Below are 57,671 nucleotides of genomic sequence, written 5' to 3'. Positions count from 1 at the left end.
CCATCTGAGCTACCCCGCCGGGTTATTTTTTTTAATATTGATTACTTTTAAGAACTGCCGTCCGCTAATTAGCGGATATGAATCCTACGCTCTAACCATCTGAGCTACCCCGCCGGGTTATTTTTTTCAATATTGATTACTTTTAAGAACTGCCGTCCGCTAATTAGCGGATATGAATCCTACGCTCTAACCATCTGAGCTACCCCGCCGGGTTATTTTAATATTGATTACTTTGTAAGAACTGCCGTCCGCTAATTAGCGGATATGAATCCTACGCTCTAACCATCTGAGCTACCCCGCCGGGTTATTTAACACTGGTTACTTTTAAGAACTGCCGTCCGCTGTATAGCGGATTATTTTGTTTCCGGTATCAATGATAGTTTGCTTAAATAAGATTATATTAACCGCTTAAACAAACCCCCATCCGAAAAAGGTTTGCAAATATAGCAGAAATTCGTTTTCTTTAGAAAAAATGTTAACATTTACAGCATAATAGTATTCAATTATAAACCGAGCATGCCTGAAAAGAAGAAATTTAATATAGAGTATGAAATAAAATCATCTCCACGGATACTATATAGCTTTCTAAATGAGCCCAATGGATTAACACAATGGTTTGCCGATGACGTGAGCGTTCGCGACCAGGTTTATACGTTTACATGGGACGATGAGCAGCAAACAGCAAAGCTGCTGGCCATTAAAGAAAACAAACTGGTACGTTTCCGCTGGGTGGATGACGACCCTTCCTATTACTTCGAGATGGAAATTATACAGGATGAACTTACCAGCGACGTTGCCCTCAGCATTACCGACTTTGCCGCCGAAGACGCAATTGGCGAACGTAAGCTGATTTGGGACAACCAGGTAAAATACCTGATAAGCACATTAGGGGCCTGAAAAAATTTAAATATTCCTACTTTTGTATGATAAAGCCGCAATGCGCGTTATAAGCTGCAATAACAAGCGCACGGGCCTTGCTGCCTGCGTTTTACAGGCTTAGGGCTTATACACAAGGGGCATTTTTAATGAAGAAAATACATCTTTTACTGCTTAAATCGTTTATAAGGCCTTTTTTAGTCACTTTCCTGATAGTGATGTTTGTGTTGCTGATGTTGTTTTTGTTTAAATACATCGACGACCTCATCGGCAAAGGTTTTGAATGGTATATCATCGTCGAACTGATGGTGTATGCATCGGCTACCAACGTGCAGATGGCGTTACCGCTCTCGGTGCTGCTATCATCCATCATGACTTACGGTAGCCTCGGCGAAAATTACGAGCTGGTGGCCATCAAATCTGCAGGTATATCGTTGCGCCGTGCCATGGCGCCTATGCTTGTTGTGGTCGCTATTTTAAGCGTGGCGGCCTTTGTATTCTCAGATTATATGCTGCCCATTGCCAATTTAAAATACTACTCGTTATTATATGATGCGCGGCAGCAAAAATCGGCCAATTTTTTGCCTGAGGGGGTGTTCAGCAGTAGTTTTCCGGGGTATGTTATCAGGGTGAAAAGAAAAGATCCAGATGGGCAAACCTTGTACGACATCATGATCTACTCAAAAAATCCGTCCGAAAATAATACTATTGTTTTATTGGCCAAAAGCGGCAAAATGTACCGTACGCCAAATGGCCTGTTCCTGGTGCTAAAGCTTAAAGACGGGGTGAGGTACGAGGAAGCCAAGGGCACCAATAATTTCAACTACCGGCAAAAGTTAACCCGCTTCCGCTTTAAGGAAACGGAACAAAAATTTGACATTTCGGGCCTGAGCAAAATGAAACGCACTGATGAAAGCGAGTTTAAACAGGCTTTGCAGATGATGAACCTTCAACAGATTAATGATGACGAGCACAAGAGCCGCCGGCAGATTGACAGCAGTTTGCAGGTGAATTTTAAACTAATAACCGCCTATATTAAATACTATTCGATAAAGACTAGTCCCGATTCGGCAAAAAAATATGCTGGTGCCATTAAGGGCGACAAAAGCATACCTAATTTAAAGATATATGAACAGTTAAGCATTATTGCCAGCGCATCCAGCGAGGCACGTTCCATACAGGATTTACTTAAAAACCGCGGCGAGCGCGTAACCGAACTCAGTAAAAATGTGCGCAGAGCCAGGCTGGAATTTCAGAAAAAATTCACACTGTCGGCAGCATGTATTGCTCTGTTTTTAATTGGTGCACCGCTTGGGGCAATAATCCGCAAAGGCGGCCTGGGCTTACCCGTTGTGGTATCAGTTATCTTTTTCCTTATTTTCTACATTATTTCAACCATCGGCGAAAAAGCGGTAAAAGACGGCGACCTTTCGCCCATTTTAGGATCGTGGGTTGCTATTACCATTATAACACCTATAGGCACGTTTCTTTCGTACAAGGCTGCAACAGATTCTGTGATATTTGACATGGAAGTTTATAAACGGTTTTTTAACAAGTTGTTTAAGCGAAAGAAAGCGGAGGTAAGTTGATTAAGTTAGATTGAGTTTATTTAGTTGAATGGTTGTTTTTTACCGCAGGGCAACTTATTACGCAATAAACAAGTACTTAATTTACAAAGGAACGACTTGATTGATTTCATTATCAGCTAACTTTGCATTCAGTTTTAAAACAAGGAATTAAAATTGCCTCACCGGCAACTTTTTTCAAATAACCAGTATACATGTTAAATACAATACAGGAAGCCATAGACGCCATAAAAAGCGGAAAAACCATTATAGTTGTTGACGATGAAGACCGCGAAAACGAGGGCGATTTTTTAACTGCTGCGCGCAACGCAACTCCCGAAACCATAAACTTTATGGTACGCCATGGGCGTGGGCTGGTTTGTGCCCCTATTACCCAAAAACGTGCACGCGAGCTTAATTTGGAGCCGATGGTTAGTCACAACACCACATCGCACGAAACAAACTTTACTGTTTCGGTTGATTTGCTGGCGGGGTGCACCACAGGTATTTCGGCTTCCGACCGTTCAAAAACCACGCTTGCACTTATTGACCCGGCTACAAAGCCGGAAGATCTGGGTCGCCCGGGCCATATTTTCCCATTGATAGCGAAGGACGGCGGCGTATTGCGCCGTACCGGCCATACCGAAGCGGCTATTGACCTTGCTGTTTTGGCTGGTTTTGAACCGGCAGGCGTAATATGCGAAATAATGAAGGAAGATGGCGACATGGCGCGTTTGCCGGAGTTGCTGGTAATTGCTAAAGAATTTGACCTCAAGATAGTATCGATAAAAGATCTGATAGCTTACCGCCTGGCAACCGAAAGCCTTGTGCATAAAGATGTATCGGTAAAAATGCCTACTCAATGGGGCGATTTTGATATGATTGCCTATACGCAGGCTGATACCGGAGAAAATCATTTGGCACTGGTTAAAGGCACTTGGGAACCCGATGAGCCGGTATTGGTGCGCGTGCACAGCTCGTGCGTTACCGGCGATATTTTCGGCTCATGCCGGTGCGATTGCGGGCCGCAACTACATGCAGCCATGGAAATGATAAACCGCGAAGGCAAAGGCGTGGTGTTGTACATGAACCAGGAAGGGCGCGGCATTGGACTCATCAACAAGCTTAAAGCTTACCACTTGCAGGAAAATGGCATGGATACCGTTGAAGCAAACCTTGAACTCGGCTTTAAAATGGACCAGCGCGACTACGGTGTGGGCGCTCAAATATTGCGCAGCCTGGGCATATCCAAAATGCGCCTGATGAGCAACAATCCTAAAAAGCGTGCAGGCCTGATAGGCTATGGTCTTGAAGTGGTCGAGAATGTACCTATCGAAATTGCATCGAACCCACATAACGAAGTCTACTTGCGTACCAAGCGCGATAAAATGGACCATACCATTATGCTCGATCATTGAGTTTAAGTCTTGAGTACTAAGCCTAAAGTCTTAAGTCGAAAGCCTTGAGTCAAAAAGATTAAAGTCAGAAGTCTTAAACCGATCATCGGTTTTCACTCAGGATTTGAGACTTTCGACTTAAGACTTCAAACTACTATTCCTCGTCATCGGGCTTAACGGCGGGTGTAACCGGCGGTGTTTTACTTGTTGGGGGAATTGGTGTTGGGTTAACCGGCGCAGTCCGCCTGGTGCCACTGCGGAAAAAGTTCCGAATAAACTCGCCGAAGGTGTCAAAATCGCGCTGATAAACCAGACCGATACCATTTACATATTGCTCGGTTAAGTTACCCCTCAGCGCGTTAAGCGTTGTACTGTTCAGTACACGATACGAGTACCTGGCGCTCAAATTGCCATCTTTACGGATAAGATATTGCGCTTCAAAGTCCTTGGTCAGTTGGCTAAAGCTGGAGTTAAACAAGCTGGTATTGTTATTAAACAAATCGCTGCTGCTGCCTAATGAGGAGTTGAACAGGCTACCCGTAAGTATCAGCCTGTTTTTAAACCTGTACGACACTCCCAGGTCATTAAACGACCGGATGTTTAAATCGAGATTTTTGATGTTCGACTGCGATATAAAGCTGTTGAGTTTATTAAATGCAAACTCGCTAACCGCCTCCCCGGCCGTACCCAACACCTGGTTGGTTAGGTTGCTGTTGGCGCCGTTGCTAAAGTTGCGCCTTACAATAATGCTCAGCGCCTGCTGGCTGCGGTTGTTGTTATCGGCAAGGTAAGTGCTCAAATCCTCTTTAATTGATGGGTCGAGCGGGAAATTAAAGTCGAAATCGATAGTTGGCTGTAACAGTGTTTTGGTTAATATCAGTTCGGCCTGCACCAATGCCAGCGAGCGCCCTTTCGGCGACTGTGAGCCGGCCGCCTGGTATAACGGCTGTATGTCGGCACGCACCTCGTAAATTGCATTCAGGTTTATCGATGCGTTCGACGGGCTGCCCGTCCAGCGGATGGTACCACCCTGGTTTACAGTAAAGTTTTTGCTGATAAAATTCTTCGCCGTAAACTCAAATTTTCCCGAGGTAATTAAAAAGCTGCCAAACATTTCAAAATCTCCAAGGCTGTTTATGTTGAGCCGCAAATCCTTCGCTTGTCCGCTGCCTTCAAGCACGCCGTAGTCGGTAGTTATTTTTACAACGGTTTTTTCGTCAACTGTAAGGTCGAAATTTAAAGTCACCCCGTTAAAAGCAAGTTTTTTAGGCGCAGCTTTTGTAGTGTCGTTATGGCTCACAAATTTTATAAAATCGTAATCGCCAACAGTTACCGAAGTGTTTAGTGGGATATTAAATATCGTTCCGGCTTCGGTGCTGGCTTTAATATCAATCTTCATGTTATCAACCGGGCCGTTAAAGCTGAAACGGCCGGTGCCAAAGGCTGTACCATAATACAAGTGATTATCTTTAAAATTGGTATTAAGCGCCATCAGGTTGTGGGCGTTTACTTCTACCTCGATATCGGGGTTGGTAAGGTCGGTTAAGTCAACAGTGCCGGTAACATCGCCATATCCATTTCTGGTATCCCTAAGCCGCATGCTGTTAATTTTCACTACACTGTTCGCAACTTCAACGGTATCACTAACCAGGTAAGGCGTTTTAAGATAGTTAACAGTTACACCTATATCATTAAGACTAACGGTACCATTGAGCTTGGGCTTTGAAACCGGGCCGGTTAATTTTAAATTGCTGGATACCGTACCCTTTACGTTCGACACCAAATCTTTTATGAACGGTTCAAAAATTATAGCCTCGGTTTGGTCCATCTTCACATCAAAGTTCAGGTTATCCTCGGTGTCGTGGCCAATCTGGTAAACGCCGGCAAGGTTCATAGTTTCAAGCCCATGGTTTTTTATGTTGATGTTAACATCTGCCTGCTTACGGTCGTTACCAAGTGTCGAGGTTATTTTCACATCGCCAACCAGCGTTTTGTTCATCATCAATGAATCTATACCCAGTTTGGCATCAACCCCTGGTGTTTTCAGAATCGAGCTGAGGTTCACATCGCCGTTAAGCGAACCATGCATTTGTATACCTGCTGTTTTGGTAAGCTGGTTCAACGTAGCCATGCTGAATTTTTGAAAGGTTAGCTTTAGTTTATCCGCCGGGTTGTCTGATACAAAACCGTCTATCTTGACTTTTTGCTGCCCGTTTGATAGTTCAAAACCTTCAACCTGGGTTTTGCCGTCTAAAAATTTAATTCTTGTCTTTTCAACTATCTTCCAGTTTTGACGCTCTAATATCACGTCGGAAGGCAGGATATGCAGCTTAGCGGTAGTATCACGTCCAAACTGTACCAGTCCGTACAAATCTAACTGGTTAACGGCATCTTTATCCGATAGCTTTACGTTGAAATTTAAGCTGTCATTCTTTAAAAAGTTAGTAACCGTAATGTTTTTTATAAAGAGGCTGTCGGTGATGTTAACTTTATTTAGCGAAAGGTTCAGCCCCAGGTAGCCATCGGTAGTGCCCTCATCAATAATAAAATCATGAAAAACGATTTTATCGTACTGGATAGTTTTTATGTACGATGAAAGCGTGGCCGTTTTCTTTTCGGAGTTAAATTCACCAATAAAAGTTCCCTGGTCAGGTATCTTTAAGTTGGGCACAAAAATGGCAATCAGCGGGTCGATATTTTTAAGCGTAAGGTTAAACGAAAAATCCTGTGGCTTTGGGGTAACTATTTCTGTTTTTAACGATGGAATGTATTTTTTTACGATGGTTTTAAAATACGAAGGTAGTGTGGCTAAATCATAGCTGCCCTTTATATACCCATCGGCAAAGTCTGATTTCAGGTTGATCGCTCTCTGATTACCCTTTCCCGTAGCCGTAATATCAAGCGAATCGAGCACATAATTATTCCTGGGGTCAACAATTCTTATTTTTTGAAGTGCCGCCTCACCGGTAATATTGCTTAGGTCATTGCCCGAAAAATTGGCCTTTATTTGGGTGGTAAAGGTTATGGTATCGTTCAGTATTTTTAAATCGTGCAGATGGGCCTCGTTGATATTGCCATTGAAGGCATAAACCGGTAAAGCGGGGTTAAGGTCAACGCTGCCAGAACCATTAAGCTTTATTTTTTTGTCGTTGATGGTAAGTTTACCGCTGGCTATCTTTTTAGCGAAGGTGCCATTCAGTGCCAGGTTATGGTAATTGTAACCCTTAAACGTCAACTCACTTATTTTTGCATCAACGTTTTCGTTAAGGGTTTTCAGGTCGTCGCCGCTGCCTTTTACGTTGGCATTCATCGTGATGCGGCCAAGGTCGGGCTCATCAAGCAGTTCGCCTAAATCAAAAGCATTGGTGTTGAGTTTTCCGCTATATGACGGCGTACCAGCTTTATTTATTTTCAGGTTGATGTCGGAGTCGAAACTGCCCAGTTTTGTTTTAAATGTTCCGTAAGCAACAAAGTCGTTTTGCAGGCCCGTAAACCTTCCCGAAAAATTGACATTCCCAAACTTGGCTATGATATCCGGAGTTTTTGCGAAACGTTTGCCTACGAAATTACTGTAAAGAAAATCAAGGTCGGCTTTGTTGGTGGCAACCTGGTCAAAGTTCAGCTCCAGGAAAGTATTGTCCCAATCAGGCAGTCCTTTTAAATTAAAGTCGCCCCGAATATAAGTTGCCTTTGCGCCTGTAATGGTCAGTTGTTTTGCTTTTAGGTTATTTACATAGCCATTTATGCGGCCATCAACCCCTAAATCAAATCGCACATTTTCAAGGCCATCTGTAAAATAAGCAATGTCTGTCGATGATATCCTGGATGATTTAAAGTCCCCATCCATGTAAACCTTATCTTCAATATGGGCGCCTACATCGTCAAACGACTTAAACTTCATCCTGAAATAATTTTTAAGCGTGGAGTGGTTTGTTTGTATAAACAGGTTTTGGGCTAATATCTGGTTGGAATCAATGGTGGCATCGGCATTAAACCTTTTTAGGTAAAAGCCGCTCTTTTCTTTTAGGGTGAGGTTGGTCACATTACCTTTAAATAGATGGTTAGTAAGGTCCATGTTTTTTATAACCGCGCTGAAATGTTTTACATCGAGGTCGTCAAAATTAATGCCTTTTATAACGGTATCAACCAGCATGTTTTTAAAGCGGAAGTGGAAATTATTGATGGCGATTTTCTCGAACTCCACATGCCAGGGTTTGCTTTTGGTGGTATCAGGAGGCCCGCTCAACGCATCAATAATAAACTTAAGGTTTGATGTGCTGTCGCTTTGTTTTTTAAGATAGGCCGAACCGTTATCCAGTTGTATCAGCTTAAAGTCAATAATTTTATTTTTTATACTGCTGAAAAGCGAAAAACCGGCGAGGTCAATCTCAAGTTTCGGGGTGCTCAGTAAAGTGTCTTTCTGCTTGTCGAGCACATAAAAACCCTCGAGTACTACAGAGGAGAATGGCTTGATATACAGGCCATCTATAGAAACAGTCGTCTTGAATTTTTCGGATAAATAGCCTGCAGCTTTTTTTGCTGCCCAGGTTTGCACCGGCTTATATTGAAACACCAGTAATAGGATGCTAAATATCAGCAGGATGACCAATACTATACTTAACGCTATTTTGAGTGCTTTTTTAATAACTTTGCGGTTTAATAATTAGTGAATTATTGTATTGCTGATTTGCTGAATGGTTTAACACCGTTTTCAATTTTTAGTTTAACGTTCATTCGTAATAAATCAATATTTTAATAATTCAACAAAAACAATAATTAAAGCTGTGCCTGTAATACTCGGAATTGAATCTTCGTGCGATGAAACCTCCGCCTCGGTTTGTGTTGATGGTGAGATTTTGAGCAATGTAATTGCCAATCAAACCATACACGAAGCCTACGGTGGCGTTGTCCCTGAGCTTGCCTCTAGGGTTCATCAGCAAAATATTGTTCCTGCGGTTCAACAAGCGCTGTTGAACGCAAAAGTAAACAAAAATGACGTGGATGCTGTAGCTTTTACGCGGGGGCCCGGTCTTTTAGGGTCGTTATTGGTCGGCGTATCGTTTGCTAAGGCTTTCGCGCTGGCAAAAAACATCCCGCTGATTGATATAAACCACATGCAAGCCCATGTGCTGGCGCATTTTATAGGCGATAACAAACCCACGTTCCCGTTTTTATGCCTTACGGTATCAGGTGGCCATACACAGATAGTTTTGGTGAAAGATTATTTCGATATGGAAGTTATCGGCCAAACGCTCGACGATGCAGCCGGCGAGGCAATGGATAAGACCAGCAAAATTTTGGGCCTCCCTTACCCCGGTGGCCCGCTGATTGATAAACACGCGCGTTCGGGCAACCCCGATGCATACAAATTCCCCGAGCCGCAGATACCCGGCTTTGATTTTAGCTTCAGCGGGTTAAAAACATCCATCCTTTATTTTATAAGGGATAATGTAGCCGCCAACCCCGATTTTATCCAACAAAACTTAAACGATATTTGCGCCTCGGTTGAAAAACGGATTGCCACTATTTTATTGAATAAATTAAGCAAGGCAGCGCAGGCATATGGTATAAAAGATATTGCTTTAGCCGGCGGTGTGTCGGCTAATACAGGCTTGCGACAAGGTTTATTAGCCCTGGGCGAAAAAAATTGCTGGCGCTGCTTTATACCGAAAATGGAGTATTGTACAGATAATGCAGCCATGATTGCCATTGCCGGGTATTATAAATTTTTAAACGGGGAATTCACTAGCCAGGATGTTACGCCCCTGGCGAGGATGCCGTTGTAGGCCCCCTGGCCCCCTGAAGGGGGAACGAAAGGACACATATTACCACGTTTGATAAAAATTAACATAATTATAAACCGCTCTTCCTTGCCGGAAGAGTTTTAAATTCCCCCTTTAGGGGGTTAGGGGGCATATGGGACCATCACTTATCTTCTGGGCAATTTTTGTACTGCCCTTTATTGCTTTTTTCGCCTGGCTGATTTGGCAGGACAAGCGCCGTCGTAAAACCGGTCTTATTGTTTTGGCCGTTACCGTTATAGGGTGCATTGTGTATTTGTTCTGGCAACTGCACCGTCAATAAACTAAGATTTTTTGGATTGCTAGGATTATAGGATTTACCAAAACGCGACTATTGTATCAATAGGCCGAAAAAAATCACATAATCCAACAAATCCCGTGAATCTTAGTTTTTTGGTGAATTGTAAGATTTTAAAACGGTATTATTTCACCGCCCAAAAAAAATCCTATAATCCAACAAATCCTACGAATCTTAGTCTTAACTTTAGGTTAACTATTCAACCTTATTTTAAGCACAATCATGGCAACTACCAATTCACTAACCCAGCCTACCTTACAGGCGCAAAAAGAGGATACCGACCGGAAATTAATAAACATAGAGCCCTCATCGCCTTTTGGCGATATAGCACTGGCCTTATCGGGCGGCGGCTTCAGGGCGGCATCATTTGGCCTTGGCGCAATATCATACCTTAATCGGGCATACTGGGGAGACGCGGCCGACACGCTTTTAAAACATGTTACCTTCATAACTTCCACATCGGGTGGCACACTGGCTAATGCCTATTATACCTCATGTCTTTTCAAACCCGGATTTGAGTTTGCTACGTTTTTCAACAATATGAAAAACTTTATGGACGGCGAAGCGCTGCTGGAAGAAGTTTGCGACATTTTAAACGATCCCAAACGCTGGAACGAAGTTGGTAAACGCACAATTGTTAAAAATGGGAAGGAGGTGGAGGTGAAAATTGAAAAGAGCCATAACATCATCAATTCGTTTGCCAAAGCTTATGATAAATTGCTGTTTAATGATGCCGCGCATCCCAACACCAACCTGTTCGACGTTTATTTTAACCGCACTGAAAACCCGCACCTCAAAACGGTTTGCTTTAACGCGACCGAACTGAACAATGGTATCTCATTCCGCTTCCAAACCAATGGCGACGACGACAGTATACGAACGGTAGGCAATTATTACCTGCATTTTAACAATGCCGAAATAGCCCGCAAACTTAAGCTTGGCGACCTGGCTGCAACTTCATCCTGCTTCCCGAGTGGTTTTGAGCCTATGATTTATCCGGATGATTACATCCATCCCGGCTTAACGGATGTAAACAAAATGCTTACCGCTATCGACTACAAAAACAATAACCCGTTAAATCTGCCTAAAGTACAAAACGAGCCATTTTGCATGGTTGACGGCGGCGTGGTTGACAACCAGGGCCTGTATAGCATGATGATGGAAGATACTTTCAGGGCCGAACACCCGCCCAAAAAACAGTTCGACCTGATGATGGTATGTGATGTGGGCAGTTACTTTGTAAACGGTTACCAAACCCCGCCAAAAGCCGATGCCTGGTATAAAAACCTTACTATCGATACACTTAGAAAATTGATGCCGTTTGGAGTAATCATATTTGTTGCAAGCTTTTTACTTGCGATACTAACCGAGAGCTGGGAACGGCGGGCAGGTCTTTTTTTAGTCCTTACGTCCGGCATTTATACGCTGTTTTATTTTTGGACGGTGTTAACCTTTAATAAAGCGATTAACGGTTTGAAAAGTAGTTTTGGTAAGGTGATAGTTAGATTTATAGGCACTATTTTCAAAATCAAGTTTAATCAACTGCAGCAAATGCTGGCAACGAGGCTTAGCTCGACCTTACTGATTACCACCGACCTGTTTTTAAAACAAATACGCCGCCAGTATTTCAGCGAATTTTATGGCATGCCGGCTTATAAGAACCGGGTATTATCCTGCTATATTTATGAGTTTTCGGCACAACACGCCACAACGCGAATCGAAAACCTGGAGTCGAAAGATAAAGCCTGGTGGCCCGCAGTAGCCAATGTTTTAACCCCAGGTCCGCAGATACAGGAGATTGCAACCCTGGCCACCAGCATGGGCACTACGTTATGGTTCCCGGCAGGTAAACAAACCATGCGCGATAATATTATTGCCTGCGGCCAGTTCACCATGTGCTACAATTTATTAAAACATATTTACCGGCTGGAAGTGCTGGATATTAAATGGACAACCGATATAACCCTGCAAAGCTTAAAACAACGTTTGCTGGCCGATTGGGAGGTGTTTAAAAAGAACCCGATAGTTATGGTTGATGGAAGTTTCCCGGCTTAAGTAACAATATTACTAACAACTTGCAGGTGAAATGCTTAGTTAATACCTTGTGAGGTATTTATTAAACTTCGATATCCTGAAATATGATTAAGTTTTTTAAGGTATTATTTATACCTGTGATAGTATTGTTTGCAAGCAGCGTTTTCGCGCAGCAGATAAAGTTAAGCGCCGAAATTGAGCAGGCGCTTGCCAAAGTTGATACTGCGCAGTTTAAGGCTGACATTGCTTACCTGGCTGATGATAAATTAAAAGGCCGCGGCCCGGGAACCGAAGGCTTCCAGATGGCGGTTGACTATGTGGTTAGTCGCCTAAAAAGCATGGGCGTTAAACCCGCTGGCGAAAACGGTACCTGGCTGCAGGAAGTAAAGCTGCGCAAAGCAACTACCGGCACTGCAGATGCCGCACTAACCGGGCAAAACGCAGTAGCATTAACGGCTGGTAAAGACTATAACATATTGCCCAACCCCTCCAAACCGGATGTAAGTTTAAGCGGCCAGCTTGCTTTCGCAGGCTATGGCGCCAGCGAACCTTCGCTTGGATATGATGATTATGCCGGGCTTGATGTTAAAGGTAAAGTGGTGTTGGTGGTGCGCGGCGCCCCCGATAAATTTTCTTCCTCGGTTATGGCGCATACTATGAACCCCACGTCAATATTAAAAGCAGCGGCCGAGCATGGGGCCATCGGAGTTATCATCTGTACTGCCGATTCGGCTGCCCGTTTTGGTGCGGCACGTGGCGGCCAATACAGTGTAATCGGTAAAGATGGTACGGTGGTAATTTCACGCACATTTTATTCGGATGATGTTAAAGTGCTGGGCCAGTTTAGCTATCCTATATTTAATAACCTGGTAAAAGGTGCAGGTAAAAATATACCGGCGCTTTTGGCACAAATGAAAGGTGGTCAGCCCGCATCGTTTGCTATCGATGCTGGCGTTAAAATCTCTTATGCATCAACTTATAACGATATCATCAGCTACAATGTAGTGGGTAAAATTGAAGGCAGCGACACTAAGCTGAAAAACGAATACGTAGTCCACAGCGCCCACCTCGACCATTTGGGTATCGGTCGCCCGGTTGAAGGCGACTCTATTTACAACGGCGCGCATGATAATGCTTCAGGCTGCGCCAGCGTAATGGCAATTGCCAAAATATACAGCGGAATTAAAAATAAACCAAAACGCTCCATACTTACCGTGCTGCTTACCGGCGAGGAATTGGGCGACCTCGGCTCGGGTTATTTTGCCGCACGCCCAACCGTGCCGGTTAAAAGCATCGTAGCCGATGTGAATACCGATATGCCTACCATTATTGCCCCGTTATTGTCGGTTACTGCTTTGGGTGCCGAGCATTCTTCACTGGCGAAACAGGTCGATGAAGCGGCGGGTTATTTGGGACTTGGCGTTGAACCCGACCCAGAACCCAAGCAAGTGCGTTTTGTACGCAGCGACCAATACAGCTTCGTGGTAAACGGCATACCGGCTCTGCATATTAAATACGGCAGCAAAACCGCCGATGGCAAAAACAACCTGAACGATTTTGTGGCTAAATGGCGCGCCAAATATTATCATAAGCCACAGGACGATATTAATGGTATTTTTGATTTTGCAGCCGGCAAAAAATACGCCCAGCTTAACTTTATAATTGGCTACCTGGTTGCACAGGACGATGCGCGGCCGACCTGGAACAAAGGGGATATTTTTGCCGTAAATTAGAAGCAAAAATCAAGAATCAAGGTAAAAAGAAACGATAGGTAAGGCAACGGCTTTATTGCTTTTGCAGTAATAATAATGATGGTAACTGATATTGAAACCGGGACCGGTTCGCTAATAAAAAATTTAACGTGTCCTGAATGCGGCACTGTGCACAATGCTGAGGTAATCAACACGGTTTGTGTGAATGATGCATGCAGGTCGACTTTATTTGCAACATATAATCTTGATGCAGGATTAGATAAATCTATCTTGCTTAAGCGCCCCGCCAATATGTGGCGTTACAAGGAGCTTTTGCCGGTGTTGGATGAGAAAAATATAATAACTCTTGGCGAGGGCTTTACGCCGATAATCCCAATTGAGAATTTAAAGCAGTTTGTTGGCGATAATGAAGTTTTTTGGAAGGATGAGTCGGGTAACCCAACAGGCTCGTTCAAAGCGCGTGGATTGAGCGCCGCGGTATCAAAAGCAAAAGAACTTGGAATTGAAACCATAGCTACACCCACCGCAGGTAATGCCGGCGGCGCATTGGCCGCTTACGCTGCCAGGGCTGGTGTAAAGGCTATAGTTTATATGCCTAAACTAACCCCGCAGGTTTTCAAAGACGAGTGCCGCCTGTACGGTGCTGAACTGGTAGCTATTGACGGTAACATCAGCGATTGCGGAAAACTGGTTAATGAGCTTGCGCTGCAAAACGGCTGGTTCCAGGTATCAACCTTGAAGGAACCTTACCGTCTCGAAGGGAAAAAAACCATGGGGTATGAGATAGCCGAACAATTTAACTGGCAATTACCTGATGTGATATTTTACCCTACCGGCGGTGGCACAGGCCTTATTGGTATGTGGAAGGCATTTAACGAGATGGAACAATTAGGCTGGATCGGCAGCAACCGCCCGCGCATGGTTGCGGTACAATCTGAGAGTTGTAACGGGATAGTGAGCGCATTTAATGCCGGGTTGCCGGTGTCTGAATTTGCCGATGGTGGTTTTACCATTGCCAACGGCCTGCGTGTGCCTAAACCTTATGCCGATAGACAAATACTGAAAGTACTGCGTGAAAGTAACGGAGCAGCCATTACCATAAGCGACCATGAAATGAGTGCTGCCCTAAAAGAAATTGCCCGGAACGAAGGCATGCTGATGGCTCCTGAGGGCGCTGCACTATGGCAGGCTTTTAAAAAGCTAAAAGCCACCGGTTGGATTGAAGCAGGGGAGAAGGTATTGATGATAAATACGGGGAGCGGGTATAAGTATTTGGAGAATATCGATATATATTAAATCGATATACATTAAAAAGCTATGTCATAGGAGGAACGAAGCAATCGCGAACTATGCAAAGCCGCACTGTAAAGTTCGCGGTTGCCGCGCTCGTACCTCGCTTCGCAATGACAAAATCTATAACGCCAGCTCAATAAATCCCCTAACCTCATCCACAAATAAAAATATTTTATATTTTTAAGCGATAAATCCGAAAACCAGCAACGCCATGGGAATTTTTGACAGGTTGATGAAACAGTTTATTGATGTTATTGAATGGGTGGATGCTTCCAACAATACCATTATCTGGAAGTTTCCACGGCAGGATAACGAAATTAAGATGGGTGCCAAACTTACGGTGCGGGAGAGCCAGGTAGCTGTTTTTATGAACGAAGGCAAAATCGCCGACGTTTTCGAACCGGGCCTGTATACGCTGAATACACAAAATATGCCTATTTTGACCGACCTGAAAAGTTGGAAATATGGTTTTAACAGCCCGTTTAAAGCTGATGTTTATTTTGTGAGCACACGCATGTTCCTTAACCAAAAATGGGGCACGCAAAATCCGGTAATTATCAGGGATGCTGAATTTGGGCCGGTCAGGCTGCGGGCTTATGGCTCATTTAACTTTAGCATAAACGACCCTAAGTTATTTATTACACAAATATCGGCCACCAACCCCGACTTCCAGACTGAAGACATAAATGGGCAATTACGCAATATTGCAGTGTCGCGCGGGATGGATTCTATTGCACAGTCGAAAATTTCACTGCTCGATCTCTCCAGCAACTACGACGAAATATCAAAACTGATAACCGACAAAATTCAGCCGGATTTTGCCGAAATGGGCCTTAATCTTACCAAGTTCCTGGTCGAAAATATATCGTTGCCACCCGAAGTTGAACAGGCGCTCGACAAACGGAGCGAGATGGGCATTGTGGGAAACCTTGGGGCCTATGCACAGTTCCAGGCAGCAAATGCCATTGAAAAATCGGCAGAGAATAGCATTGGTGGTAACCTTGGCGCGGCAGGCATGGGCCTAGGCGTTGGCGCGGCCATGATGGGCCAAGTGGGCAACATCTTTCAAAATAACCAGGTTGCACCGGCTGCCAGCGCGCCCCCACCGGTAGCACCGCCGCCGGTACCCGAAGCACCACAATACTTCGTGGTTTTGAACGGCAAATCGGAAGGGCCATACAGTATGGAGCAGCTTAGCGGCATGGCATCGGGCCAAAGTATTACCGCTGCTACATTGGTTTGGAAAAAAGGAATGGCGGCATGGGCTGCGGCCAGCACTTTGACCGAAGTAGCCGATATTTTTAACAATATGCCTCCGGCAATACCCGGTTGATTATAAACCAAAGCACCTTACCTCATCCTTATGGCATTCGACGAAAAAACTGCGGTAATAACCAATTCGCTTAACTGTAAGGGTTGTGGCGCAGCCCTGCATTTTGAGCCAGGCACGCAAACTTTAATGTGCGACCATTGCGGCAGTTCCAACGAGATCAGTACGCTGGACGACCATAACACCGAGCCGTTTGCTTTCGACGATTTTGTAGAGAGTACCCAGTCGTCGACTCTTGACGAAGGAATGCAAACAGTTAGGTGTAATAACTGCGGTTCTACTACGGTTTTAAAGAAAAATGAGACTGCTGATAAATGCCCTTTCTGTAGTTCAGCCCTGGTGGTTGATTTGTCGGACAATCAGAAATATGTGAAACCGCATTATGTTTTGCCCTTTAAGGTAAGCCAGCAAATGGCTAAACAGCAGTTTTTAACCTGGCTTAAAAGCTTATCCTTCGCCCCGGCCGACCTGATTGCAAAAGTAGGCAATGGTGCATCATCGCCAATCGATGGGGTTTATTTGCCGTACTGGGTTTACGATGCCAACGCCCTTACCAACTATACTGGCGAACGTGGCGATTACTATTACGTTACCGAAACTTACTACGAAACGGTAGATGACGAACAGGTAGAGCGTACCAGAGAAGTTAGGCACACCAACTGGTATTCCGTTTTCGGGAATGTTGCCAATATTTTTAAGAATATCATCATCAGCGCCAGTGCATCAGTATCGCAGGAAACGCTGAACAAACTTGGCGCCTGGGACTTTAGCATGCTGGTTAAATATGATGAACGTTATATCAGCGGGTTCAGGTCCGAAACATACCAGGTTAGTCCGCAGGACGGGCTGGAACGTTCAAAGGCATCAATGGCCCCCGTTATTCAACGCACCATAATGCAGGACATCGGCGGGGATGAACAACGTATCGATAATTCGGAAACAGAACTGCAGGAGGTTATGATTAAATATGTTTTACTACCGATATGGATAAGTTCGTACGTATACAAAAATAAATCATACCAGTTTGCTATTAACGGTTATACCGGGCAGGTAAGCGGCAAACGCCCCTGGAGCGCCGGGAAAATTATTTTGCTGATTGCGATTATATTAGCGGTTATTGCAGGGGTTGTAATGTATTTTAAGAATGCAGGTTGATTTAGAATAGTCTTGAGTCTTGAGTCGAAAGTCGAAAGTCCTAAGTTGCAAACTATTAAAGTGCGATGGCAACTAAATAGAGTATGCCCGCGTACCGTAATTATACAGCCGCAGCCTGTAAGTGGCCCTCATAAGCGTAAATAAGTATGAAGTTTCATCACATAGGTATTGCCTGCAAAAACATTGATGAGGAAATAGCCAATATTTCTAAAATTCATACCATTACTAAACAAACCGAAAAAGTTTTTGATGTACAACAAAACGCCGAATTGGTGTTGCTGACCCTGGCCGATGGCACTAACATGGAGTTGATAGCCGGCAAACAAGTAGAGACATTCGTCAAAAAAAACATCACGTATTACCATATTTGTTTCGAGGTTGATGACATCCTTGCCGAAATAGACCGACTGGTGGCTGAAGGGGCATTTTTAATTTCGCCGCCAAAGCCGGCGGTATTGTTCGGTAACCGGCTGGTGGCATTCGTGAATGTGTCGTACGGGTTGATTGAATTGCTAAACTCAAAATAGACGCAGATGTTGTTTGCCTCCATACCATTTGCGTGCTTTTTTATTGTGTTTTTCCTGTTGTACTGGTATGTGCTTAGCGGTAGCCTCAAATTTCAAAATCTTTTAATATTAACCGGCAGCTATCTATTTTATGCATGGTGGGATTGGCGTTTTCTCATCCTGCTTATAGGCAGCTCAATCATCAGTTACTTTTTAGGCATCGCCATTGGCAAAGCTGATAATAAAAAACGTCGCAGCCTTTTAGTTTGGATTGGCTTATTGCAGGGACTTGGCTGCCTGGTGTTTTTTAAATATTTTAATTTTCTTGTCGGGTCGATGGCAGGCGCTTTTGCCTGGTTTAATGTGAAGGTTGAAGTGCAAACACTTAATATTATCCTTCCGCTTGGTATAAGCTTTTACACATTCCGTATAATCAGTTATTTGCTGGATATTAAAAATGGAAAGATACAGCCAACAATTAGCCCGGTTACGTTTTGCTCGTACGTTGCATTTTTTCCAAGCTTGATTGCGGGACCTATCGACAGGCCGAAAACGCTTATCCCCCAACTGAAAAAAGAAAGGGTATTTAATTACAACCAGGCAGCAGACGGGCTACGCCAAATTTTGTGGGGACTGTTCAAAAAAATTGTAATTGCAGATAATTGTGCCGCGTTTACCAACGATGTGTTTAATCATTACCAAACTTTGCCAGCGAGCACACTATTGTTCAGCATGGCTTTATTTACTATACAGGTTTACGCTGATTTTTCGGGTTACTCCGATATGGCAATCGGCCTGGCAAGCCTGCTTGGCTTTAAAATTACGCGCAACTTTAACTACCCGTTCTTTGCCCAAAATATCGCCGATTTTTGGCGCAGGTGGCACATCTCGCTCACATCGTGGTTAACCGACTATGTGTTTACTCCCCTAAGCGTTTACTTCCGCGATTATGGCAAATTCGGTTTGATACTGACCATACTGATAAACTTTACCTTGATTGGCATATGGCATGGCGCTAGCTGGACTTTCGTGTTTTTTGGTTTTTTGAATGGGTGCCTTTACATCCCGCTAATATTAAAAGGCACGCTTAACAAAAAGAAAAAAGGTGAAAAGAACGGCTTTAAAACTTTTTTAAATAGCGCAGGCATGTTCGTCCTGCTAATGTTTACCTTCCTTATTTTCCGTGCCGATAGCCTGGGGCAGGCATTTGATTATTACCGCCGCTTATTTTCGCCATCGTTATTCAAAGGCTTTGCGATTACCGAAAAGGTAAATATGGCAGCTGCACTTTTGGCCATCATCATCATGTTTATTGCGGAGTGGAAACAGCGCGACAAAGAACATGCATTGCAAATGGATGGTATTGATAAACCAGGCGCAAAGATGTTAATATACTACGGACTGGTACTCTTCATCCTCGTGTTCAGCGCCACCAATATAACCGACTTTGTTTATTTTAAATTTTAGAGATGAACAAAGTGCAGCTAAACAAATTCGTGGTTAAGGCAGTATTGTTTGGGCTGCCGGTTTTTATTTTGTTCGAGATATTGTTTCGCCTTGGTTTTGCGCCCATTGTAACAAGCTCGGATTTGTTTGATGCAAAAATGCGGCATATTAAAAAGCAACAAGTTAAACAGGTAAACCTGATGGCAATTGGTTCGTCAATAACGCTATATGAACTAAAGTCGGACCTGGTAACTCAAAACCTGGACACGTCCTATTATAATTTTGCATCGTGGGGTACTCAAATAACCGATATGAAGCTGATGCTGGCTAAGTTTATACCAGAGCATCAGCCTAAATATGTTATTATTTGCGCTTCGCTGGGCGAATTTATGTCGCTGCCGAATAGTACTTACTCAAACTATTTAAACACGCCAACTTTTATCAGGAACAACCTGCCTGAACTTTTTTATCTAAAAAATTATAACTCCATCCATCAAATTATATGGCGAAAATATTTTGAATACCCCATTTGTTTTGATGTACAAGGCGGCGCATTGTTAACTGTTAAGCCAAAGGACATCAACCGTAAAATATGGGATGCTCACGACGAATTCCCAACCAGGCACACCCAAAGCAACTATAACGGGCTGGATAGTTTGGCTGTGTGGCTAAAGCAACAAAACATCAAATTTATTTTTATACAGGCGCCCATCAAAAAATCTTTCGCTAATACCGTTTACTACCAGCAACAGATTAATATGCATTTTGAGAAATGCCGCTCAATTATTGAGAGCCGAGGCGGCATCTATTTGAATTACTACAATACCACAATTTTTACCGATAGTTTATTCGTAGACCAATATCACTTGCAGAATGCAGGCGCCATTATTTTTACAAAAAAAATAGTTGCGGATTTAAAAAAGGTGATTAAATAAATATGGCGTGTGAAATGCAAGGTGGGCTATAAATCGCTACGCTGTAATTTACTGCTGCGAATTCTTTACCTGCTTAAACTTTAAGCAATTTGAGGCCCTGTCCATATCCTTAAAAAATTCAGGCCCTTTATCGTTGGTAAAACAAACGGCTACTATTATACCGGTATGGTCCTTTTGAAGGGTAATCAGCAATGCGTACTTATAATGTTTGGTTTCCGGCAAATCCAACAAAGTTAACAGGTATGATTTCCCTGCATCGGCGTTATAACGCGTTAGCACTTCGGGGGGCATGGGTTTTACAAAAAATTTATTTTCGCCGGTAAACGCAGCAGCGTGTGCTTGCGCTATTAAATTATAGGTTGAGTCGGGGTTGGCGAGCTCTGCATTAGGCCTGCCCTGTGCATTTTGATAACTGGCCCAGTTTTCTTTTTGCGATTTTACCTGTAACCATATTTCAAAATCTTTGCCCGGCAGTGTCATGGCATAGTCGAACGAAAGATCTTCATTATCGGGTGCTTTAATTTCTTTAAAGCCTCTGGGGAACTTAAAATTCACGTCAGCGTGAGTAGCAAGCTTTATAAATTCGGCAAGCTGGTGGCTCATAGGGGCCGGCTTAACCGCAGGCGCAGATTGTTTCACAACTGTAACCGACTGTTTTGGCTGCGCAATCGCCTGCGAAATACTGAGCAAAAGTATTGCGGTAACTAATATTTGCTTAATTTGCTTAAAACCAATCTTCATTACCGCGCAAACAATAGAATTATTATTAATTAACAGGGATCTAAAGCTAACAAATTTAAAATATTAATTTAAAAAATAAATCTTAAAACAAACAAATCGCATATTTTTCACATGAGTATCAAGCCCATCCTTAACCGTTTCGACCTTACCATGATCGTTATCAGCCTGGTAATAGGCATGGGTATTTTTGCCGCACCTGGTGAAGTTGCCATAAAAGCGGGCAATGCCTGGGTTTTTTTTGGCGCGTGGATATTTGGCGGATTGATTAGTTTTTGCGGCGCGCTTACCTTTGCCGAAATTGGCGCACGTTACCCGGCCACCGGCGGCTTTTACAAAGTTTTTTCGTATTGCTACCACCCCGCGTTTGCATTTATGATTAACTGGGTATTGGTTATTAGCAACGCGGCATCGGTTGGAGCAGTGGCTCTTATTGGAGCCGACTATATCAGGCCTTTTTTGCTCCCCGAAAGTTTGCAGAATGATTTTGGAACCAAAATTATCACCATTGGCTCGGTGCTTATTTTATACGTGATCAACTTTTTGGGCATTAAAATGAGCGCCCGCACCCAAAACCTGCTGATAATATTTAAACTGAGCATGATTCTGCTTATCTGTTCAACCGTATTTAAAAGTAATGTGAGCCCGGTAACCATCCAGGCTGTACCATATGGTGGTAACATTATTACATCGGTTGGTTTAAGCCTGGTTGCCGTGTTTTTTTGCTATGGCGGCTACCAGCAAACCATCAATTTTGGCGGCGATATTATTAACGCCAAACGCAATATTCCGAAAGCCATTGCGGCAGGTATGTTTGTAATACTGGCCATGTACCTGGGTATTAATTATGCCTATTATCATGTTTTGGGCATTGGCGGCCTGCAACAAACACCATCGCTGGCTGCAAAAATGGTGGGGGTTATTTTTGGCGATACCGGCTACAAGGTTACTTCGCTGATGATATTTTTATCGGTGCTGGCATTTGTAAATGTGAATGTGCTGGCCAACCCACGCGTATATTATGCTATGGCCGAGGATGGTATTTTACCGCCTATATTTAAAAAGGTTAACCCCAAAACACAGGTGCAGGAATTCGGGATGTCGTTTTTTGTAGCGGCGGTAGTTGTGGTGCTGTTTTTTGTATCAAAGTTTAGCGAGATGCTAAAATATGTGATGTTTTTTGATACCATAGGTCTTTCGCTGGCTGCCGTTGCGATATTCATTCTGCGCAAAAAAACCAAAGAACTTGATGGTACAGGTATTTACACTATCAAATGGTTTCCGTTTGTGCCGGTGGTTTTTATAATTTCGTACTGGTTTGTAACCATTAATATTTTTATCACTTTTAAAGAAAACCCATATGCTGCGCTGATTTGCCTGGCAACATACGCTGTTGGGCTGATTATTTATTACGTGTGCACATACAAGAAGAAACAAGGGACAATAACATAACATGGAACTATCGTATATACTGAATGAACTTGGCGAAGAACGGGGCGACTACTTTAACGCCGTATCGCCGCCCATCATTCAAACCAGCAATTTTACTTTTAATAGCGTAAGCGATTTCCGGGTAGCCCTGGGCGAAGAGTTTGATGCGATGCTCTATTCGCGCGGACAAAATCCAACCATTAATATTTTGCGCAAAAAGCTGGCCGCGCTTGACGGGGCCGAAGATGCGCTGGTTTTCAGCAGCGGTATTGCAGCTGTTACCGTGCCCATACTCGCCCTGCTGCAACAAGGCGACCATGCGGTGGTTGTTGAAAACCCATACAGCTGGACCATAAAGCTCTTTAACAACCTGTTGCCGAAATTCGGCATTACAGCCACTTATGTTGATGGTAGCGACTTGCAGCAAATTAAAAATGCCATCCAATCCAATACCAAACTAATCTATCTTGAAAGCCCCAATACCTTTAGCTATGAGTTGCAGGACCTGAAAGCAGTTGCCGATATAGCCAAACCAAAAGGCATCATCACCATGATTGATAACAGTTATTGCGGTCCGCTTTACCAGCAGCCTATTGCCCTGGGGATTGATCTGGTGGCGCAATCGGCAACCAAATACCTGGGCGGGCATTCGGACGTGGTGGCAGGCGTGGTAACCGGCAGCCACGAATTGATAAAAAAGATATTTAACAATGAATTTTTGAATATCGGCCCCGCACTTTCGCCGCACTCAGCCTGGCTGCTTATCAGGGGCTTGCGTACGCTGCCCTTGCGTATGCAGCGCAGCTTTGAAACCGCCAAAATCGTTACGGCATGGTTGCAGCAACACTCTGCCGTCGACAAAATACTATGGCCATTTTTGCCCGGTTTTAAACAGGCAGAACTGGCAAAAAAACAAATGCAGGGCTGCGGCAGTATGTTTAGTTTTACGCTAAAGAACTCATCGGTACAAAAAATAGAGACCTTTTGCGACGGCTTGAAGCATATTTTAATGGCAGTATCATGGGGTGGGCACGAGAGTTTAATAATACCTGCCATAGCAGGTGTAGCCAAAAACGATTACGACCCTAACAACGGCCGTCACCAGTTAATAAGGATGTATGCCGGGCTTGAAGACGCGGATTATTTGATAAAGGATTTGGAACAGGCGCTGGCGTTGGTTGATTAATTAATGAACTGCACGTGTTCTGCTGAAAAAATAGCGAGAAACAATATCGCCCGGCATTAGTTTTTAATCAATCCGTTAACACATTTTGTTATTTTAGCGGCTTTATTGAAAGAGTCGCGAATATTGTATATGAACATAGTTGTCCGCAAGCATATCCCCCAATATTTATATATTTTATTAATCGTTTTTCCATTAGTAACAGTTTCGTGCCGTCACCATGTTCCTGAAAGGGTAAAGTTCAAGGAAAAGCTACAGGTTGATAAAATAAAAGCGCAGGCTCTGCTAAAAAGCATACAGGGGATAAAGTATACCGAAGTTAGGCGTACGTTTGATAACGGCCTGTCGTTTAGCCGGGTTGGTTACCAGTTGGTGCCCGAGTGGCAAATATCTTTCCCATCTACAGATTCGGTAAATATTTACAGCCCGAAAAAGAAGAGGTTCATGAACACTCCTGTGGTTTTCGACCATGACTCTGTTTACAACGTGGCCTGGGCATGGCTTAAGCTTAAATATATTAAAAAGGATAGCATGCAGTTTATGGTGCTGCATGTACACGATAATATTATACAAGAAGAGAAAACGCATGTTTTTATGACGTTTTACACTAACGATTACATAAAAAATGTGCTGCATACTGAGCCCTCAAAAGTGTGGAGGCCCAGTAGGAAAGATACTGCTTATATAAAAGCCAAAATTGCGCTGGCTGATAAAGTAATCGACAGCGCCTTTGCAGGTACCGAGCCAGCAGTTTTAACACCGAAGACGCCATTAATTACGGTTAAAAAAGAAGTAACGCCCGATAATGACGTAGACGGAGGCATGGGGTTTGATGATTATCTTTCGCCGACTTATGATATTACCATTCACAAAGCTTACACCGATTTTTACTACTCCTACTCGGCATTTGTTGACGAAAAAGGGAATATTACTTTCCGAAAGGCAATAACGGCCTCATACCCCGAATTTAAAAAGGCCGCCGACGATGCCATGAAAGGTATAACCGACAGCTACCTTAAACTTTATCTCAATACCACACCCGGGAAAACGCTCGGCATTCCACACAAAAGCATTATAATTTTGAATGTAACAGGGGTTAAAAAAAACTAAGATTTATTGGATTGATAGGATTTTAGGATTAGCTGGGGGGGGTAGCGCAGTATGACGTATTGTGCGGCGTGGCAAAAGATCTCAGCTTTCGTGAATACTTTGTTAAGCCTTGTCCTTATTTCCCCTGGAATTGGCGAGCACAACCGCATTTAAAAATGGTGCGGTTGCGCAAGTATACCAACTTTAAATTAGTTGGAAAGTGTAAACACGTCGGCCTCTTTTGAAGGGCCGCCTGTTGATTGACCACCGGCAAATACAATATCAAAGTCGGCAGCTGCAGCAGCCAGCAAGTTTCGCCCGTTATTTATTGAAAGGGTGCTCCATGTGCCGCTTTTAATATCATAAACATCAACCACGGTTGATGACCCGGAGCCTTTATAACCTCCACCAAAAACAATTTTGTTGGGGATGCCGGCAGCCGCGAGGTCTTCACGTGCTTCGGAAAGTTGGCCTGTTGTCCAGGTGTTGGTTGAGGTGTCATAAATGTCGGCGGTATTCACCAAGCCCGCTGCCGCGGTGTTTCCACCTGCGAAGACAATCTTAGTACCTGCGCCTGCTCCTGCAAAATGGTCTTTGGCGCTGCTAAGCGTAGCTGTTGTCCAGGCCTGTGTGTTAATATCATAAATGTCGACGGTATTTAAAGGCACGCCTGCATCATTGTCGCCACCGGCGAAAATAATTTTGCTGCCCGCCGCAGCTGCCGCAAGGCCTGTGCGTGCGACACTAAGCTGAGCGGTTGTCCAGGTGTTAGTTAGCGCATTGTATATGTCTACTGTTTTTGAAACGCCCGCGGCACCTTTTCCGCCGGCAAAAATTATTATGTTACCTAAAGATGCAGCTGCAAGGCCGGCCCGTGCTTCGCTTAACTGAGCGGTAGTCCAAACGTTTTTGTTTGCGTCGAAAATATCAACTGTTTTTGAAACGCCTGTTGCTCCTTTTCCGCCGCCAAAAGCAACTTTACCACCACCACCTGCGCCTGCAAGCATATAACGTGCTTCACTTAAATTGCCTGCAAACCAAGTGTTTCCAAGCACATCGTACACATCTACAACTTTCGAAAAAGTAGCGCCATTATCAGCGCTGCCGCCTGCAAAAAAAGCGGCTCCGCCAATGCCGGCGCCCGCAAAATTGCTGCGCGCTACGGTCATATCGCCCGTGCCGTTGAATGCTATTTTTGTAAATCCACCGCCGTTGTCCACAGGGGGCGCCGGCGTACTTTTATTTGAACACGAACTAATCATCGCCAGTAAAACAGCGGCGCAAATAAGTGAGGATACCTTTTTCATACAGTAAAGTTTAATATAATAAAACAACCAAAAGCATCGGTATAATAACGGCAAATGCAATAGTTGTATTGTTAATTACGGGTAAAAACACCGTTTTGATACAGCTGTTTTAAAAGAAAATAGTTTAATTGCAGTTGTACTTAACAATACTGAAAGATAGCAGGTTAGGTTGCCTGAGTTTAGAATAGCTTTTTATTTAGCCAGGAGTCTTGGCTGAGCTGCCCAATTTAAAATTGACCGAAAATCAGATGCCCCGGCATTAACGTAGATATCGGCGAAAGCCGTCCCGTGGTTAAATTGAATCGTTGTTTTAACTAATCAACTCATTTAGAAGTAATTTATCAGCTGGGATCGCTATTTGGATATTTTAGGTTTATAAAAACTTCGCATAACGAAAACAAACCCAGTAGTTATTGTTGATGCCAATATCATATTAAGTATTTGATTGCCGTGGATTTTCGGACTGAAAAATCCTAAATAAATCCCTGCTGATAATAATATAATTCCGATCAATAAAAAATATGTGTTATATAATTTCATCCCAGTGGAATTTAGCTAAAGTTGCTATTTGTTTAGTATAGTTTGCAAATATTCGGTAAATATATGTTGGCTGTCCCAGCTTATATATAATTGCCTTCATTCATTCAATTAAACCTAGGTTAAAATACCTGCTCCACCCTTTTATCCGGGTAATCCAATTTTTCGCTTTTTCGTACGCCGTTTATGGTAATGTGCACAATGTTTATCTGGTCATCAAACTGGTTGTGCAGCAGGCTTACGTCCACGGCTATTTTTTTAACCGGGGGTGTTTTGTCGGTTTCAATATAAACATCGGTAGCCTCTTTGTTAATTTCGAAGCCGAGGTAATTAAGGTTTAATGGAGCAGTGCCGGTTTTAACCTGCAGGTTACCGGTTACGTATTTTTTTACCAGTGCATCCATGGCGGCATGCATTTCAGCTTTGGTAAGGTCGGTTTTTGCGTGGTATTGTTTGGCCAGCGCAGCTTCAAAATCGTCGGTAAAAATGGTGCAGATGATTTCCAGCTTACTGTCCTGGTTGTTATAGCTGATGTTCGTGGTGCTTACATGGATAGGGTGGAAAGCCTTTTTTAATGGCTTTGCCGGTAGCGCAATACCCAATGCAATGTAACAATATAGTAACGGTTGATAAATAAAAGCCCACATAAGGTACCCTGGTTCTTATAGTTAAAAAAACGGCTTAAATTTAGCGCTTAAATCGGTTAGTTCGCAATGTCCGACTTTGCTTTTTATTTTAAGATGGGTTGGCAGCACATCATTAGTGCCGATGCCCTTGACCATCAGTTGTTCATTCTTGCCCTGGCATGCGTATTTTCAATCCGCGATATTAAACGGGTACTGATACTGGTTACGGCTTTTACCATTGGCCATTCATTAACGCTGGCGTTAAGCGTTTATGATGTGATACGGTTTTCGAGCAAATGGGTGGAGTTTTTAATACCCTGCACTATATTTATTACAGCACTGAATAATATATTTCAAATAAACCGGCGGGATACAAGTGCGAAGATAAATTATTATCTTGCATTGTGTTTCGGCCTTATCCACGGGATGGGTTTTGCAAACGCTATCCGCATAATGCTGGCAAAGGACCAAACCATTGGTTTAGGTTTGTTTGGATTTAATATCGGGCTGGAAGCCGGCCAAATTGTGGTGGTGGCTATTATATTGATAATTGGTGTGCTGTTCTTAAATGTTATCAAGGTGAAACGCCGCGACTGGGTCTTTTTCTTGTCGGCGGGTGTTTTTGCATTATCTTTAAAGATGGCTTTGGAGAGATTGCCTTTTTGATTTCGGATTTCGGAATTTCGATTTCGGATTTTATATTTTAATACGGAATGATAATTTCGGGTTATAACAGCACCAATTTTCTTTCGGAATTTCGGTCTTTTCCGAATTTTCGACTAACTAGTAAACTGACTAAACAAATAATAATTAACAATGAAAAAAGTTTTTACCTCACTTTTTTGCACCCTGGCTATTGGCGCTTTTGTAAAGGCGCAGGATATTCAAAACAATCCGACAAGCAACCATGGTAACAAATTTGAACAGTTGGGCACTATTTTAAATACGCCCAACGAGCAACGCACCGCCAGCGGTGCACCGGGAACCAAGTACTGGCAGCAACGTGCAGATTACGACATCAAATGCGACCTGGACGAAAAGAACCTGAAGCTTACGGGCAGCGAAACCATCACCTACTATAACAACTCACCCGATCCGCTTGATTACATCTGGCTGCAACTGGACGAAAACGAGCATAACAACAACGACAATGCCAACTATCAGCAAAGTTCGCTTATGCCGCGCGGGGCAGGTACCTTACAGCTGGACAGGGCTACGAAAACTGCCGGCGATAATGGCTATGGCGATAAAATAATGAGCATAACTGATGTGCTTGGCAAAAGCTTGCCATACATTGTTAACAAAACAATGCTGCGCATTGATTTGCCTGCAGCTTTGAAACCGGGCACGAAAATGATATTTACCGTAAAATGGAACTATAAAATATCCGACAGGATGAGCCTCGGCGGTCGTGGCGGATATGAGTATTTCCCTGGTGATGGCAACTACTTGTTCACTATGACGCAGTGGTACCCGCGCCTGTGTGTTTACAGCGATTTCCAGGGGTGGCAAAACCACCAGTTTACCGGCAGGGGGGAATTTGCCTTAACCTTCGGTAACTTTAAAGTACAGATGACCGTACCGGCAGATCACGTTATCGGAGCAACAGGCGAATGTATTAACTATGCAGCGGTATTAACACCAACTCAACTTGCCCGATATAACAAAGCCAAAACTTCAAGCGAGCCTGTTGAAATTGTAACACTTGACGAAGCTAAAAAACGCGAAACATCACCTACTACTGCCAAAAAGACCTGGGTCTTCCAGGCCAACAATGTGCGCGACTTTGCATGGGGTTCATCGCGTAAGTTTGTTTGGGACGGTATGGGCCAAAAGGTTAGCGGTAAAACCGTTATGTGCATGAGCTATTATGGTAAAGAGGCGTACAACCTTTACCGCAAGCTGTCGACCAAATTGGTTGCGCACACCGTAAAAAGCTACTCGAGCTTTACTTTTCCGTTCCCTTATCCAGTTGCACAAAGTGTTGAAGCCGCAAATGGTATGGAATACCCGATGATTTGCTTTAACTACGGCCGTACCGAAAAAGACGGTACCTATAGCGAAAGCACCAAAAACGGGATGATTGGTGTGGTAATCCATGAAGTTGGCCACAACTTTTTCCCCATGATTGTAAACAGCGATGAGCGCCAGTGGACATGGATGGACGAAGGTCTTAACTCCTTTATGGAGTACCTTACCGAGGAACTTTGGGATAACAAATATCCAAGCAAAAAAGGTGCGGCCTATACCATTACCGACTACATGAAGCTGCCTAAAAACGAGTTGGAGCCGGTAATGTCGAACTCGGAAAACATTGTTCGCTTTGGCCCGAACGCCTATACCAAGCCGGCTACCGCGCTGAATATTTTACGCGAAACCATTATGGGCCGTAAATTATTCGACTACGCCTTTAAAGAATACGCAAAACGCTGGGAATTTAAACACCCAACCCCGGCCGACTTTTTCCGTACCATGGGCGACGCCAGCGGCGAAAATCTCGATTGGTTTTGGAGGGGCTGGTTTTACGGCATCGAGCCTTGCGATATCTCGCTCGACTCAGTAAAGGTCGCCAAAGCTGATCTGAATGGCAAAATGCCGCAGTTTAACCGTAGGGTTGCAAGAAAAGCTGATGCCCCGGCTGTTAATGATTTCGATGATATCTCAAAAATCCGCAACCGCGAAGACAAGAATATCAAATTTTATGTTGACCAGGACCCTTCGGTACAGGATTTTTATTACAAATACGACCGTGGCCTGGCTGCTGTTGATACCACCAAATTCAATAACATGACCAAGGAACTTGCGACTCCTCAACAGAGCGCCATTGCTGAAGCCATGACTGACGAGGATAAAACCAAATACGCCGGCAAATTCTTCTATCAGCTCGACTTTAGCAACAAAGGTGGCCTGGTTATGCCGATAATTGTTGAATTTACCTTTGCCGATGGTACAAAAACTGTTGACCGGATACCAGCGCAAATCTGGAGACTAAACGAAAAACACGCTTCCAAATTCTACATACAGGATAAAGAAGTAGCCTCGATTAAACTCGACCCAATGCGCGAAACCGCAGACATTGACGAAAGCAATAACTATTGGGGCAAAATGCCGGAGCCATCAAAATTCCAGGTGTTTAAACAAAAAGTTAGTGCTGCCGCAGCACGGGGCCAGTCAGTGGGTGTAAACCCAATGCAGGTTTCGGGCAGCAAATAAAGATAATCAAACCCAAAACCCTTTGCATAAGTCGTTAATCATGAAAATGGTTAACGGCTTTTTCATGTTGGGAAGGCCTACTGGTTTAATTTTGCGGCTATCGAATCAATCATTTCACCGACGTTTTGCCAGCTCAAAATCTCCTGCGATGCAAAGCGGATCTTAAACTGCCGCTCAATGGCTACCACCAACTGGATATGGTTTAATGAATCCCATTCCTCAACATCATTAGCTGTGGTTGCTTCGGTTAAAACCAGCGAATCATCGTCCAGCACATCAATAAAAACATTATTAACGGTATTTAATATCTCGTTTCTGTCCATAGGGGTTATAAATAAGCTGCTTTATCTTTTTTAACAAATGCGCCGTAAAGGGTGGCTATTTTAAATTTCGCGGCCCGTTCCGGTGATACATCTTCGGTCAACAGATCTACTTCCATTTCAATTTTAAACCCGGCTACATGTATCATATCCCGTATAAAGTCGGCACTTTCAAATAGGTAAATATGGTCGATGGCCGGAGCATTGGTGGGAGTGGTTAAAAATAGCACACCATCTTCGCTAAGCAGGTCATTAACTTTTACCAGCAGTTGTAACGGGTTTTCTACATGTTCCAGTACTTCGCCAAGTGTTATAAAGTCGAATTTCTTATCGCTGTTGAAATCGTAAATATTTTGGAGATTAAATTCAACCCGGTCATCTTTTATAAAGTCTTTTGCTAACGCGATGGACGTTTCGCTGATATCTACAACCGTAAAAAACGTTTTGTCGTCCAGTATCTCCAGCGCTTTTGAAAGATAATAACCATGCCCGGCGCCAATCTCCAAATAGCTTTTGGTTTCATCTTTATAAGCAGGCAAATTGCTGATGAAAAAATCAACTATTTGATAGTGATGCTTCCACAAAAACTGCGACATAATTAACCCATGCATATAATATTCCATGGTTTCCGGGCGGGCGTAAACGCGCTGGATTACTTCTTCGAACGTGGTGCTGCTGTATTTGCCCGTGCGTAAAAACTCAATTGTCTCGGCATTTACGTCGGCAATCATTTGCAGGTAACAATCAATGGCGTAGTCTAAGGTTTTGTTCTGTGCATGCAATATACCGGTGTATTTTTCGAAGAAGGCATCTGCCAAATCATAATATCCATCATCAAAAAAAGCGATATTCTTTTTTAGCTTTTTGCCATGCATGGGGTTAAGCGCCGCAATTTTATTATAAATATAATTTACCGGGTGCTCCATTATTTACGGCTGATAAAAGTGTTTTTTGTTTGATAGTTGTCGACCGGTATTGTCCAATATCCATCTCGTTCGGTAAAGCCTAGATTTGCATAATGGTCTGCCACTATGCCGTTTTTTGCTGTTGGCAGGTATTCACCTTTTAAGTATTTAAAGTCGTTTCTGGCGGCGGCGTCAATCAATTCATTTAACACAAAGTTTTCCATTCCCCGTTTCAGCACCCTGCAACTCATCAGCCAGGTATCTATAAACAAAGTGTCGTCATCTTCTTTTTTGAGGATAACAGCAGCTATCAGGCCGTTATCACCAAATTTATCGGCCAGTGTAAATGAAAATGAGAACACGCCTATGGATTCCGCCAGCTTCTTCAATTCTGCTTCTGTATATCTTACTGTGCGTACGTTAAACTGGTTTGAGCGTTGGGTAAGCTGCGCGGCCCTGGGTATATTGAAGTTAGTAAATGGTTCCACCACCGAAAACATATTTAAGCTTTTTAAAAAATCATCTTCGTTAACAAAGCTTTGTTGTTCATTAGTTCGTTTTGCTTCTATTTGGTAATGCTTTGTGCGTTCTGCGTCTTCGTTTGACCAAGACGCAGTTTCGAACAGGTTAAGACTGTACAGATATTCAAGGTAATCGGCGGAATCGGCGGGTAAATCAGGGACAGTTATATCCGGGATATTTTCCTTGACCATGTCTCGTTCAAAAGGGTTATCATCCAAAAATACCATCGAATCAAACCCAATGTTAAGCGTACTTTGAATGCGATGCAGGTTGTCGACTTTGTTATCCCAATTAATGGCAAACATGGCGATGTCATCGGGTTTCAGAACCATATCAGGATGCTTTTCAAAAGCTTCCATTGCAATGGCTTCCGTATTTTTGCTGCAGGCTACAAGGATGATGCCCCTGTTTTTTAATTTTTTCAGCCAGTGTTGCAATTCGGTAAAAGCCTTGCCGATGCCCAGGCTGCCGAGCTGTATGTTTTCGATACCGTCATCGCCGATCACACCGCCCCAAATAGTGTTGTCCAGGTCAAATACCAGGCATTTCTTAAATTTTCCGTACATAGCAGCGATAACCTCAACAGTACGGGCGGCAACTTTGGGTAAAATATCAATGCTTAAAACCATTCCTGTATTGATATACACAGACGGCTGAAAAAGGGTTGCTTTACCATATTGATTTTGAATAGCCGCTAAATCACAAATGTAAAATCCTGCATTATTCGTGGCGAATTCCATCAATCCGTAATTAAGCTTTCGGGTTTGGAATAGGAATGATGACGGCGTTTTATTGGCGTAACTGCCAAAAACAGCGTCATTTATTTCGGGATAGTTATAGTAGATGATTTTTGCTGTTAAGCCGGAATTTATCGCCGCCGTCAGATTTTCAACCTGCTTTAATCGTTCTTCGGCTAAGCTGCTGTAATCTTCCGGGTTTAGCTTGTTATATTTTTGAAGCAGCTGGTGCGATGAATGAAAAACAATAACAACATCGGGTTTATAGGCATAAAATTCCGAAGCATGGTCAAATACCTGCCGCTCAATTTGGGCGAAACCGGCCTCCCAAATTTGTAAATCAAACCCCATGTCATAGCCTGTTCCACGCAAAGCGATAGTCAGTAATTGCGTTGGGTTATCGCCGAGCAACGCAACTTTAACAGGTGTCAAATTTGAAAAGTCGTTCTTTAGGTTTTTTTTCAGCTCCGAAAAAATCTTCATGATGATAAAATTATAAATAAATACAGGATAATGATAAAGGCATAGGTTTATGCCGCTGTTCCACCCTGTTCACAGTGGAACATAAGGAACAGGGTGGAACAGGAACAGCTCGCCCTAACGTGTTAAAAACCTTGTTTCTGCATTAATAATGCACTTTTTGCCTTGTCTGCTACCCTAAAAAACGCGAAAAGTACTGACAAATTAGTGTCAGCACTTTTCATAAAAAAAATGCTTATGCTTCCACATCGAAGCGGCGTAGCGGAATAAACAAAAATCGTAGTCTTTAATTTCCCCAACCCAATCCAACCTAATCAACCCAATTAACCGTCCCCCGGTTAAAAAACCGGTTAATTCGGCCCGGTTAAAAAATTTTTAACGCTATTAACCCAAATTTTAACACATCCTTTAATACCCATTCCTGAATTTGGTTTATCCATCGGTAAGCAAGCAGTTGCAGGAAGGATTGGTGAACGATTATAAAGAAGGTGGATGGCTGCCTGAATGGAGCAGCCCGGGGTACGCCGATTGTATGATTGGGAATAACTCCGCATCGGTAGTTGCAGAGGCTTATTTAAAAGATGGGCGGGGATACGATATTGAAACGTTATATGAAGCCCTAAAGCATGGTGCCAATAATAAAGGCCCCAACGCTGCCGGCCGCCGCGGGGTTGATTATTACAACACGCTGGGTTATGTGCCTTACGATGTTAAAAATAACGAAAACGCCGCACGCATTTTGGAATATGCTTATGACGATTTCGCCATATACCAATTAGGCAAAGCGCTAGGAAAACCTGCTACCGAAATTGAGGTCTACAAAAAACGCAGCCAGAATTACCATAACCTGTACGACAAACAAACCGGCCTGATGCGAGGGAAAAATAAGGATGGGAGCTTTGAAACATCTATGTCGGCAACGCCGAATAAACACAGGGGGGCTGGGAAAGGGGATGTGCCTTTTTCAATGTCGGGGGAAAAGTAAAACACCCTGCCGTCAATGACGCGAAGGTGAGGAGTGGTTCAGACTACAAAGGCAGCGTAAACCAAAACGTTGAGCCCAACCCTATTTCGCTGTCAACGCCAATGGTGCCACCATGGCGTTTGATGATTTCAGAGCAGATATAAAGACCGAGGCCCATGCCTGAATAATGGCCTCCACCGTAGTCGGCCCGGTAATAGCGGTCGAACAAATGGGGCACTTTGTCATGCGGTATGCCGGCACCGGTATCCCGTACCGATACTTTCACCATGTTGTCCTCTTTTTCAATAATCAAATATATTTTCTTGCAATCAGGTGCATATTTAACCGCGTTGTTAACCAGGTTAACTACCACCTGCTCAATCCTGTCTTCGTCGGCGTTTACCTCGAGCGTTTCATCACCCTGCACAACCAATTCGTGCCCGCCGCCTGCTCGCACGTGGCTACAGCATTGGTCGAGCATGCTGGCAACAACAAATGATGCTTTGTTTAACCGCAACTGGCCCTCGTTCATACTGTTCACATTCAGCAGTTCATCAATAAGGCGGGTAATCCGCTCCATACTGCGGGTGGCCTGGTCCAGGAAGCGGGGCATCATTGGTGATGGATTGTTTTTCATCCGCTCCATCAGTTGCAACGATGCCTTTAAACTGGTTATCGGTGTTTTTAGCTCATGGCTGGCAATACTAATAAACTCATCTTTTTTCCGGAGCATTTCCTTCGTATTTTCCTCCAGGTCCTTCTCCATCGAAATATCTAAAACTGTTCCTATAAAACGTGTAGCCTTGTTGTCTTTATCAAAATACGCTTTGCCCTTTGATTTTATCCAGCGCAGCTTTTGGTCGCTTTTGCCAATTGCGCGGTATTCAATATTAAACTCACCGCCGTTTACGCCCTTTAAAGCCTTTTTTATGGCATCGTTAACATCGTCCCTATCGTCGGGATGTACCAAGTTTAAAAAAATATCAAAACCAACAGTATCATTCGGTGCCAGGCCGAACAGTTCCTTGTTCCGGTTATCCCAAATCAACTCCCTTGTTAGTGGGTTAAAGTCCCAGGCGCCAATCCCTGCAGATTCGATGGCAAAATGCAGCCTCTCCTTGTTTTCGGCAAGCAGACGTTCGGCTTCGGCCAGGCCTTCTTCAACTTTTCTTTTGTCGGTTATGTCGTGGATTGCAAGCAGGGTGAGCTTTTCGTTGGTATAGGTATCAAACTGCCGTGCGGTTAGCTGCATTATACGGCGGCCAATCGTTTTAAAAACATGGTCCACCTCAAAGGCTTTAAAAAAGCCTTGCTGCGGCAACACTACGTCTAACTGATGCCGCAATTTCGGTATATTCCATTGTTTATTACCAAGGTCATAGACAAAATTGCCCTCCGTATCCTCTTCATTTACCCTGAACATGTTGTAGAATCCATCGGTTGCACGCAATACCACTAAATCCTTATCCAATATAACCAATGGGTCGTGTATGGTATTAAAAATCTCTTCGGTGTATTTCCTGGAGTTGTTGAGCTGGTCGTTACGGTCGAGCAGTTCGTTATTTACTATAGTTATTTCCTCGTTGGTGCTTTGCAGTTCCTCCGTTGATGTTTCGAGTTCTTCGTTCAGGCTACGAAGCTCTTCGCTGCCTGATAGCAGTTCTTCGTTAGCGCTTTGCAATTCCTCGTTGGCGGCTTCCTGCACTTCAGTTATGTTCCGCATATCTTCGCGGGTTTGGGATAGCTCTTTTTCCAATTGGTCAATGCGCTGCACCCAGGCGTTTATATTTTCCTGCGCATGCTTGGACGATGTTGAGTTCTCGCCCGAGGATAAAGTTGCTGAAAGGATACTATTTTGAAAAAGCACCAGGTAGAAAGCCTCCTCTGTATCCGATAGGGGTATTACCTCAATATTAACATACTGCGACTCATTATCTACTCTAAATGAAATACCTTCTTTCCGTACAATTGTTTGCTTGGTTTTAGCCATGTGCAGCAGGTTCCGTAATTCGAAAGAAAGGCCTTCGCGCGCCATTTTAAGTAAGTTAAAGCTCGGTTTTCCCTGCGATACTGCCAGCCAGGCATCTGTTTTGCCGCGAAACTGGATAATATCAAACAACTGGTCAACCATAACACCGGCCGGTGTATACTTTGATAGCAGTATGGCGTCGGCAACTTTATTAATGTCCCGCTCGTTATTTGCTTCGGGCGTTACCTGGTCAATGTCTTTTAACGTTTGCTCACTTTTTTCGGACGTTACATTCCTATATTTACCGTGCGGACCTTTCGATTGATAAATTTTTTGGTGTTTATCAACAGGTGCAAACAAGTCGGTACTCGATCCAATGGTTTCTGACTTACCAAGCATTAAATAGCCGCGTTCGTTTAATGCATAATGAAAGGTATTTAACGCCCTTTTTTGCAGCACCGGCTCAAGGTATATCATTACGTTGCGGCAACTCACCAAATCAATTTTTGAAAATGGGGGGTCTTTCAACAAATTATGATGCGCAAAAACGCACATATCCCTTATTGATTTATTCACCTGGTAGCTGCCGTCAAGCTTATTAAAAAATTGCTGCACCTGGAACGATGAAAGGCCGGCAAGTTCACTCTGCCGGTAAATGCCTGTCCTGGCCCTGGCAATCGCTGTTTCAGAAACATCGGTAGCAAAAATCTGGATTTTACGGGTAGCTATTTTATCGCCCAAAAACTCCTGCAGGCATATTGCAAATGAATAGGCCTCTTCGCCGGTGGCACAGCCTGCAATCCATATCCTTAGTGGTTCATCGGACGCTTTGTGAAGCAGAATGCCCGGGAAAATATTGTTACATAATAACTCAAAGCTATGCGGGTCGCGGAAAAAATCAGTCACGGATATCAGCATGTCATTGTATAATGCATCCTGCTCGGCTTTATTTTCTCTCAGAAAAACTAAATAGTCCTTAGGTTTCTCAATTTTATTCAGCGCCATACGGCGCACAATGCGCCGCTTTATGGTATTTTGTTTATAGTTGGTAAAATCAACCCCACGCCTTACGCGTAAAACGGTAAGCAACTGCCTAAAAATCTCCTCATCCTGTTCAGGCTCATTTTCTTTAACTTCTGCCGGGGTGTAGCTTGTGCGAAAAGGATGATTGATGGATATCAGTTTTGCAATAATTTGCTCTGCCGGCAAAATAAAATCAACCGCACCAGATCGGATAGCGCTTTTTGGCATGCTATCAAACGTAGCGTCCTCGTTTTGAGCAAATGTTATTCCGCCGTGTGATTTAATTACCTGCAACCCCTGGGTGCCATCATTTAACGCGCCCGATAATACCACGCCAACGGCAAAACTTTGATGTACCACCGCCAATGACGAAAAGAAAACGTCGATAGTTTTAACTTTTTTATTTTTTATCGGGTCGAGCTTTAATACACCATCTGTGGCGGTAAGGATATTTCCTGGTGGGATAATATAAACGTGGTTGGGCTCCAAATGAATATTGTCGGCTATTAACTGTACAGGGAGTTTTGTGACCTTTTGAAAAATTTCGGGTAAATAACTCTCGTATCCCGGGTGCAGGTGCTGTACAAACACATATGCCATCCCCGAGTCTGGCGGTACCGACTTTAAAAAAAGTTTAAATGCCTCTACACCTCCTGCCGATGCACCTATCCCAACCACAGGAAATTGATTTTCTGATGGTACAGTATCGTGATGGGCAGAATCTGGTAACGGCATAATAAATAAATTACAGGAGATATAAGCAGATAAAAAGCAGAAAGGACGGATTAGCTATCTGAATAAAGCTAAAGGTATAACTATTTTATAAGGAAAAGGTTGAATACGATAATCTATTCCTGATTAAGCAACACATAATAGTTTAAACTGTTTGATGTACGGTAATATTGTTTTATTTAAACCCAAAGCGTGTTTTGCAGGGCGCCGGTTATCATGGATTTATGAGGGCATGAACCTCATTCGCCCGAATGAGATTTTGAAGATGACGGTATAGTAAGTCTGTTTTATTCGCCAAATAAATATTATTTTTGTGTATGCAGATTCTCGAGATAAAAGTACCAGACAGTAAGAGTCATTTGGTAAAGCAATTTCTAAATGAATTGGGCATATCTGTTAAGGTAAAAAAAGAAAATACACCTAACGCCGAAACCATTAAGGCAATGGATTGTAACGAAGCAACCGCGAACTATACAAGTCCGCCCTGCAAGGTTCGCGATTGCCGCGCTCGTTCCTCGCTCGCAATGACATTTTTTTTATTGTGTCAGTCAACCGTTACTTCACCGCGCAAAATATCGCATTCCTTACCAGTTTAGTGTAATTAGCATCTTCAAATAATTGCGGGAAATGGCCCATCGCTATGTAAATGTTTTTCGCCTTCATGTGCTCGTTGGTCCACATCACCGGGTGGTCGCCCATTTTAACATCTTTGGGCGGGTTGTAGGTTGCTCAATTCACTGGAAACGGTGGGGGGGGTAAAAAAGCTTTCAGGAATATTTACATTTAATCGGGCGAAAATGCTTGGCTGTTAACTAAATACATTATTTTTATTGGCCTGAATAAAAATATGGTGATGGAATTAAAAATAAAACTGGTTATATTGTGCTGGAATTTTAATGCCAAAACACAACCTAAATTGAAATTTACAACCAATAGAAAATCAAGACTAAAGGGATTACTGGTACTGTTATTATTAATAACATTCGGAGTAAAAAAGGAAGCATTGGCGCAAAGCCAGTCTTTCAACTTTACCCAGTATATGGACAACCTTACTCCCCTAAACCCGGCCTATTCGTTGCTCGACCAGGCGAACTCTATAAATACGATGGCCCGCAAACAGTGGGTGGGGATCGATGGTGCACCAACAACCTTTCTGGTTAACGCCAACGTGCCGATCCAATCCATTGAAGGTTCGGCGGGGCTGATTGTGTTTAACGACCAGTTTTTTGTTGAGCACCAAACCGAGGCTAACTTATATTTTGCCAAAGCCATACAATTGGGAGAAAATAATTACCTGGCAGTATCATTAAATGCAGGTGTGCGAAACTACGTTGCGAATTATTCTTCTGTTGGACCGGATGACCCTTCGTTTCGTGATGACGTGAGGGAAACCCGGCCCAATATAGGCTTCGGCGTGCTCTATTTTTCCGACTGGTATTATTTTGGTATATCGGCACCCGAACTTACCATTACCAACCTTGGAACAGCTTCCATACAAAATGCCAATAACTTAAAGAGCCACTATTATTTAAGCGGCGCTTTGATAACTGAAATGGCGGAAGATTTTAAATTCCGGCCGTCAATATTGGTGTCTTATGCTAAAGGAATAAAAGCCGTAGCTGATGTTTCGGGCGTGATTTTTATCAAAGAAACCCTTGGCCTTGGCGCCAACTACCGGGTTAACGCAAACCAGGCAGCTGGCTTGCTATCCATTAACCTCGACCAGGTGCACATAGGCTACAGTTACCAATTTACCACCACAAGTAACCTTGGCGGCTTTAACCTTGCTACCCACGAAGTTACCCTGGGCTATCGTTTTGGCAAAGGCATAGGCAAACGGAAGTTGTTATAAACCTTTTTTGTAGAGACGCAATATTTTGCGTCTCGGAACCCTGACTTTGTTTGCGAGACGCGTCCTAAAAACGATATCGTTTCGGGACGCAAAATATTGCGTCTCTACTTTTTAAAGAGAATTTCATCAACATTCCATTTATCCCATTCTTTCGGTATAATTAATGCCGCTATTAATAATACCGCCCGCGGCATTACATGCGATAAATCCCAGATAGGCTCTAAAAGGCCGTGACCAAAAGAAACGATCAATAAATCGAGCGCCAGCAGGTACAATGTCCATTGCCTGAAAAGACCGATGATAAGCAAGAGGCCACAAATAAATTCAACATAAGTGGTATAATAAGCGGTCCCCCAAACGAGCCACTTGGGCAGGAAAGTTTTTTCGAAATTCTTAAAAAACATGTTATACAGCTTAGGTACGCCGAACTTAAATATTTTACCATAACCCTGCATAAAGAAAATTATACCCAATAATGCTCTTATGAATAATATGGCCGCAGCCCGTGACGTTTTATCGTTCATGAAAATGGATGATTTAGATTTTAAATATAGAAAATTATTTGACGGGAAAATTCCATTATAGCGATGGGTTTAAAACCCATCGCTATGAGAAAGCCGCGTTTGTTTTTAAAAGCGCCGTTCTTCCGGAAATCCAATAATCCTTTAATCCAATAAATCTTAGTTTATATTTGTCCCAACCAATACCCCATGGCGCATATTTTTTTAGTTGAAGACGAGGAACGTGTTGCCGCTTTTATAAAAAAAGCGCTCGAAGAAAACAACCATAAGGTCGACCTAGTGCGCGATGGCGCCGAGGCTATTAAACAATACGCAGCCAAACCGTACGACCTGCTGATTCTCGACATTACGCTCCCTTATCTAAACGGGATAGAAATTTGCAGGCACATCCGCAAAACGGATAAGGAAACCCCGATACTGATGCTGACTGCTCTTGATAGTATAGACGATAAAGTAAAAGGCCTGAATACCGGGGCGGATGATTACATGGTTAAGCCCTTCCATTTTAAAGAGTTGCTGGCCCGGATTGAAGCGCTGCTTCGCCGCAAAAATATTGAACCAGATAGTACAATCGTCTTGGGCGAGATCTGTCTGAATACGCACAATAATACAGTTGAGCGTGCAGGGCGTAAAGTCACCCTGACAACAAAGGAATATGCGTTGCTTGAACTGCTGATGCGCAATCCCGACAAAATATTAACCCGACAAACTATTGCCTTCAAAGTTTGGGGAATTGATTTCGATACAGGTACTAACGTGGTTGATGTGTACATGAATTACCTGCGCAATAAAATTGAAAAAGGCTTTACCGGTAAATACATATACACGGTTATCGGCAAGGGTTACATATTTAAAACAGAACCGGATTAAGTGAAAATAAAAAACCGTTTATCGCTGTATTTTGCGCTACTGGGCTCGGGTGTGTTGCTGGTAGTGCTGGCGGCTATCTATGTGTCATTTTACTCCTATATCCGCAGCGATTTTTTTAGTCATTTAAATGACCGTGCCAACGTGGCCGCCCAGCTTTACCTTAAGGCCGATGAAATTACACCCGACTCACTAAGCAAGGTGCGCAATCGGTATCTTAAAAACTTGCCGGGCGAAGTGGTACGCCTGTACGACAGCCGGAACACCGCCGCATTTATTACCGATGAAAAACAACACTGGGGTCGCGCCACCATCGAGTCGGTGAGGCGGCACAAGTATCTGCAATACAGCGATAAAGAGAACCAGGTAGTGGGAATTTACTATAAAGACAACCAGGGCAACTTCGTGATATTGGTTTCGGCGCGGGATATTGAGGGCAGTCGGCGGTTGCGGGATATGTTGCAAACCATGATAGTTGTTTTTGTTGTGGTTGGGGCATTGCTGTATTTTATAAGCCGGTTGCTGGCTACCAAGGCACTTTCGCCAATAAATAATGTGGTAAAGCAAATGCAGCTGATGAAGGCCACCAATCTGAACATGAGGGTTGATGAAGGCAACGGTAAAGATGAGATAAGCGAGCTTGCCCGCAACTTTAACCGTCTGCTGGCCCATCTTGAAAATGCTTTTGAGCTGCAAAAAACTTATGTAACCAATGCATCGCACGAGTTGCGAACACCCATAACAACCATAATTGGTGAGGTTGAGCTGGCATTGAACAAGGAGCGTGGCCCCGAAGCAAATAAACAAACACTGCAACTGGTTTTAGAAGAATCGGAACGGCTGCGTGATACCGTGACCGGGCTGATGGAGTTAGCCCAGGTGGACATGGATTATACTACCGCGGAACTAACGCCGGTACGCATGGACGAGTTGCTTTGGGAAGTACACGAGTTTTGGACCAATAAATACGGGCCGGGCCTGCTGAAAATAAACATACTGAGCCTGCCCGAAAACGAAGCCTTGCTAAACGTACCGGCTAACCGCCAACTGATGTTTATTGCCCTGAATAATTTAATAGGCAATGCATTTAAGTTTTCGGGTCAGAAAACGGTGACCTGTAATTTTTATGCTGATGAGCATTTGATAAGTATGCAAATCATCGACTCGGGGATAGGTATACCAAACGAAGATATTGATAAGGTAATCAAATCGTTTTACCGCAGCCATAATGCGCGCAATTTTGTTGGTACGGGGGTAGGGCTCTATGTTACTCAGAAGATTATTCAGCTATTTAATGGCTCGCTAAGCATTCAATCAACCGAGGGAGCCGGCACAACCATGACTGTAGACTTTTTGAGGGGGTAGAACAGGAAGTGTGGTTTAGTTTTTAAAGGCAAAAAAAAGCACAGTGTCACGCAATGGTAGCGTGTCTTTTCTAACTGTGAACCGGACGATTAAATACAAAAATTTTCTTCTATTTTTAATTAATTTTCTTCAATATGGCCTTTCCTATTTCTGTATCCTACTCTAAACCATTAAAGGCAACAATAACGTCTGACAACCAACAACAAATACTGAATTTTATTGAGAAATCTATATTAAAAGATAAGGCGGATAACGTAGTTGTAGAGGAAAAACATGTTAAATATCGAGGATCAACATCTGCCTGGCGAGGATCATTATTCAGAAGTGTCGACAATGGTATTTTTACCTTAATTTATAAAAATGATGGCTGGTGGTTAAATTATCAAATCAAGATGCGTAAGCTATTTGTCGGCGCAGCAATATTATCAGGTGTTATGGGCGTTTTTGCACTGGCAAATACCGGGCCATGGTGGGTAGGCATAGCAGCGTTTCTATGGTTTTGCGGTGCTAATTGGATCATCAATTTAATTAGACACGAAAGTGTCGCAGCTACTATGGCTGTGGAGATTGATGAATTGATATGCGGAAAAGCAGAGCTGCCCGAACAGGATAAAATGACGGGGGAGCTTAAGAGCTGGTTTTAGTTACAAAACCAGTTTAAACACTTAATTGATTACGATTTTTCAAAGTCTCGATAAACATGTTCGAGAATTGAAGGTTCAAACACCGAAGGTTTTAAACCCATCGCCCAAAATAGCGCGCGTCCATTCCAAAGCACTTTACCACATATTAGCTAAATTCTAATCCCGTTCTAATCTCCCACTGTAATTGTTAGCTTAATTTTGGGCTTCTGAAATTGAGACAATGGGATTGAGAACTGCTGCCATACTACTATTCTGCTTTTTTACTTTTACCGCGAACGCCCAGACAGACACGATAAAGCTAACCTTCCCCGATGCTGAAAAGCAGTTTTTGGAAAATAACTTTGCCCTGCTTGCGCAAAAATATAATGTGGAGTCGACCAAAGCATTGGTTGACCAGGCAGCCCTCTGGGATAATCCTGTGCTAAGCACCGATCAAAATATTTACGATAGCGGGAGTAAGAAATTCTTTTATCACAACGAAAGTCGTGCACTGGGCCAGGTATTTGTGCAACTGAACCAGGTATTTAAAACTGCCGGCAAACGCGGCAAGCAAATACAGGTGGCAAAGGATAATGCTAAAGTGCAGGAAGCCGAATTTAACGACCTGATGCGCAACCTGCGCTATAACTTACAGCTTGATTTTGGGCAGCTGGGCACCTTGTTTGACCAGGCTGCAGTTTACCGCAACGAGATAGCCGCCGCTACCAATCTTGTTAATGGTATCCAAAAATCGTACGATGCAGGTAATACCTCGATGAAGGACCTCATCCGTCTTAAAGCCCTGCTTTTCGGTTTGCAAAACGATATGACCGAAAATGCACGGCAGATAAATGACTTACAGGCGGAACTGAAAACACTCATCCAGGCTAAGGAAACCGCATTTATTGTACCGCTAACCGGCGATTTGCCAACCCAGCCTGCAGAATTAAATATCCCATCGCTGATTGAACAGGCAAAGGTTAACCGTGCTGACTACATATCAAACCAATACCAGCTGGCATCGGCACAACACAACCTCAGCTTACAAAAAGCAATGGCTGCTCCGGATATTACGATAGGTGCATCGTATGATAAAAACAGCAGTTACGCACAGAATTATTACGGCTTGCAAATTGGTTTGCCGCTGCCTTTTTTCAACCGAAACCAGGGTAATATCAAATCGGCACGGTTTAGCCAGATGAGCCAGGAAAATACTTTGAAAGACAGTGAAGCAAAACTGAAAAATGATGTGGTAGCGGCGGTTAACGAGTATAACCTTAACCAACAATTATTCAGTACGCAACAACTGGAGTTTAACGGGCAGTATGACACGCTATTTAAAAATATGCTGAAAGGATTTAAAGACCGCCAGGTAAGCCTGGTTGAATTTGTTGATTTTTTTGACACTTATAAAGACACCAAACTAAAAATGCTGCAACAACGGTATAACCTGCAAAAGGCCATTGCCGATTTAAATTTCGCCACCGGGACAACAATAATTAAACCTTGATATTAATACCCCTTAATATATATGATAACTAAACACCAAGTATCTGCAATTTGTCTTTCCGCCGTTTTTCTATTAGCTGCCTGCAAGGGTAAGGTTGAGCAGGCGGCGGAAAGCAAGCAGGTATGTATCAGCGACACATTAGCAAAAATTATAACTATAGATACCGCCAAAGTTACCACCATGAAAAACGAACTTAACCTAAGTGGCGAAGTAGCGAATGATGATAACAACGTAGTGAAAGTATTCCCATTCAGCAGCGGGCAGGTGGTAGAGGTTAAAGTATCAATTGGCGATAAAGTAAGCAGGGGCCAAACCCTGGCAGTAATGCGAAGCGCCGATATAGCTGGTAATTACACCGATTTATCGTCCACCCAATCAGACGTATCAGTAACCAAACGGCAGTTGGAACAAGCAGAATACCTTTACAAGAGCGGGATAGCCAGCGAGCGGGATTACACCGAGGCAAAAGAGAATTACAACAAAGCGGTGGCTGCCAATACTAAAGTAAAATCGCAGCTATCTATAAACGGTGGTGGCAATACCAGCGCCAACGGGATGCTGGTTATCAAAGCGCCGCAAAGCGGTTACATAGTTGAAAAGAACATAACATCGGGCAGTTTTATCCGCCAGGATAACGGCGGCAGCATGTTTACCATATCTGATTTGAAAGATGTTTGGATTTGGGCCAATGTTTTTGAGTCTGACATCAGCAAAGTAAAGGCGGGTTATACGGCTAAGGTTACTACACTTGCCTATCCCGACAAAGTGTTTACCGGTAAAGTAAATGAAATAAGCTCGGTGCTCGACCCGGATAACAAGGTGATGAAAATAAAGATCGCCCTGCCTAACCCGGATATGCTGTTAAAGCCGCAGATGTTTACCAATGTGGTGATCACCAACAGCGAGAATGCGCAATCTGTATCGGTGCCGGCAAAGGCTATTGTTTTTGATAATAGTAAAAATTTCGTGGTGATTTATAACGGTAAATGCGATTTAAAGGTGCAGGAAGTAAGCGTTATAAAAACGGTTGATGATGTAGCCTACATAGGCGCGGGGCTGCGGCCGGGCGATAAGGTGATATCAAAAAACCAGTTGCTGCTGTATGATGCCATCACCGGTAATTAACCGGGCGGCTTTCAATCATCGTTATTCACCAATTACATGCTAAGGAATGAACAAGTTCATTAAAAATATTATCTATTTTTCGCTAAGGCACCGCTACTTTGTGTTTTTTATGACCGCCGTTTTGGTGGTGTTAGGCGTTTGGAGCTATACCAATACCCCTATTGAGACGTTCCCGGATGTCACCAATACACAAATTATTATTATAGCACAATGGCCGGGTAGAAGTGCGGAGGAGGTGGAGAAATTTATTACCATACCGATTGAAACGGTGCTCAACTCAGTGCAAAAAAAATCGAACCTGCGCACCACATCGGCTTTTGGGTTATCATATACCCGCATAATTTTTGATGACGATGTTGACGATGCCTTTGCACGCCAACAGGTACTTAGTCGCCTTGCAAATGCCGACTTACCCGATGGCGTTAAACCCGAAATTGAACCGCCCTATGGCCCCACCGGCGAAATATACCGGTACACGTTAAAAAGTAAAACCGCGTCGCTGCACGACCTTACAGCCATACAGGATTGGGTGCTCGACCGGCAGTTTAAATCTGTCCCCGGTGTGGCTGACGTGAATAGTTTTGGTGGTGAGGAGAAGGCCTACGAAGTGAGTGTAAACCCGGCGTTGCTACAAAAGTATGGCCTCACATCGCTCGATGTTTACAACGCAGTAAACCGCAGTAACATAAACGTGGGCGGTGATGTAATTGAAAAAAACGACCAGGCTTACGTGGTGCGTGGCATCGGGCTTATCAACAACATTAATGAGATGCAAAACATCATCATTAAGAACGTAAACAACGTACCTATACTTACCCGGGATGTTGCCGAAATTAAGGAAGCTGGTTTGCCAAGACTTGGGCAGGTTAGCCGCGACAAGCAAAAGGATGTAATTGAAGGTATTGTGGTAATGCGCAAAGGCGAAAACCCTGCCGAGGTGCTTGACCGTGTACGCGCTAAAGTAAAAGAACTAAATGATAGCGTGCTGCCTAAAAGTGTGAAAATCGACACCTTTTACGACCGTACCAACCTGATGGATTATTGTACCGAAACGGTAATACATAACCTGTTGGAAGGCATAATCCTGGTAACTGTCATCGTGTTTTTATTTATGGCCGACTGGCGTACCACGCTGATAGTGGCTGTCATTATACCATTGTCGCTATTGTTTGCTTTTATATGTATGCGGATAAAGGGGATGAGCGCCAACCTGCTATCGATGGGGGCGGTAGACTTTGGTATTATTATAGACGGAGCTGTGGTGATGGTTGAAGGGATATTTGTAGCGCTGGACCATAAGGCCAAAGAAGTAGGAATGCCCAAGTTTAATAACCTGGCTAAACTGGGCCTGTTTAAAAATGTGGGTGCCGAAATGGGCAAAGCTATATTTTTCTCCAAACTGATTATTATTACCTGTTTGATACCAATCTTCGCGTTCCAAAAAGTAGAGGGGAAAATGTTTTCGCCGCTGGCTTATACGCTGGGATTTGCTTTGTTGGGGGCATTGATATTTACGTTGACGCTGGTACCTGCACTATCGAGTATACTACTGAACAAAAACGTAAAGGAAAAACATAACCCCGTAGTGGGCTTTTTTGAAAACGGCATCCGCCGTATGTTTAGCTTCACTTACAAATTTCCGAAGGCCAGCATATTGGTGGCGATGATATTTATGGCGCTTACCTTTTTCTCCGCTAAATTTTTGGGAACGGAGTTTTTGCCTGATTTAAATGAAGGCGCACTATGGGTGGAGGCCGAATTGCCGATGAGTGTATCGTTACCGGAAGCGGAGAGCATCAATCAGAAAATGATGCAGATTATTGCAAAGTTTCCCGAGGTGAAGCAAACGCTTGCCCAGGTTGGCCGCACCAACGACGGTACCGACCCCAAAGGATTTTTTGATGTGCAGATACAGGTTGATCTCAAAGATAAGAAACAATGGCGCAAAGGACTATCGGAAGATGATTTGATCGACGCGATGGATGTGCAACTGAAGAAAATACCGGGCGCAGTGTTCAACTACTCGCAGCCGATACGCGATAACGTGGAGGAAGCTGTGGCCGGGGTAAATGCCTCGCTGGCGGTAAAAATATTCGGCCCTGATTTTAACGTACTCGACCAAAAGGCCGATGAAGTTTTGAAGGTGCTGAAGACAGTTCAGGGTGTTGATGACCTGGGCGTGTTGCGCAACCTGGGACAGCCAGAATTCCGTATTGAGCTCGACCAGCGTAAGATGGCCCTTTATGGTGTGGCTACGGCAGATGCTAATGCAGTTATCGAAATGGCCATCGGTGGAAAGGCAGCTACGGAGTTATACGAGGGCGAGCGGCGTTTCGACATCAGGATACGCTACCAGAAAGATTACCGCGACACCCAGGAGAAAATTGAAAACCTGATGGTGCCTACTTTAAACGGTTCAAAAATCGCCATAAAAGAAATTGCTGATATAAAAACATCAACCGGTCCGGCCTTTATTTATCGTGATAACAACACCCGTCACATAGCCGTTAAATTCTCGAACCGTGGTCGTGATTTGGGCAGCACCATTGCCGAGGCACAGCAAAAAGTCGCCAAAATGGTAAAGCTTGGCCAGGGCTATTCCATCACCTGGGCCGGCGAGTTTGAAAACCAAACACGCGCATCAAAGACCCTGTCGCACGTGGTACCTGTTTGTTTGCTGGTGATATTCCTGATATTGTTTGTGATGTTCGGTAATGTGAAGGATGCAACGCTGGTTATTTTAAACGTTCCTTTCGCGTTAATAGGTGGTATTTTGGCGCTGCACATTACTGGTATTAACTTCAGTATATCAGCTGGTATCGGATTTATTGCTTTGTTTGGGGTTTGTATACAAAACGGTGTAATCCTGATATCGGTATTCAAGAAAAATCATGATGCCGGTATGCACCTTGATGAAGCAGTATTGCAAGGCGTAATATCCCGCGTACGCCCCGTGGTGATGACCGCGCTGATGGCGGCTATTGGTTTATTGCCTGCAGCGCTGTCCACAGGCATAGGCTCCGAGACACAAAAACCGCTGGCCGTTGTGGTAATAGGAGGGTTGGTTACATCAACCATATTAACACTGCTGATATTGCCTTGTATTTACGCACTAGTTTACCGGCTGATACATCGCCGGGATAACAGGAAACTGTTGAAGCGGTTTGGGGCGGTTAAATAATCACGAAAGGCAAAGCGGTACTGACTTCCCCTGTGGATGGCAATACTAAATGGATGAGGCGACGAATCATTTACATATTTTGAATTCGCTTTAATTAATCTTCCGGGCAGAACGTGGTATTAGAAGCCGGGCAAACAATTATTGTACTTTTACGGTAGCAGTAATAAAATAAGAAAGCCCGCTTATGATGAAAGACAAACTGACCGCATTAGCGGAGCCTTTTGTTGCCTTGAAGAACAGGGTATTTGCCGGGTTGTATTTCGCGGAATCCATCAGTTTATTGGGGGATGCATTTACCTGGGTGGGTCTTGCATTATTGTCTTACCAGTTTGGTAAAGAACGGTCGGCGGTTATACTGGCGACAGCGTTAACACTGCGGGTGGCGGCTTTTATTATCTTTTCTCCTTTTGCCGGTGTGCTGGCAGACCGGGTAAGCCGGAAGGCAATTTTATATACTACCCATTTTATCCGGATGGCTATTGTTGCCTGCCTGCCTTTTGTACAACATGAATGGCAGATTTACGCCCTGGTATTTGCCTTAAACGTATTCAATGCTTTCTTTACCCCCACATACCGCTCTGTAATTCCGCAGGTAACAGATAAGGCACATTACCGCCAGGCCGTAGGTTTATCAACCGCGACCTTTCAGATACTAGGCGTATTGGGGCCTGGTTTGGCGGGTATATTGGCGGTATGGTTTGGCGCACGCCAGATATTCTTAATTGATGCGGCATCTTTTATTATTGCTGCTATACTGATTTTAATGTTACCTGCCGCTAAAATGCAGAAAGCCATTCAACACAAGGGAAAAACTTTTACAGCCTGGCACGACGTGATTAAAGGAATCAGGTTACTGTTTAGCAACCCGCTGATCCGCTTTGCGCTGTTTATTGAATTTGTTTCGGCAATTGCAGGTGCGCAAATATTGGTTAATACAGTTGGCCATATTAAAACCGGACTGCATTTAACAGATAAACATTACGGCTGGGTAATGGCTGCTTTTGGTATTGGTGCCAGCATTGCTGCTTTTGTAGCTGGCAGCCTTGACAAGACGAAAACCCGGCGCTTATCGTTGGTGGTTGGTGCGCTCGTACTTGCAATTACCATTTCTATTACCAATTTTGTGGGCTACCCGGTAATGCTGGTGCTATGGCTATTTGCCGGCCTGGGCCAAAGCCTAGCCGAAATGCCATCAGAAACGTTGATTGGCGAAAATATCGGTGGCAGCGAGCAAGGCAAAGTTTATGGATCGCACTTCGCCTTTTCACATTTATGGTGGGCCATCGCTTATCCCATTGCAGGGTTTACCGGAAGCCATTTCCCAGGCAGGGATTTTTTGTACGGGGGGTTAATCTCGTTTCTTTTTTTAGGTGTTGCATTAGTATTTATAAAAAAGAAGACTAGTTTATTTTATAAACCAATAACGTAGCCGTCTTATCACTACCAGCCCGGGCGGCTATAAGAAACAAGCCTAATTCAGGAACCAAAAGCGATGTGCGCGCGCCGCTGCGGGTTTTAATGTCAGCAATTTGTTTATAGGTGCTGTCGCCGGTTTGCCGGAAAATGTTTATGGCCCCGCTGCCGCCGCTTATATAAATAGTTTTGCTTTTTGCGTCCCAATACAGGTCGTCCACATCGCCGGCCATGGGGGCGCTAAATATTTCTTTGCCGGTTTCGCTGTTGTAAACTATCAATTTGGCAGGCAGCCGGTAGCCAACAATAATACGGTGCTGCGTTTCATCATAAGCCATCGGGAAATTAGCGCGGGGTAAAACTTTTTGCCATTTGGCAGCAAGCTTCAATTGCTTTAAATCAACCACGCCTACCATGCCTGAGCCCGGAAGATTAACCCAAAGTTTACCGGTTTTTGCATCAAGTTGAAATGATTCCGGATGCGCGGGCAGAGGGATGTCGCCAACTTGTTTATGATTTGCAGCATCAATAATGGCAATGCCTCCGCTGCCATAACCTACATAGATACGGTCGGCATCGGCATCATAACGCACGTCATCCGCATCATCGGCAAGCTTTATGCTGCCGTTTTTTTTTAACGTTACCGCGTCGTAAAAGCCGCACTCGCCTGTACCGCCGTTGGCTACCAGTATTTCCTGGTGTTTACGTATATAAGCTACGCCCTGCGGCTCATCCAGCCCTTTAATACTCCCGGTAACTTTGCCAGTTTCAAGGTCCACTATTTCCAGGGTATTGTTACCCAGGGCTGCTATAAACGCTGTTTTATGCTTTATGTCGATATCAATATGGTCGATACGCCCTTTTACATTGGCTAGGGTGATCTCTTTTTCGAGCGTAAGCAATTGTTTCCCGGTTTCCTGCGCCTGGCAGCCGGTGAAGGATATTAACCCCGCAACGAGTAGAGTTAACATTTTATAAGAGGCTTTTAAGGTATTCATACTGATAGCTGATAATCTAATGTAGGGTTAGTTTCTGTAATTTTCCTGTAGTATTAGTTTAAAATCTTTATTCTTATCCCTGCATTTACCACAACACCATCCAACGGCGCGTATAAATCTTTAAAATCCGGGTTGGTGATATTACCGGTATAAATGCTGCCCCATTTTGTTTGCCGTCGGTCGGTCAGGTTCTCCGCGTTCACAAAAATATCCAGGTGCTTCCACATTTTTTGGACCAGCAAGCCAAAAGTTACAAACCCTTTGCCGGTAGTCCCATCACTCAACAGTTGCGGCCCGGTATAAAAGCTTTCAGCTCCAAAGCGGAAACTGCCTTCAATCTCATAAGTGCAATCAAAGCTAAACTGGTGTTTAGGCGTCAGGGGGTGGGTGTTGGTCAGTCCGCTAAAATGTTGCCTGGTGTCTGTATAAATATAGCCCAGGTAAAACACCAGTTCATCCATTGTTAGTTTGATATTGGTTTCTGCCCCTTGAGTAGTCAAATAGCCGGGCGCATTTATAAAAAAATTGTTTTGCAGGATCAATGGGCGGTCAACCCGTGTGGAAAAGAACAATTGGTTGATATTGATCACAGCTTCATCACCCAATTTATTGCGGTAATTCAAATCGCCATTTAGTCCGTACGATTGCTCTGCCCGGGTATTCCCGATGTTTAGTGGCTGGGTATGCTGGTAGCCATCCCTTTCGCTTTCATCGTTAAACAGCGTGGGCATTTTGTAACCCAACCCGCCACCGATGCGGCTGGTAAGGTGGTTGGTGATCTTAAATAAAGCGTTTACCCTCGGCAAGAAAAAAAGCCCGCTTGATGGCTGGTTAGGGGCAGGGGAGTTATCGTCTAACCTTAACCCCGATTCCAGGGAAAACCATTGGGTAGCTTTATAGGTGTTTTGTATAAAAGCGCCAACAGTAGTCAAATTGTAGTTCAAATGGCTTTGTGGTGGCTTTGCAGTGAAATGGTCAGTGATCAGATCGGCACCGGCTACCCAGGAGGCTTTTTTAGCATTGCGCACATAATTTAACTCGGTAAAAGAAGACAGCTGCCTGCCTTTGAAGTCAAATCCCTGTTCGCCCAATTGGCGGTCGAAATAGCCGACGGTATTTTTAAAATTGACGATGTTTTGCCCGTCAATTTTATGGGTGAAAGACAACTGGGTAGAAAAACGGAAAGTTTTATTTCGTTCAAAATACTGATGGGCATTATCGGCCTTACCATCTATTACCTGGATATCGCCACCTAAACGATTCTCATACGTGGTGTTCACACCAACCCAGCCAGAATTATGATCGTCCATATACAGGAACACTTTGGGGTTGATGGTAAAGCGATTGGTTTGCGGAATTGCCGATAAACCGTTTTTTGACGGATCATAGGCCCCGTTATAGTTATAAGAGCCAAATATTGTGGTGCCTATATGTTGCCATTTTTGGCTGTAAAAAATACTGGCATCGGCGCCTTTGGCGGTAGTGCCGTTTAATAGCACCGTCAGCTCAGGTGTTTCCCCTGGTACTTTGCTGATGAGGTTAACCAAACCAGCGATGGCGCCGCCACCGTACAAAGTGGATGCCGATCCTTTTATAAATTCCACCTGCCTCAAATCCAGGGGGCTGATCTGTAACAAACTTAAATTGCCGGAAAAGCCGGAATACAGCGGCATGCCATCCTGCAACAATTGGGTATAGCGGCTGTCCAAACCCTGGATACGAAAGCTTGCGGTTCCGCTGACTGCCGAGGTTTGCTGTACATGGATGCCAGTAGTTTCACCTAACAGCATTTTTATGTCTCCCGGGCGCATCGTGCTTTTTTCATCCAGTTCTTCCTGCGGTAAGGCCTCTATCCGCGTGGGAACATCGCGTAAGTTCTGATTAGTACGGGTGGTTTGCACTACCACTTCGGCCAGTTCACCTGTTGAGGGTTCCAGGCTAATCTCCACGATTTGCCCCGGATTTTTTTGCGGAAAAGTGTAAACAGTTTCGCTTTTGGCGAAACCGACATAAGTGATCCCGATCTCAAATTTACCGTTCGGAATATTAGCTATAGTAATTAAGCCGCTTGTATCAGCGGCGGCTGATATTTTCAGGCCGGGTATACTCGCGGTCGCGCCTTTCAGCGGCGCTTTAGTTTGAATGTTGAGGATTTTCGCTCTAAAGGTATTTTGGGCCATTACGCTGCAAAAAAGCAGCATTATGGGCAGCATCATGAAAATTCTTTTCATGTATATAGAAATAATAGCTACAGGCTAAAGCCCGGGGCAAATGAATAATAGACTCAGAAATTATAATTGAGGAATCAATATCAGGCGAGCGGCGGCCTGAAGAGTTTATTGCGGTAATCTGAGCTATAAAAATTGGGTACGAATACAGGATGTATCCTGACAACTATATGCGTGTTTAACAAGAGGATCGGGCTATGCGAAAAAACAATATTCAACTGGCTGGCCTGGTGCTGGAATTGAACATCGGACCCTTTTAACGGTGTCTTGTCATGTTCGTTATGCCCAAAAAGGTCTTTACCGTGCAGCAGGTAGTCTCCGATAAAATCAATGACACCCATCTCTTCCGCAGAAGTGATCCTGGTGTAATTCTGGTACATTTTGGGAATATCGCGCAATAAGGAAAAATCGCCTAAAGGCAGCATCATGCTGCCTGTTAAAAACAGGCAAGCCAGTAAGCCGCATGTAATTTGCCTGAACATTGTCATCAAAGGTAGTAAAAACGTGGCGCTTATTGCACGGTAGTTGCTAAAGCAAAACTTTGTCACCGGGGGCTAAATACCCCCATGAAATATTTTAGTTTAAGAGTTCATTAAAACAAATTTGTAACTTTTTTGTTACCTATAAAGCAAAGTGATAATCAACTAATTAAACGATTATTCGGTAACGCAACTATTTAACTTATGGTAACTCTAAAAATGAAAAAAATCATTGTCCTTTCTCTTTTTACGCTGATCGCTGTTTTTACTTTTTCGTGCAAAAAGGATAAGTCGCACGTTGTAAAATATAGCATCCAGGGCAGCGCGAGATCAACGGTTACCTACACCGATCAGAACGGGGACGTCAAGACAGTAACCAATGCAGATGCCAACTGGACCACGAGCTTTTCGTCAACAGATCATGGGTTAATGCTTAAACTGGCTGCAATCAGCACTGATGGCAGTAATGTTGGTGGCAAGATATTTATTGATGGCAATCAAACCACCCAAAGTAACGGAAACTCAAACAGCATCACTATTTCGGCAACGCTGCCATAGAGCTGAGTTTTTATTATCTAAGCAAAAAGAGACTGTTTCAAAAAAGCAGTCTCTTTTTGTTTTGGATGATGATGATAATTCGAAAGTATAGAAGTTAAAAGTATAGAAATTACTGTGACTGTTTGCGAACATAACGATTAACCGGAATTATAAAACGGATACTATATCCGGGAACGTGTATCGTTATTATACTAACTTTGGGCTTATTTGTTAGGCATGAAATGGATTACCCGTGAACACCCCAAGATCGACCGCATCGCCTGCCCGTGGCTAATCAAGCGGTTTATTGACGCAGAAGCCGAGATTATCTATGTGCCCTTTGCCGATGTAATCTCCAAAGCGGCCGACCTAAATGCCATCCCATTTGACTTACCGGGCGTAGAATACACACATTATGACGACCAGTGCACCTTTGATTATTTTATCAGGAAACACCAACTTAAAGATGCAGCGCTTGACCGGGTAGCGGCCATCGTTCGCGGCGCAGATACCGACCGGCATGATTTTGCCCCACAATCAGCAGGACTGGAAGCGATTTTTTCAGGGTTGGGGTACAATATAAAAGACGACCATGAACTACTGAACCTTGGAATGACCATTTATGACGGACTGTACAGTTGGGCCAAACAATTATACCAAATGAAACACACCCAGGCCGGGCCGGTTGAACAAATGCTGCTGGAAGTATATCATAAATATATCAAGCAAAATAAATCGAAAAAAGCACCAGAATGGGCAATTGAGCTTAAAGAAATGATACAGGACCAAGTGGATACCAATATGGCCTTAAGCTTACAGCAGGTATCCGGTCAACTGGAAATTAACCCGGCGTATTTATCAAGGGAGTTTTCCAAATACTTTGAGAACCTGTCATTTGGGGAATACATAAGGAAGCTGCGCATTGAAAAAGCTATGCACCTGATGGGAAACACGGATTATTCATTAACAGAGATCGCTTACCTCACCGGTTTTTCTGACCAGAGCCATTTTACGCGCATATTCAAAAAGCAAACCGGCCAAACGCCTACCCTTTATAAAAAAAATACCGGAAAAAGTAAAATGGATACCAATAGTTAAATCCGTGCTATTTATAGCGTGGCTTTGTTTGTAATATTGTATATACCAAATACAAACAATCCACTATGAAGACATCCGAAAACAATCGCAGGCAATTCCTGCAAACTACCGCACTTGCCGGCGCAACTTTGCTATTGCCGGTTGATAAGCTAAAAGCTATTCCCATGCCATCGGGAAAAACTCCTGCACTTACACCCGAAGAAATTACCGCCATAGAAACGGCACTCGGTAAAAAAGGCAGTTACAAAGAAGCAGAATCAGTACACACCACCCCACTGCCCCGCAACGATTTGAAAGTTACGGTTAAAGGTGTACCCGTTCCCATCCCATTCGGTTTTGGCGGCTGGGTATCATTTAAAAAATCTGTTGACGGAAAATCAGCCATGATAATGGGGGACACAGTGTTGCTGCAGGAAGAAGTTAATCCCTTAATATCAGCTGCACAAGCAAATGGTTTGGAGATTAGCGCTATCCATAACCACTTTTTTTATGAGGAGCCCCGGATTTTTTACATGCACATTCAAGGAATGGGCAGCGTTGCAGACCTTGCTAAAAGATATGCCGATACTATCCGCGACAGCAAAATTTTCCCGGCAAATCAGCCTCCCGCTGGTCCGCCACCGACAGTTACAGGCAAAGAAAATTTTGATATTCCGGCCCTTGATGCTATTGTTAAATATACCGGAACGGTAAACGGCCCGACCTATAAATATACCATAGGGCGCAGCGACCTTAAGGTAATGATGATGGGGGTTGAAATGACCACGAACATCGGGTTGAACACTTGGGCCTCTTTCGCCGGAAAGCAGGATGATGCCCAGATAGCCGGTGATATTGCCATGCTGCCGGGCGAAGTGAATAATGTGATCAAAACCTTGCGTCAGCATAATATTGAAGTAGTTGCTGTTCACAGCCACATGCTAAATGATGATCCGCATATCATATTTCTCCACTATTTGGGTAAGGGCCAGGCGGGGGAACTCGCCAAAGGGTTCAGAGCAGCATTGGACGAACTGGGTAAAAAGAGTTCAATGGGTGGGATGAAGATGTAAAATAAACGGTCTTTTAAAACCAATTTCCGATGAAATGGATCACCCGTGAACGGCCAAAAATTGACCGTATTGCCTGTCCCTGGCTTATCAAAAACTTTGTCGACCGGGATGCTGAGTTTGTTTTTGTTCCGGCTGAAGAAGTAATTGAGCGCGCAAAAAAATTAAATGCCATAGCATATGATATCGGCGGGGTTGAATATACGCATGAGGGTGAGTTTTGTACGTTCGATTATATCCTGAAAAAGCATGAACTGACCGACCCGGCGCTGCTGCAAATTGGATTAATTGTACGCGGTGCGGATACCGCGCGTTTTGACCTGGCGCAACAAGCAGCTGGGCTTTGGGCTATTTCAGCCGGCCTGTCTCATAACTTTAAAGACGATCATGAACAACTGGCAACCGGGATGATAATTTATGACGCCTTGTATAGTTGGGCAAAATATGTACAAGAGGAAAAACATACATGGCAGAGCAGTTGATAAAACAAAAACCAGTCTATACTTTGTTACAGATAACAAAGTATTACCTGAAGCTTGGCACCTGGGGTTTTGGCGGCCCGGTGGCTTTAGTGGGCTATATGCACCGCGATTTGGTGGAGGATAAGGGCTGGCTGACTGATGAAGAATACAAAGAGGGGTTGGCATTGGCCCAACTGGCGCCAGGGCCCTTGGCCGCGCAATTGGGCATCTATATTGGCT

At 43.8% G+C, this 57,671-nt stretch carries 44 protein-coding genes, 1 tRNA gene and 1 pseudogene (2 of these 46 cut by a window edge); 32 read left to right on the top strand and 14 right to left on the bottom strand.

Translation table 11 applies throughout. The annotated features are described in order from the left end of the window. A tRNA-Met gene (locus NAF19_RS07450) sits at positions 1 to 19 on the bottom strand; it reaches 55 nt to the left of the window's first position. 497 nt (positions 20 to 516) lie between these two features. On the opposite strand from NAF19_RS07450, the gene NAF19_RS07445 reads away from it, so the two are divergent. The 3 genes from NAF19_RS07445 to NAF19_RS07435 all read left to right on the top strand — a co-directional run bounded on the left by NAF19_RS07445 (position 517) and on the right by NAF19_RS07435 (position 3,859). Further along, the gene (locus tag NAF19_RS07445) at positions 517 to 897 is read left to right on the top strand and encodes an START-like domain-containing protein (protein WP_252789192.1); all 381 of its coding nucleotides are present in this window, start codon (positions 517 to 519) and stop codon (positions 895 to 897) included. A 128-nt stretch (positions 898 to 1,025) separates the two neighbouring features. Next, positions 1,026 to 2,465, top strand: coding sequence for an LptF/LptG family permease (locus NAF19_RS07440; RefSeq protein ID WP_252789191.1), 1,440 nt, complete (start codon positions 1,026 to 1,028; stop codon positions 2,463 to 2,465). Positions 2,466 to 2,656: 191 nt separating this feature from the next. After that, positions 2,657 to 3,859: a bifunctional 3,4-dihydroxy-2-butanone-4-phosphate synthase/GTP cyclohydrolase II gene (locus NAF19_RS07435; RefSeq protein WP_252789190.1), complete on the top strand. Its 1,203-nt coding sequence runs from the start codon at positions 2,657 to 2,659 to the stop codon at positions 3,857 to 3,859. A gap of 133 nt (positions 3,860 to 3,992) precedes the next feature. Here the strand turns inward: NAF19_RS07435 and NAF19_RS30710 are convergent, their stop codons facing one another. Then, positions 3,993 to 8,411 carry a translocation/assembly module TamB domain-containing protein gene (locus NAF19_RS30710; protein WP_252789189.1) on the bottom strand — a complete coding sequence of 1,473 codons (4,419 nt, stop codon included), beginning with the start codon at positions 8,409 to 8,411 and terminating at the stop codon, positions 3,993 to 3,995. Positions 8,412 to 8,622: 211 nt separating this feature from the next. On the opposite strand from NAF19_RS30710, the gene tsaD reads away from it, so the two are divergent. From tsaD to NAF19_RS07380, 10 genes are all read left to right on the top strand, one after another. Then, on the top strand, positions 8,623 to 9,624 hold the full coding sequence (gene tsaD, locus NAF19_RS07425) for a tRNA (adenosine(37)-N6)-threonylcarbamoyltransferase complex transferase subunit TsaD (RefSeq protein WP_252789188.1): 1,002 nt from the start codon (positions 8,623 to 8,625) through the stop codon (positions 9,622 to 9,624). A gap of 130 nt (positions 9,625 to 9,754) precedes the next feature. Then, entirely contained in the window at positions 9,755 to 9,922 is a 168-nt protein-coding gene (locus NAF19_RS07420; protein ID WP_252789187.1) for a resistance to Congo red protein, read from the top strand. 237 nt (positions 9,923 to 10,159) lie between these two features. Then, complete coding sequence (locus tag NAF19_RS07415; protein WP_252789186.1) at positions 10,160 to 11,992, top strand: patatin-like phospholipase family protein; 1,833 nt, start codon at positions 10,160 to 10,162, stop codon at positions 11,990 to 11,992. An 83-nt stretch (positions 11,993 to 12,075) separates the two neighbouring features. Next, positions 12,076 to 13,704 (top strand): M28 family peptidase, encoded by a 1,629-nt coding sequence (locus NAF19_RS07410; protein WP_252789185.1) that lies wholly within the window; start codon positions 12,076 to 12,078, stop codon positions 13,702 to 13,704. A gap of 75 nt (positions 13,705 to 13,779) precedes the next feature. Further along, on the top strand, positions 13,780 to 14,979 hold the full coding sequence (locus tag NAF19_RS07405; RefSeq protein WP_252789184.1) for a threonine synthase: 1,200 nt from the start codon (positions 13,780 to 13,782) through the stop codon (positions 14,977 to 14,979). A 208-nt stretch (positions 14,980 to 15,187) separates the two neighbouring features. Beyond that, complete coding sequence (locus tag NAF19_RS07400; protein ID WP_252789183.1) at positions 15,188 to 16,309, top strand: SPFH domain-containing protein; 1,122 nt, start codon at positions 15,188 to 15,190, stop codon at positions 16,307 to 16,309. A 30-nt stretch (positions 16,310 to 16,339) separates the two neighbouring features. Next, a complete protein-coding gene (locus NAF19_RS07395; protein ID WP_252789182.1) occupies positions 16,340 to 17,461 on the top strand; it encodes a TFIIB-type zinc ribbon-containing protein in 1,122 nt (373 codons plus the stop codon). A 146-nt stretch (positions 17,462 to 17,607) separates the two neighbouring features. Beyond that, complete coding sequence (locus NAF19_RS07390; protein ID WP_252789181.1) at positions 17,608 to 17,988, top strand: VOC family protein; 381 nt, start codon at positions 17,608 to 17,610, stop codon at positions 17,986 to 17,988. A gap of 6 nt (positions 17,989 to 17,994) precedes the next feature. Continuing rightward, positions 17,995 to 19,434 carry an MBOAT family O-acyltransferase gene (locus NAF19_RS07385; RefSeq protein WP_252789180.1) on the top strand — a complete coding sequence of 480 codons (1,440 nt, stop codon included), beginning with the start codon at positions 17,995 to 17,997 and terminating at the stop codon, positions 19,432 to 19,434. A 2-nt stretch (positions 19,435 to 19,436) separates the two neighbouring features. Next, entirely contained in the window at positions 19,437 to 20,348 is a 912-nt protein-coding gene (locus NAF19_RS07380) for a hypothetical protein (RefSeq protein ID WP_252789179.1), read from the top strand. Positions 20,349 to 20,396: 48 nt separating this feature from the next. On the opposite strand, the gene NAF19_RS07375 is transcribed toward NAF19_RS07380, so the two are convergent. Beyond that, complete coding sequence (locus tag NAF19_RS07375; RefSeq protein ID WP_252789178.1) at positions 20,397 to 21,089, bottom strand: hypothetical protein; 693 nt, start codon at positions 21,087 to 21,089, stop codon at positions 20,397 to 20,399. A gap of 111 nt (positions 21,090 to 21,200) precedes the next feature. Here NAF19_RS07375 and NAF19_RS07370 point away from each other — a divergent pair, with 111 nt between their 5' ends. The 3 genes from NAF19_RS07370 (at position 21,201) to NAF19_RS07360 (ending at position 24,810) form a co-directional block, all read left to right on the top strand. Then, positions 21,201 to 22,538 carry an APC family permease gene (locus NAF19_RS07370; RefSeq protein WP_252789177.1) on the top strand — a complete coding sequence of 446 codons (1,338 nt, stop codon included), beginning with the start codon at positions 21,201 to 21,203 and terminating at the stop codon, positions 22,536 to 22,538. A 1-nt stretch (position 22,539) separates the two neighbouring features. Next, a complete protein-coding gene (locus tag NAF19_RS07365; RefSeq protein WP_252789176.1) occupies positions 22,540 to 23,703 on the top strand; it encodes a trans-sulfuration enzyme family protein in 1,164 nt (387 codons plus the stop codon). Between the two features lie 129 nt (positions 23,704 to 23,832). After that, entirely contained in the window at positions 23,833 to 24,810 is a 978-nt protein-coding gene (locus NAF19_RS07360) for a hypothetical protein (RefSeq protein WP_252789175.1), read from the top strand. Positions 24,811 to 24,998: 188 nt separating this feature from the next. On the opposite strand, the gene NAF19_RS07355 is transcribed toward NAF19_RS07360, so the two are convergent. Then, positions 24,999 to 26,096 carry a Kelch repeat-containing protein gene (locus NAF19_RS07355; protein WP_252789174.1) on the bottom strand — a complete coding sequence of 366 codons (1,098 nt, stop codon included), beginning with the start codon at positions 26,094 to 26,096 and terminating at the stop codon, positions 24,999 to 25,001. 659 nt (positions 26,097 to 26,755) lie between these two features. Beyond that, positions 26,756 to 27,280 (bottom strand): DUF6702 family protein, encoded by a 525-nt coding sequence (locus NAF19_RS07350; RefSeq protein WP_252789173.1) that lies wholly within the window; start codon positions 27,278 to 27,280, stop codon positions 26,756 to 26,758. Between the two features lie 66 nt (positions 27,281 to 27,346). Here NAF19_RS07350 and NAF19_RS07345 point away from each other — a divergent pair, with 66 nt between their 5' ends. Then, on the top strand, positions 27,347 to 27,925 hold the full coding sequence (locus NAF19_RS07345) for a HupE/UreJ family protein (RefSeq protein ID WP_252789172.1): 579 nt from the start codon (positions 27,347 to 27,349) through the stop codon (positions 27,923 to 27,925). A gap of 150 nt (positions 27,926 to 28,075) precedes the next feature. Beyond that, positions 28,076 to 30,472 (top strand): M1 family metallopeptidase, encoded by a 2,397-nt coding sequence (locus NAF19_RS07340; protein WP_252789171.1) that lies wholly within the window; start codon positions 28,076 to 28,078, stop codon positions 30,470 to 30,472. A gap of 77 nt (positions 30,473 to 30,549) precedes the next feature. Here NAF19_RS07340 and NAF19_RS07335 read toward each other — a convergent pair whose 3' ends face one another. From NAF19_RS07335 to NAF19_RS07325, 3 genes are read right to left on the bottom strand one after another with little or no spacing between them, the layout of a single operon-like run. After that, a complete protein-coding gene (locus tag NAF19_RS07335) occupies positions 30,550 to 30,795 on the bottom strand; it encodes an acyl carrier protein (protein ID WP_252789170.1) in 246 nt (81 codons plus the stop codon). Between the two features lie 5 nt (positions 30,796 to 30,800). After that, positions 30,801 to 31,718, bottom strand: a complete 918-nt coding sequence (locus NAF19_RS07330; RefSeq protein ID WP_252789169.1) for a class I SAM-dependent methyltransferase — start codon at positions 31,716 to 31,718, stop codon at positions 30,801 to 30,803. Then, positions 31,718 to 33,439 carry an HAD-IIIC family phosphatase gene (locus tag NAF19_RS07325; RefSeq protein ID WP_252789168.1) on the bottom strand — a complete coding sequence of 574 codons (1,722 nt, stop codon included), beginning with the start codon at positions 33,437 to 33,439 and terminating at the stop codon, positions 31,718 to 31,720. The genes NAF19_RS07330 and NAF19_RS07325 overlap by 1 nt, the downstream gene beginning before the upstream one ends. Positions 33,440 to 33,848: 409 nt before the next feature. Between NAF19_RS07325 and NAF19_RS07320 the strand changes: the two are divergent. Then, positions 33,849 to 34,379, top strand: a pseudogene (locus NAF19_RS07320) (glycoside hydrolase domain-containing protein); the annotation flags it as partial. An 85-nt stretch (positions 34,380 to 34,464) separates the two neighbouring features. Here the strand turns inward: NAF19_RS07320 and NAF19_RS07315 are convergent. Continuing rightward, a complete protein-coding gene (locus tag NAF19_RS07315; protein WP_252789167.1) occupies positions 34,465 to 38,127 on the bottom strand; it encodes a CheR family methyltransferase in 3,663 nt (1,220 codons plus the stop codon). A 552-nt stretch (positions 38,128 to 38,679) separates the two neighbouring features. Beyond that, positions 38,680 to 38,823 (bottom strand): ThuA domain-containing protein, encoded by a 144-nt coding sequence (locus NAF19_RS07310; RefSeq protein ID WP_252789166.1) that lies wholly within the window; start codon positions 38,821 to 38,823, stop codon positions 38,680 to 38,682. Between the two features lie 154 nt (positions 38,824 to 38,977). On the opposite strand from NAF19_RS07310, the gene NAF19_RS07305 reads away from it, so the two are divergent. Next, positions 38,978 to 39,976 carry a PorP/SprF family type IX secretion system membrane protein gene (locus NAF19_RS07305; RefSeq protein WP_252789165.1) on the top strand — a complete coding sequence of 333 codons (999 nt, stop codon included), beginning with the start codon at positions 38,978 to 38,980 and terminating at the stop codon, positions 39,974 to 39,976. A gap of 104 nt (positions 39,977 to 40,080) precedes the next feature. On the opposite strand, the gene NAF19_RS07300 is transcribed toward NAF19_RS07305, so the two are convergent. After that, entirely contained in the window at positions 40,081 to 40,500 is a 420-nt protein-coding gene (locus tag NAF19_RS07300; protein WP_252789164.1) for a DoxX family protein, read from the bottom strand. Positions 40,501 to 40,686: 186 nt separating this feature from the next. Here NAF19_RS07300 and NAF19_RS07295 point away from each other — a divergent pair, with 186 nt between their 5' ends. The 7 genes from NAF19_RS07295 (at position 40,687) to NAF19_RS07265 (ending at position 50,597) form a co-directional block, all read left to right on the top strand. Continuing rightward, entirely contained in the window at positions 40,687 to 41,367 is a 681-nt protein-coding gene (locus NAF19_RS07295; protein WP_252789163.1) for a response regulator transcription factor, read from the top strand. Next, the gene (locus tag NAF19_RS07290; RefSeq protein WP_252789162.1) at positions 41,368 to 42,729 is read left to right on the top strand and encodes a sensor histidine kinase; all 1,362 of its coding nucleotides are present in this window, start codon (positions 41,368 to 41,370) and stop codon (positions 42,727 to 42,729) included. A gap of 134 nt (positions 42,730 to 42,863) precedes the next feature. Further along, on the top strand, positions 42,864 to 43,373 hold the full coding sequence (locus tag NAF19_RS07285; RefSeq protein WP_252789161.1) for a hypothetical protein: 510 nt from the start codon (positions 42,864 to 42,866) through the stop codon (positions 43,371 to 43,373). Positions 43,374 to 43,593: 220 nt separating this feature from the next. Next, entirely contained in the window at positions 43,594 to 44,862 is a 1,269-nt protein-coding gene (locus NAF19_RS07280) for a TolC family protein (RefSeq protein ID WP_252789160.1), read from the top strand. Positions 44,863 to 44,883: 21 nt separating this feature from the next. Continuing rightward, a complete protein-coding gene (locus NAF19_RS07275) occupies positions 44,884 to 45,987 on the top strand; it encodes an efflux RND transporter periplasmic adaptor subunit (RefSeq protein ID WP_252789159.1) in 1,104 nt (367 codons plus the stop codon). A 46-nt stretch (positions 45,988 to 46,033) separates the two neighbouring features. Next, positions 46,034 to 49,168, top strand: a complete 3,135-nt coding sequence (locus NAF19_RS07270; protein ID WP_252789158.1) for an efflux RND transporter permease subunit — start codon at positions 46,034 to 46,036, stop codon at positions 49,166 to 49,168. A gap of 184 nt (positions 49,169 to 49,352) precedes the next feature. Continuing rightward, positions 49,353 to 50,597, top strand: a complete 1,245-nt coding sequence (locus NAF19_RS07265; RefSeq protein ID WP_252789157.1) for an MFS transporter — start codon at positions 49,353 to 49,355, stop codon at positions 50,595 to 50,597. On the opposite strand, the gene NAF19_RS07260 is transcribed toward NAF19_RS07265, so the two are convergent. The 3 genes from NAF19_RS07260 to NAF19_RS07250 form a co-directional block, all read right to left on the bottom strand. Next, positions 50,569 to 51,552 (bottom strand): YncE family protein, encoded by a 984-nt coding sequence (locus NAF19_RS07260; RefSeq protein WP_252789156.1) that lies wholly within the window; start codon positions 51,550 to 51,552, stop codon positions 50,569 to 50,571. The genes NAF19_RS07265 and NAF19_RS07260 overlap by 29 nt on opposite strands. An 80-nt stretch (positions 51,553 to 51,632) precedes the next feature. Beyond that, complete coding sequence (locus tag NAF19_RS07255; protein ID WP_252789155.1) at positions 51,633 to 53,810, bottom strand: TonB-dependent receptor; 2,178 nt, start codon at positions 53,808 to 53,810, stop codon at positions 51,633 to 51,635. An 80-nt stretch (positions 53,811 to 53,890) separates the two neighbouring features. Further along, complete coding sequence (locus NAF19_RS07250) at positions 53,891 to 54,289, bottom strand: hypothetical protein (RefSeq protein ID WP_252789154.1); 399 nt, start codon at positions 54,287 to 54,289, stop codon at positions 53,891 to 53,893. Positions 54,290 to 54,505: 216 nt separating this feature from the next. Between NAF19_RS07250 and NAF19_RS07245 the strand changes: the two genes are divergently transcribed. The 5 genes from NAF19_RS07245 to NAF19_RS07225 all read left to right on the top strand — a co-directional run. Continuing rightward, on the top strand, positions 54,506 to 54,844 hold the full coding sequence (locus tag NAF19_RS07245) for an MmpS family transport accessory protein (RefSeq protein WP_252789153.1): 339 nt from the start codon (positions 54,506 to 54,508) through the stop codon (positions 54,842 to 54,844). A 216-nt stretch (positions 54,845 to 55,060) separates the two neighbouring features. Beyond that, positions 55,061 to 55,921: a chromate resistance protein ChrB domain-containing protein gene (locus NAF19_RS07240; protein ID WP_252789152.1), complete on the top strand. Its 861-nt coding sequence runs from the start codon at positions 55,061 to 55,063 to the stop codon at positions 55,919 to 55,921. 65 nt (positions 55,922 to 55,986) lie between these two features. Then, positions 55,987 to 56,973 carry a DUF1259 domain-containing protein gene (locus NAF19_RS07235; protein ID WP_252789151.1) on the top strand — a complete coding sequence of 329 codons (987 nt, stop codon included), beginning with the start codon at positions 55,987 to 55,989 and terminating at the stop codon, positions 56,971 to 56,973. A gap of 29 nt (positions 56,974 to 57,002) precedes the next feature. After that, positions 57,003 to 57,452 (top strand): chromate resistance protein ChrB domain-containing protein, encoded by a 450-nt coding sequence (locus tag NAF19_RS07230; RefSeq protein ID WP_252789150.1) that lies wholly within the window; start codon positions 57,003 to 57,005, stop codon positions 57,450 to 57,452. Continuing rightward, positions 57,437 to 57,671, top strand: partial view of a chromate transporter gene (locus NAF19_RS07225; RefSeq protein WP_252789149.1) — the beginning only. The gene runs 947 nt beyond the window's last position; the window shows 235 of its 1,182 coding nt (coding positions 1-235); it begins with the start codon at positions 57,437 to 57,439; its stop codon lies off the right edge, out of view. Before NAF19_RS07230 ends, NAF19_RS07225 begins: the two co-directional genes overlap by 16 nt.

It is taken from the genome of Mucilaginibacter flavidus, from assembly GCF_024055575.1.
Lineage (GTDB): Bacteria > Bacteroidota > Bacteroidia > Sphingobacteriales > Sphingobacteriaceae > Mucilaginibacter > Mucilaginibacter flavidus.
The sequence above is the reverse complement of the archived record's forward strand: the minus strand, read 5'-3'. Positions and strand labels throughout refer to the sequence as shown.

Bases quoted from the DNA above. Each gene is read 5' to 3' on its own strand.
- NAF19_RS07445 (WP_252789192.1), top strand. From the start codon at position 517: ATGCCTGAAAAGAAGAAATTTAATATAGAGTATGAAATAAAATCATCT.
- NAF19_RS07440 (WP_252789191.1), top strand. From the start codon at position 1,026: ATGAAGAAAATACATCTTTTACTGCTTAAATCGTTTATAAGGCCTTTT.
- NAF19_RS07435 (WP_252789190.1), top strand. From the start codon at position 2,657: ATGTTAAATACAATACAGGAAGCCATAGACGCCATAAAAAGCGGAAAA.
- NAF19_RS07420 (WP_252789187.1), top strand. From the start codon at position 9,755: ATGGGACCATCACTTATCTTCTGGGCAATTTTTGTACTGCCCTTTATT.
- NAF19_RS07415 (WP_252789186.1), top strand. From the start codon at position 10,160: ATGGCAACTACCAATTCACTAACCCAGCCTACCTTACAGGCGCAAAAA.
- NAF19_RS07410 (WP_252789185.1), top strand. From the start codon at position 12,076: ATGATTAAGTTTTTTAAGGTATTATTTATACCTGTGATAGTATTGTTT.
- NAF19_RS07405 (WP_252789184.1), top strand. From the start codon at position 13,780: ATGATGGTAACTGATATTGAAACCGGGACCGGTTCGCTAATAAAAAAT.
- NAF19_RS07400 (WP_252789183.1), top strand. From the start codon at position 15,188: ATGGGAATTTTTGACAGGTTGATGAAACAGTTTATTGATGTTATTGAA.
- NAF19_RS07395 (WP_252789182.1), top strand. From the start codon at position 16,340: ATGGCATTCGACGAAAAAACTGCGGTAATAACCAATTCGCTTAACTGT.
- NAF19_RS07390 (WP_252789181.1), top strand. From the start codon at position 17,608: ATGAAGTTTCATCACATAGGTATTGCCTGCAAAAACATTGATGAGGAA.
- NAF19_RS07385 (WP_252789180.1), top strand. From the start codon at position 17,995: ATGTTGTTTGCCTCCATACCATTTGCGTGCTTTTTTATTGTGTTTTTC.
- NAF19_RS07380 (WP_252789179.1), top strand. From the start codon at position 19,437: ATGAACAAAGTGCAGCTAAACAAATTCGTGGTTAAGGCAGTATTGTTT.
- NAF19_RS07375 (WP_252789178.1), bottom strand. From the start codon at position 21,089: ATGAAGATTGGTTTTAAGCAAATTAAGCAAATATTAGTTACCGCAATA.
- NAF19_RS07370 (WP_252789177.1), top strand. From the start codon at position 21,201: ATGAGTATCAAGCCCATCCTTAACCGTTTCGACCTTACCATGATCGTT.
- NAF19_RS07365 (WP_252789176.1), top strand. From the start codon at position 22,540: ATGGAACTATCGTATATACTGAATGAACTTGGCGAAGAACGGGGCGAC.
- NAF19_RS07360 (WP_252789175.1), top strand. From the start codon at position 23,833: ATGAACATAGTTGTCCGCAAGCATATCCCCCAATATTTATATATTTTA.
- NAF19_RS07355 (WP_252789174.1), bottom strand. From the start codon at position 26,096: ATGAAAAAGGTATCCTCACTTATTTGCGCCGCTGTTTTACTGGCGATG.
- NAF19_RS07350 (WP_252789173.1), bottom strand. From the start codon at position 27,280: ATGTGGGCTTTTATTTATCAACCGTTACTATATTGTTACATTGCATTG.
- NAF19_RS07345 (WP_252789172.1), top strand. From the start codon at position 27,347: ATGTCCGACTTTGCTTTTTATTTTAAGATGGGTTGGCAGCACATCATT.
- NAF19_RS07340 (WP_252789171.1), top strand. From the start codon at position 28,076: ATGAAAAAAGTTTTTACCTCACTTTTTTGCACCCTGGCTATTGGCGCT.
- NAF19_RS07335 (WP_252789170.1), bottom strand. From the start codon at position 30,795: ATGGACAGAAACGAGATATTAAATACCGTTAATAATGTTTTTATTGAT.
- NAF19_RS07330 (WP_252789169.1), bottom strand. From the start codon at position 31,718: ATGGAGCACCCGGTAAATTATATTTATAATAAAATTGCGGCGCTTAAC.
- NAF19_RS07325 (WP_252789168.1), bottom strand. From the start codon at position 33,439: ATGAAGATTTTTTCGGAGCTGAAAAAAAACCTAAAGAACGACTTTTCA.
- NAF19_RS07315 (WP_252789167.1), bottom strand. From the start codon at position 38,127: ATGCCGTTACCAGATTCTGCCCATCACGATACTGTACCATCAGAAAAT.
- NAF19_RS07310 (WP_252789166.1), bottom strand. From the start codon at position 38,823: ATGGGCGACCACCCGGTGATGTGGACCAACGAGCACATGAAGGCGAAA.
- NAF19_RS07305 (WP_252789165.1), top strand. From the start codon at position 38,978: ATGGAATTAAAAATAAAACTGGTTATATTGTGCTGGAATTTTAATGCC.
- NAF19_RS07300 (WP_252789164.1), bottom strand. From the start codon at position 40,500: ATGAACGATAAAACGTCACGGGCTGCGGCCATATTATTCATAAGAGCA.
- NAF19_RS07295 (WP_252789163.1), top strand. From the start codon at position 40,687: ATGGCGCATATTTTTTTAGTTGAAGACGAGGAACGTGTTGCCGCTTTT.
- NAF19_RS07285 (WP_252789161.1), top strand. From the start codon at position 42,864: ATGGCCTTTCCTATTTCTGTATCCTACTCTAAACCATTAAAGGCAACA.
- NAF19_RS07280 (WP_252789160.1), top strand. From the start codon at position 43,594: ATGGGATTGAGAACTGCTGCCATACTACTATTCTGCTTTTTTACTTTT.
- NAF19_RS07275 (WP_252789159.1), top strand. From the start codon at position 44,884: ATGATAACTAAACACCAAGTATCTGCAATTTGTCTTTCCGCCGTTTTT.
- NAF19_RS07270 (WP_252789158.1), top strand. From the start codon at position 46,034: ATGAACAAGTTCATTAAAAATATTATCTATTTTTCGCTAAGGCACCGC.
- NAF19_RS07265 (WP_252789157.1), top strand. From the start codon at position 49,353: ATGATGAAAGACAAACTGACCGCATTAGCGGAGCCTTTTGTTGCCTTG.
- NAF19_RS07260 (WP_252789156.1), bottom strand. From the start codon at position 51,552: ATGTTAACTCTACTCGTTGCGGGGTTAATATCCTTCACCGGCTGCCAG.
- NAF19_RS07255 (WP_252789155.1), bottom strand. From the start codon at position 53,810: ATGAAAAGAATTTTCATGATGCTGCCCATAATGCTGCTTTTTTGCAGC.
- NAF19_RS07250 (WP_252789154.1), bottom strand. From the start codon at position 54,289: ATGTTCAGGCAAATTACATGCGGCTTACTGGCTTGCCTGTTTTTAACA.
- NAF19_RS07245 (WP_252789153.1), top strand. From the start codon at position 54,506: ATGAAAAAAATCATTGTCCTTTCTCTTTTTACGCTGATCGCTGTTTTT.
- NAF19_RS07240 (WP_252789152.1), top strand. From the start codon at position 55,061: ATGAAATGGATTACCCGTGAACACCCCAAGATCGACCGCATCGCCTGC.
- NAF19_RS07235 (WP_252789151.1), top strand. From the start codon at position 55,987: ATGAAGACATCCGAAAACAATCGCAGGCAATTCCTGCAAACTACCGCA.
- NAF19_RS07230 (WP_252789150.1), top strand. From the start codon at position 57,003: ATGAAATGGATCACCCGTGAACGGCCAAAAATTGACCGTATTGCCTGT.